Here is a 57,671-nt window from a genome sequence, read left to right on the forward strand (position 1 = left end):
GCGGAGGTTGAAACGGCGGATTTGGCTGGGAGAAACGTAGATGTCATCAGGACCGGCGAGGTAGGAGCTGTCTGCAGAGCGGAGGAAACCAAATCCATCCTGCAATATCTCCAGCACACCGTCACCAAAGATATCTTCGCCACTCTTTGCGTGCTGCTTCAGGATGGCAAAAATAATGTCCTGCTTGCGCATACGAGCCAGGTTTTCAAGGCCCATATTTTCGCCGAGAGTGATCAGCTCAGAAACCGGCGTATTCTTTAATTCGGTAAGATTCATAATGGTGTGAGTTCTTAAACTTGGGGTAAATCTCGAACTTAATGTTGTGAATGGTATGGCAGGGTCATCCATGCCTGTTTACGGCCATCAACTCATGTCTGTTCGCTGTCTGGTCACAGGAAAGTACGCAGAACTGAAACGACAAGACGGATTGAGTGACAAGCCAGGAATCTGTCCACTTCTCGCGCGAGAAACAACGGGAAGTATTGGATATAACTAGATTCAAACTTAATAAGGTATGTTTAATACGAAGTCAACACTAACTTAGCACGACTCAAGTCGGGCGTCCAGTCATCCGAATCATTTCGAAGTATGGTCGCCCGATCATGAGACTTCCTTACGCTAAATTAGCGTCGAGGAATTCTTTCAACTGACCTTTGGATAGCGCGCCGACTTTAGTCGCCGCAACTTCGCCGTTTTTAAACAGCAGCAGGGTCGGGATGCCACGGATACCATACTTCGGCGCGGTGCCTGGGTTTTGGTCAATGTTCAGTTTAGCAACCGTCAATTTGCCCTGATATTCGTCAGCGATTTCATCCAGAATTGGAGCGATCATTTTGCACGGACCGCACCACTCTGCCCAGAAATCAACGAGGATAGCTCCGTCCGCTTTGAGTACATCCGTGTCAAAACTGTCGTCAGTCAGGTGAATAATTTTATCGCTCATATTAACTCCACAGGAATAAGCCTGGTGCGTTGGTGTACTCTTAATCAACGACGTGTTGATGTAGCATTAACCAACTAAAGGTTGACTTTATTTCACCGGATACGCTTTCGTAAAGCAATAGTAAGCTGATATTCTACCACACTATGAGCAAAACACATTTAACAGAACAGAAGTTTTCCGACTTCGCCCTGCACCCAAAGGTGATAGAAGCCCTTGAAAATAAAGGCTTTCATAACTGCACGCCCATTCAGGCCCTCGCGCTGCCGCTAACGCTGGCAGGTCGTGATGTTGCAGGGCAGGCGCAAACCGGTACCGGAAAAACGATGGCGTTCCTGACGTCAACGTTTCATTATCTTCTCTCTCATCCCGCGATTGCCGATCGCAAGGTGAACCAACCGCGTGCGTTAATTATGGCGCCAACGCGTGAGTTAGCCGTGCAGATCCACGCTGACGCCGAGCCGCTGGCACAGACCACCGGTTTGAAATTAGGCCTGGCTTATGGCGGCGACGGTTACGACAAACAGCTGAAAGTGCTGGAAAGCGGCGTCGATATTCTTATCGGCACGACCGGTCGTCTCATCGACTATGCAAAACAGAACCACATTAACCTGGGCGCGATTCAGGTCGTGGTGCTGGATGAAGCCGATCGTATGTACGATCTGGGCTTTATCAAAGATATCCGTTGGCTGTTCCGTCGTATGCCGCCAACCACCCAACGTCTGAACATGCTGTTTTCTGCAACCCTCTCTTACCGCGTTCGCGAACTGGCGTTCGAACAGATGAATAACGCCGAGTACGTTGAAGTCGAACCGGAACAGAAGACAGGTCACCGTATTAAAGAAGAGCTCTTCTATCCTTCCAACGAAGAGAAAATGCGTTTACTGCAAACGCTGATTGAAGAAGAGTGGCCAGATCGCGCCATCGTCTTTGCTAACACCAAGCATCGTTGTGAAGATATCTGGGGTAGCCTTGCCGCTGACGGTCATCGCGTCGGTCTGTTGACCGGTGACGTGGCGCAGAAAAAACGTCTGCGTATCCTTGATGAGTTCACCCGTGGCGATCTCGACATTCTCGTTGCGACGGATGTCGCCGCGCGTGGTCTGCATATCCCAGCCGTAACGCACGTATTTAACTATGACCTGCCGGATGACTGTGAAGATTACGTTCATCGTATCGGTCGTACCGGTCGCGCCGGTGCAAGCGGTCACTCTATCAGCCTGGCCTGTGAAGAATACGCGCTGAATTTACCAGCAATCGAGACCTATATCGGTCACTCGATCCCGGTCAGCAAGTACAACCCGGATGCGCTGATGACCGATCTGCCGAAGCCGTTACGCTTAACGCGTCCGCGCACAGGCAATGGCCCACGCCGTACCGGTGGTGCTCCGCGTAATCGTCGTCGTTCAGGTTAACGTTAGATATGCTCACAACCACTTCGCTGTACGCCGCAATTGATTTAGGCTCGAATAGTTTTCATATGCTGGTTGTACGCGAGGTGGCGGGAAGCATTCAGACACTCACGCGTATTAAACGCAAGGTGCGTCTGGCCGCTGGCCTCAACAGCGACAACGTTCTTTCCGCTGAAGCTATGGAGCGCGGCTGGCAATGCCTGCGCCTGTTTGCTGAACGTCTGCAGGATATCCCTCAGCCGCAAATCCGTGTGGTGGCCACGGCAACATTACGCATCGCGGTAAACGCCGATGAGTTTATCGCCAAAGCGCAAGAGATCCTCGGCTGCCCTGTCCAGGTCATCAGCGGTGAAGAAGAAGCGCGGCTGATTTATCAAGGTGTTGCCCACACCACCGGCGGCGCCGATCAGCGTCTGGTCGTTGATATTGGCGGAGCCAGCACTGAACTGGTTACCGGCTCCGGCGCGCAAACCACCTCTCTGTTCAGCCTGTCAATGGGCTGCGTCACCTGGCTCGAAAGGTATTTCACCAATCGTAATCTGGCACAGGAAAACTTTGACGAAGCAGAGAAAGCGGCTCGCGAAGTTCTGCGCCCAGTCGCCGACAAACTGCGTTTTCATGGCTGGAAAGTTTGCGTTGGTGCCTCTGGCACCGTCCAGGCGTTACAGGAAATCATGATGGCGCAAGGCATGGATGAGCGCATTACGTTGGCCAAGCTTCAGCAGCTTAAACAGCGCGCCATTCATTGTGGTCGTCTGGAAGAGCTGGAAATAGAAGGGTTAACGCTGGAACGCGCACTGGTTTTTCCCAGCGGACTGGCCATTCTAATCGCCATTTTCACCGAACTGAATATTCAATGCATGACTCTGGCCGGCGGCGCACTACGCGAAGGTCTGGTCTACGGAATGCTGCACTTGCCGGTTGATCAGGACATTCGCAGCCGTACGCTGCGTAATATTCAGCGTCGATTTATGGTCGACACCGATCAGGCGAATCGCGTCACGCAATTGGCTGTACATTTACTCGAACAGGTGAAAGATGAGTGGCATCTTGAAGCCATTAGTCGTGAACTGCTGCAAAGTGCCTGTCAGTTGCATGAAATAGGACTGAGCGTAGAATATAAGCAGGCGCCACTGCATGCCGCCTGGCTGGTACGTAATCTCGATCTCCCGGGCTTTACTCCCGCGCAGAAAAAACTGTTAGCCACGCTGTTGCTCAACCAAACTAATCCGGTCGATCTCTCTTCACTCCACCAGCAAAACGCTGTGCCACCACGCATCGCTGAGCACCTTTGCCGTTTGCTACGCCTGGCGATCATTTTCGCCGCTCGCCGTCGCGACGATTTAGTGCCACATATCACCCTGCAAGCTCAGGATGAGAATCTGACGTTAACGCTACCGGAAGGCTGGCTGGAACATCATCCATTAGGTACCGAGTTAATCGATCAGGAAATACAGTGGCAAAGCTATGTCCACTGGCCGCTGGAAGTGCATTAGATGCTGGCTGCCGGATAGCGCTTACGCTTATCCGGCCTACAAAATACCTATTTCTCTTTGGCTTTCGCCATCATTGCCCGAATGTTAGCAATGCTGGCCTGCCCTTTTTGCATCCGCTCCTCGGCACTCACCACTTTACGCTCCTGTTCCCAGATAACGTCATCCTGTGGTAGTTCCAACAGGAAACGGCTCGGTTCCGGTCGTACCAGTTCACCGTACTGACGGCGCTCTTTACACAGCGTGAAGATAAGTTCTTTCTGAGCACGCGTAATCCCGACGTAAGCCAGACGACGCTCTTCGTCGATGTTATCTTCATCGATGCTGCTCTGGTGCGGCAAAAATCCTTCTTCCATTCCCACCATAAATACGTACGGGAACTCCAGTCCTTTTGAAGCATGCAGCGTCATCAACTGCACCTGATCCAACTCTTCTTCGCTCTCTCCGCGCTCCATCATGTCGCGCAGGGTAAAGCGGGTAACGACCTGAGTCAGGGTCATTGGCTCTTCCAGCTCACTACCTTCCAGCATCTCCGTCATCCAACTGAACAGCGTGTTGACGTTTTTCATACGCATTTCGGCCGCTTTCGGGCTCGGCGAGGTTTCATACAGCCAGGATTCGTAATCAATGCCGTGGATCAGATCGCGTACGGCGGCAACCGGCTCGCGCTCCGCCAGACGTTGAATTTCACCCAGCCAGTGCGTAAAGCGGGTCAGAGAATCATATCCGCGCCCGGTTAGCGTCTGGCTAAGTCCCATATCAAAGCTAGCGGTAAACAGGCTTTTATTACGCGTCATCGCCCATTCCCCCAGCTTTTGCAGCGTGGCCGGACCGATTTCACGCTTTGGCGTATTTACGATGCGCAAAAATGCACTGTCATCATCCGGGTTGCTGAGCACGCGCAGATAGGCCAGCAGATCTTTAATCTCCGGACGCGAGAAGAACGACGTCCCGCCGGAAATTTTGTATGGGATGCGGTTCTGCATCAGAAATTTTTCGAACACTCGCGACTGATGATTACCGCGATACAGGATGGCGTAGTCTTTATACTGCGTCTTGTTCACAAAGTGATGGGCAATCAGTTCCCCGGTCACGCGTTCTGCTTCGTGCTCTTCATTATTCGCACTCAACACCTTCAGCTCAGCGCCGTAGCCCAGCTCAGAAAAGAGCCGTTTTTCAAAGACGTGTGGGTTGTTAGCAATAAGGATGTTCGCCGCCTTCAGGATACGCCCTGATGAGCGATAGTTTTGCTCCAGCTTCACCACCTGCAGCGCCGGAAAATCTTTGCTTAACAGTACCAGGTTCTGCGGACGTGCACCGCGCCAGGAGTAGATCGACTGATCGTCATCACCCACGACGGTAAAGCGCGCGCGTTTCCCCACCAGCAACTTCACCAACTCGTACTGGCTGGTGTTGGTATCCTGATATTCATCCACCAGCAGGTAGCGGATTCGATTTTGCCAACGCTCACGTACTTCTTCATTGCGCTGCAACAGCAGCGTGGGGAGCAGGATCAGATCGTCAAAATCGAGGACGTTACACGCCTTCATATGCGCGTCATACAGACCATAGCAGTGGGCAAAAATACGATCGCGTTCACCCTTTGCACTGGCTGCCGCCTGCGCTGGGGTCATCAGATCATTTTTCCAGTTGGAGATCGTTGAAATCAATTGTTGAAGGATAAGCTTATCGTCTTCAATTAGCCCTTCGGTCAATTCCTTAAGCAGGGCCACCTGGTCAGTATCATCAAACAACGAGAAGTTCGACTTCATCCCTAGCGCGGCGTATTCACGCTTAATGACATCCAGTCCCAGAGTGTGGAAAGTAGAGATCATCAACCCGCGCGCTTCTTTACGACCCAACGTTTGCGCCACACGCTCTTTCATCTCGCGCGCAGCCTTATTGGTAAAGGTTACTGCCGCAATATGTCGTGCCTGATAGCCACATTCACGGATCAGATGTGCGATTTTGTTAGTGATAACACGCGTCTTACCGGAACCCGCTCCCGCCAGCACCAGGCAAGGTCCGGTGACGAATTCGACGGCTTGTTGTTGTCCGGGGTTCAAACGCATAGAGGATTGCTCAATCTGTAAACACGGGGATGTGGATTGTAGCAGAAAGTGACGCCAGGGGGATCGGTCATAGCCCATCGCCGAAGACCACGGATTACATGCTACTATTGCGCCCTGATTTATCACTCAACTCAGAGCACAAACCATGGCAAAAACAGCATCAGCAGTGCATATCCTTGTTAAAGAAGAGAAACTGGCTCTCGATCTTCTGGAACAAATCAAAAATGGCGCCGATTTTGGTAAACTGGCGAAGAAACACTCTATCTGCCCGTCGGGCAAACGCGGCGGCGATTTAGGCGAATTCCGTCAGGGCCAGATGGTTCCGGCGTTTGATAAAGTGGTGTTCTCCTGCCCGGTGCTGGAGCCAACCGGCCCACTGCACACTCAGTTCGGTTATCACATCATTAAAGTGCTGTACCGTAACTAATAAAAAGCCCGGTGTGTTCAACCACCGGGCTTTTTTTTGCCGAATGGCAGCCTCTTAGCCAGCTACAGCAATACGTTTCATATCAGTCATATAGCCACGCAGTTTCTGGCCCACTTTCTCGATAGCATGGCTGCGAATAGCATCGTTTACGTCGCGCAGCTGCGCGTTGTCTACCGCACCTTCGGCAATCGCTTTGCCCAGATCCCCGGTTTGCAGGGTAGTCATGAACTCTTTCAGCAGCGGTACGCACGCGTAAGAGAACAGGTAGTTACCGTATTCTGCGGTATCGGAAATGACAACGTTCATTTCGTACAGGCGCTTACGGGCGATGGTGTTCGCGATCAGCGGCAGTTCGTGCAGTGATTCGTAGTAAGCAGACTCTTCGATGATGCCGGAATCCACCATGGTTTCAAACGCCAGCTCAACGCCAGCCTTCACCATCGCGATCATCAGCACGCCTTTATCGAAGTACTCCTGCTCGCCAATTTTACCTTCAAACTGCGGCGCGGTTTCGAACGCGGTTTTGCCGGTCTCTTCACGCCAGGTCAGCAGTTTCTTATCGTCGTTGGCCCAGTCAGCCATCATGCCTGAAGAGAATTCGCCGGAGATGATGTCATCCATGTGTTTCTGGAACAGCGGCGCCATGATCTCTTTCAGCTGTTCGGACAGCGCATAAGCACGCAGTTTCGCTGGGTTAGACAGACGATCCATCATCAGGGTGATACCGCCCTGCTTCAGCGCTTCGGTGATGGTTTCCCAGCCAAACTGAATCAGTTTTTCGGCGTAAGCCGGGTCAGTACCCTCTTCCACCAGCTTGTCGAAGCACAGCAGAGAGCCAGCCTGCAGCATACCGCACAGAATTGTCTGCTCGCCCATCAGGTCAGATTTCACTTCCGCAACGAAGGACGATTCCAGCACGCCTGCACGGTGACCGCCAGTGGCCGCAGCCCATGCTTTGGCAATCGCCATGCCTTCGCCTTTCGGATCGTTTTCCGGGTGAACGGCGATCAGGGTTGGAACACCAAAACCACGTTTGTACTCTTCACGCACTTCGGTACCCGGACACTTCGGCGCAACCATCACCACAGTGATATCTTTACGGATCTGCTCGCCCACTTCGACGATGTTGAAACCGTGGGAGTAGCCCAGCGCCGCGCCGTCTTTCATCAGCGGCTGTACGGAACGTACAACGTCGGAGTGCTGTTTGTCCGGCGTCAGGTTAACCACCAGATCCGCCTGCGGGATCAGCTCTTCGTAGGTACCTACTTTGAAGCCATTTTCGGTCGCTTTGCGCCAGGAAGCGCGCTTCTCAGCAATCGCTTCTTTACGCAGGGCGTAGGAGATATCCAGACCGGAGTCGCGCATGTTCAGGCCTTGGTTAAGCCCCTGAGCACCGCACCCGACGATGACCACTTTTTTACCCTGAAGGTAGCTTGCGCCATCGGCGAATTCGTCGCGACCCATAAAGCGACATTTGCCCAGCTGCGCCAGCTGCTGACGCAGGTTCAGTGTATTAAAGTAGTTAGCCATGGTGATACCTCGTGATGTTGTACTGTCTTATTGTTCGGTTCGCGTTTCAGCGAGAATGAACCCACATTACAACAGGAAATTTATTGCGGAAATTGATATATTCACAACATCACATTGCAATATCTGCAACGTAGAAAATCGGAGGCTCGTCCGTGGATTTACGCGATCTGAAAATGTTCCTGCATCTGGCGGAAAGCCGCCACTTTGGCCGCAGTGCGCGGGCAATGCACGTCAGCCCCTCCACACTCTCACGCCAGATCCAACGGCTGGAAGAAGATCTCGGCCAGGCGCTGTTTGTGCGCGATAACCGTACGGTCACGCTGACCGAAGCAGGCGAAGAGCTGCGAGTGTTTGCCCAGCAGACGCTGTTGCAGTATCAACAATTGCGCCACACCCTCGATCAACAGGGACCGTCGCTGTCGGGCGAGCTGCATATCTTCTGCTCGGTTACCGCCGCCTACAGCCACCTGCCGCCAATTCTCGACCGCTTTCGCGCCGAGCACCCCTCGGTTGAAATTAAGCTCACCACCGGCGATGCCGCTGATGCGATGGACAAAGTGGTCACCGGAGAGGCCGATCTGGCAATAGCAGGTAAGCCAGAGACGCTGCCCGGTGCTGTGGCATTCTCGATGCTGGAGAATTTAACGGTAGTGTTGATCGCACCAGCATTGCCTTGCCCGGTACGGAATCAGGTTTCGGTCGATAAACCAGACTGGTCGACGGTGCCGTTTATCATGGCCGACCAGGGGCCGGTACGCCGCCGCATCGAGTTGTGGTTCCGCCGTCACAAAATCAGCAACCCATCGATTTACGCCACCGTGGGGGGGCACGAAGCGATGGTCTCGATGGTGGCGCTGGGTTGCGGCGTGGCGCTGCTGCCGGAAGTGGTGCTGGAAAACAGCCCGGAGCCGGTACGGAATCGCGTGATGATTTTAGAACGCAGCGACGAAAAAACGCCGTTCGAGCTGGGCGTCTGCGCGCCGAAAAAACGGCTGCATGAGCCGCTGATCGACGCGTTCTGGAAGATTGTTCTGGAGCGTAAATCCGCCGAGTAGCGCCAGCGTCAGGTCTAAAATCAGTGGTAGATTCAGTATTGGCACTCCTTTTCTGTATAATGTCCCGTGCCATAATAGATGTGGGGGGCTTGTTAACCATCACGTTTAGCAAGCCAGAACAGACGGTGTCATTGCGCACTTGACAGCGAAAATACAAACTTAATTAGCCATCATTATGATAATCAAACCAAAAATTCGTGGATTCATCTGTACAACGACCCATCCGACTGGCTGCAAAGTCAATGTGGAAAAACAGATCGATTATGTGAAGAAAAACGGGAAAATCGCTAACGGCCCTTCCCGCGTGCTGGTCATCGGTGCTTCCACCGGTTACGGCCTTGCTTCCAGAATTTCCGCCGCGTTTGGCAGCGGAGCCGCCACTATCGGCGTATTTTTCGAAAAACCAGGCACGGAAACCAAGCCAGGTTCCGCGGGCTGGTATAACTCTGCAGCCTTCGATGAGGCCGCAAAACGTGAAGGTCTGTATTCCAAAAGTATCAACGGCGACGCGTTCTCCGACGAGTGTCGCGACGAAGTTATCAAACTGATCAAAGAAGACCTGGGTCAGATTGACCTGGTGGTTTACTCACTGGCATCTCCGGTACGTAAAATGCCGAAAACCGGTGAAATCGTCCGTTCTGCGCTGAAGCCAATCGGTGAGGTTTATACCTCTAAAGCGATCGATACCAACAAAGATCAGATCATAACCGCCAGCATTGAGCCGGCAACCGAAGAAGAAGTTCAGAACACCGTCACCGTTATGGGCGGCGAAGACTGGGAACTGTGGATGGGCGCGCTGAGCGAAGCAGGCGTGCTGGCTGACGGCGTGAAAACCGTTGCCTACTCCTACATCGGTACTGACCTTACCTGGCCAATCTACTGGCACGGCGCGCTGGGCAAAGCAAAAGAAGATCTCGACCGCGCGGCAGGCGCGCTGCGTAATCAACTGGCTCCGCTGAACGGTTCCGCTAACGTTGCTGTACTGAAATCCGTTATCACGCAGGCCTCTTCTGCGATTCCGGTGATGCCGCTGTACATCTCCATGGTCTTCAAGCTGATGAAAGAACAGGGCATTCATGAAGGCTGCATCGAGCAGATCAACCGTCTGATGACCACCAGCCTGTACGGCGATAAAGTGGCGCTTGATGACAACCAGCGTATCCGTATGGATGACTGGGAACTGCGTGAAGACATTCAGCAGGCATGCCGCGATCTGTGGCCGCTGATCACCACCGAAAACCTGGCGCAAAAAACGGACTATGCAGGATACAAGCAGGAATTCCTGAATCTGTTCGGTTTTGGTCTCGACGAAGTGGATTACGATGCGGATGTAAACACCGAAGTCGAATTCGAAGTCATCACGCTGTAATCTGCTGATACAGTTACAAAAAGGGTTCATGTTTTTACATGAACCCTTTTTTAATGGCTACCGCTAACCCGCCAGGAAGAACCTGAACGCCGGGTTATGCGTTTCATCATGACAGTCATAACCCAGTTCGTTCAGTCGCGTTTCGAAATCAGGCTCGTGCTCACCCAACTCAAACGCCGCCAGTACGCGACCATAATCGGTTCCGTGACTACGATAGTGGAACAACGAAATATTCCAGTGCGTCCCCAGGGTATGCAGGAATTTGAGCAACGCCCCCGGAGATTCCGGGAATTCGAAGCTGTACAGCCGCTCCTGCAAGGGTTTCGACGGGCGCCCACCGACCATGTAGCGCACGTGCAGCTTCGCCATTTCGTCGTCGGACAAATCCACTACGCTGTAGCCGCCCTCATTAAGCAACTGGAGGATTTCCTTACGCTCTTCCAGCCCACGGCTCAGACGGACGCCAACAAAAATACAGGCGTCTTTCGCATCAGCAAATCGGTAGTTAAACTCGGTAACCGAGCGTCCTCCCAACAGCTGGCAAAACTTCAGGAAGCTACCCTTTTCTTCCGGAATAGTTACTGCCAGCAACGCTTCGCGCTGTTCGCCCAGCTCGCAACGTTCGGAAACGTAGCGCAGGCCATGGAAGTTAACGTTAGCGCCGGAAAGGATATGCGCCAGACGTTCGCCGCGAATATTGTGCTGGGCAATGTACTTTTTCATCCCCGCCAGCGCCAGCGCACCGGATGGTTCAGCCACCGCGCGCACATCCTCGAACAGATCTTTCATTGCCGCGCAGATAGCGTCGCTATCGACAGTGATGATGTCGTCGAGATACTCCTGGCACAAACGGAAGGTTTCGTCGCCGATACGTTTCACCGCCACGCCTTCAGCAAAGAGGCCAACACGCGGAAGATCGACCGGTTGACCGGCATCCAGCGCCGCTTTCAGGCAGGCTGAGTCTTCAGCTTCAACGGCAATCACTTTGATCTGCGGCATCAACTGCTTGATCAGCACCGCCACGCCTGCCGCTAATCCGCCACCGCCCACCGGCACGAATACACGATCAAGGTGGGCATCCTGCTGCAATAACTCCAGTGCCAGCGTGCCCTGCCCGGCAATCACCATCGGATGGTCGAACGGAGGAACCCAGGTAAAACCCTGCTGCTGCGACAGCTCAATCGCTTTGGCTTTGGCTTCATCAAAATTCGCGCCGTGTAGCAGTACTTCACCACCGAAACCGCGAACGGCATCGACTTTGATATCGGCGGTAGCCGTAGGCATGACAATCAGCGCCTTCACGCCTAATCGCGCAGAAGAGAAAGCTACGCCCTGAGCATGATTACCTGCCGATGCGGTGATTACGCCATGCGCTTTTTGCTCTTCGGTCAGACCGGCCATCATGGCATAAGCACCGCGCAGCTTGAAGCTGTGAACGGGTTGACGGTCTTCGCGCTTCACCAGGATCACGTTATTGAGGCGCGAAGAGAGTTTTTCCATTTTTTGTAGCGGTGTGACCTGCGCCGCTTCGTATACCGGCGCACGCAGCACTGCTCTGAGGTACTCGGCGCCTTCTGGAGCGCCGGAGAGGGGTTGAGAATCCGCCATGGTCATTATCCCCCTAGTTTCGACTTATCGCGCACCGCACCTTTGTCGGCGCTGGTTGCCAGGCTGGCGTAAGCGCGCAGCGCAAAGGAGACCTGACGCTGACGCTCTTTTGGCGTCCAGGCTTTGTCACCACGAGCTTCTTGCGCTTCACGGCGCGCAGCGATTTCCGCATCGCTCAGTTGCAGTTGAATGCCTCGATTCGGGATATCGATAGCAATCATGTCGCCATCTTCGATAATTGCGATATTACCGCCGCTGGCCGCTTCAGGAGAAACGTGACCAATGGAAAGCCCCGAAGTACCGCCAGAGAAACGACCGTCGGTAATCAGCGCGCAGGCCTTACCGAGACCCATCGATTTCAGGAAGGTGGTTGGGTAGAGCATTTCCTGCATGCCTGGCCCGCCCTTCGGCCCTTCGTAGCGAATCACCACCACGTCGCCGGCAACCACTTTACCGCCAAGGATAGCGTCAACCGCATCGTCCTGGCTTTCATACACTTTTGCCGGGCCGGTGAATTTCAGGATGCTGTCATCTACACCAGCGGTTTTTACGATACAGCCGTTTTCCGCGAAGTTACCGTACAAGACTGCCAGGCCGCCGTCTTTGCTGTAAGCATGTTCCAACGAGCGAATGCAACCTTCTGCGCGGTCATCATCCAGGGTGTCCCAACGACAATCCTGTGAGAACGCCTGGGTGGTACGGATGCCAGCCGGACCTGCGCGGAACATTTTTTTCACCGCGTCGTCTTTGGTCAGCATAACGTCATAACTATCGAGCGTTTGCGGCAGAGTCAGTCCCAGCACGTTTTTCACGTCGCGGTTCAGTAGACCGGCGCGATCCAGCTCGCCTAAAATGCCCAGTACGCCGCCCGCGCGGTGCACGTCTTCCATATGGTATTTCTGCGTACTCGGCGCAACTTTACACAGCTGCGGGACTTTGCGGGACAACTTATCAATATCACTCATGGTGAAGTCGATTTCCGCTTCCTGCGCGGCCGCCAGCAGGTGCAGAACGGTGTTGGTAGAGCCGCCCATCGCGATATCCAGCGTCATGGCGTTCTCAAACGCCGCCTTGCTGGCAATGTTGCGCGGCAGGGCTGAAGCGTCATCCTGCTCGTAGTAGCGTTTGGTCAGCTCAACGATGCGTTTACCTGCGTTGAGGAACAGCTCTTTACGGTCGGCGTGAGTCGCCAACAGCGAACCGTTACCCGGCTGCGACAGACCCAGCGCTTCGGTCAGGCAGTTCATCGAGTTGGCGGTGAACATCCCGGAGCACGAGCCGCAGGTCGGACAGGCCGAACGTTCAACCTGCTCGCTCTGCGAGTCGGAGACTTTCGGGTCTGCGCCCTGAATCATCGCATCAACCAGATCAAGCTTGATGATTTGGTCAGAGAGCTTGGTTTTCCCGGCTTCCATTGGGCCGCCGGAAACAAAGATCACCGGAATATTCAGCCGCAGAGAGGCCATTAACATCCCGGGGGTGATTTTATCGCAGTTAGAGATGCAGACCATCGCATCGGCGCAGTGGGCGTTAACCATATATTCCACTGAATCGGCGATCAGCTCACGCGACGGCAGTGAATAAAGCATGCCGCCATGACCCATGGCGATACCATCATCCACGGCGATGGTGTTGAACTCTTTCGCCACGCCGCCTGAGGCTTCGATTTGTTCGGCAACCAGCTTACCGAGATCGCGCAGGTGGACGTGGCCCGGCACAAACTGGGTAAAGGAGTTCACCACAGCGATAATCGGTTTACCGAAGTCATCATCGGTCATCCCGGTGGCGCGCCACAGTGCGCGGGCACCCGCCATATTGCGGCCGTGGGTGGTGGTAGCAGAACGATACTTAGGCATGCTTGATTAACTCCCGTCTGTCTTTCCCCTGCATATTTCACGCCGCAGCTGAGGGCTGCCTCGCTCCCCCCAGTCACCTACTAAAGTAAGCTCCTGGGGCTCGCTGCGTTGCCGTCTTCCTGCAACGTGAACTATTTTGGGGAAATATTAATTTTGTTATTGGTTTACTGAATCCAACCAGCCGTATTTATCTTCCGTTTCACCGGTGAAGAGGCCAAAGAAGGCCTGCTGGATGCGTTTGGTGACCGGACCGCAGCGGCCTTCGCCCACCTGAATACCATCGACGCTGCGTACTGGGGTGATTTCGGCCGCGGTACCGGACATGAATACTTCGTCGGCCAGGTACAGCGATTCACGAGACAACACCTGCTCACGCACTTCGATATCGAGATCTTTCGCCAGCTTAATGATCGCGTCACGGGTGATACCCGGCAGCGCGGAAGAGGTAAACGGCGGGGTAAACAGAATGCCGTCTTTTACTTCAAACAGGTTTTCGCCCGCGCCTTCGGAGATGTAGCCATTCACATCCAGCGCAATGCCTTCCTGGTAGCCATGACGACGCGCTTCACTACCCACCAGCAGCGAAGACAGATAGTTACCACCTGCTTTAGCAGCGGTAGGAATCGTGTTCGGCGCAACGCGGTTCCAGGAAGAAACCATCGCGTCGATCCCCTGCTCCAGCGCTTCAGCACCGAGGTAAGCCCCCCATGGGAACGCGGCGATTATCACATCAGTGGTGTATCCCGCAGGCGGGTTAACGCCCATCCCTACGTCGCCAACAAACACCAGCGGACGGATATAGGCGCTGGTCAGGTTGTTTTTACGAATCACCTCACGGCAAGCTTCCATCAGCTCATCAACGCTCTGAGAAACGGGAAAACGATAGATCTTGGCTGAATCACGCAGACGCTGCATATGTTCGCGATGACGGAACACTACCGGCCCTTTGTGAGAATCGTAGCAACGGATCCCTTCAAATACAGAAGTACCGTAGTGCAGCGCGTGGGACATCACGTGGACCTTCGCGTCTTCCCAACGAATCATCTCGCCATTAGACCAAATGTAATCAGCTTTTTTCGTCGTCATTTTTCTTCCTTTTGCGCTCAGGCGCGGATTTGTTGTGATGTGGTTGTGCTCTGGCAGATAGCAACATGTGCAACATCTACCAGTTTACTTAACTGACTAAACAGTAAGTCGACCGACCGGGGGCTGGCAACGGTCAATTCGATATTTATATTTTGCGCATCGCTGGCGGCTTCCATATTCATGGAGCACACCTGAAAACCACGATGACGTACCACGCGTAAAACACGTTCTAACGTTTCCGGATTGAAACGAGCCTCAACGGCGACCTGATGTTGCATCATGATAATTTCTCCAGCATTTCTGAGTTACTGGCGCCAGGTGGCACCAGAGGCCAGACATTCTCAAGTTCGTCGATTGAGACATGAAGCAAGTATGGCCCCTCGCTGTTCAGCATGGTGTCGAGTGCCGCTTCAACCTGGTCTTTACGGGTGATGTGTTGACCAGGAATGCCGAAGGCTCTGGCCAACATGAGGAAATCGGGGTTATCGGTAAGGGTGGTTTCGCTATAACGTTCCTGGAAAAACAGCTGCTGCCATTGTCGCACCATGCCTAACCGCTGGTTGTCGAGTAAAACTATCTTCAGCGGCAACTGCTTGCGTTTTACGGTGCCCAATTCCTGTACATTCATCATGAAGGAACCGTCACCGGAGATACAGATTACCGTATCATTCGGGCGAGCAACCTGCGCGCCAACCGCTGCTGGCAGGCCAAAGCCCATCGTCCCCAGACCGCTCGACGTGATGAAATTTTCAGGGCGAGTGTAGGTCATATGCTGTGCCGACCACATCTGATGCTGGCCCACATCCGTTGTCACTACGCTATCCGCAGGTTTGCGATCGGATAACTGCTTTAACAACAGTGGCGCATAGATAGCTTCCCCCGGATGGTCGTAGCGCCAGGTATGTTCTGCGCGCAGTTCTGCGCTGTGCTGACGCCATTCGTCAATCTTCATCAATTGCTGTAATGCTGGCAGAAGAGAATTTAAATCCCCCTGCAGCGCTACGTGTGCCTGGCGCAGTTTGTTCATTTCCGCCGGGTCGATATCCATGTGGATTACGCTGGCGTTCGGTGCGAAGGTATTCAGCTTGCCAGTCACTCGGTCATCAAAACGTGCGCCAACCGCAATCAGTAAATCGCACTCTTGCACCGCAAAATTCGCGGCTTTAGTACCGTGCATTCCCAACATCCCCAAATAGTACGGGTAGTCAGCATCTACTGCGCCCAGACCTTTCAGCGTGCAGGCGACCGGCATTTGGGTTACCGCGATAAATTCACGCAGGGCCGGGACCGCCTGCGCCATACCTACGCCACCACCTACGTACAGGATGGGCTTTTGCGCCTGCGCCAGCATATTACGTGCCTGCTCAACGTCAGCGTGCGGAAACGTCTCTACGTTTTCGACGGTCGTAAAATATGGCTCCAGCGTACCGCTGGCTAATTGGATGTCTTTCGGGATATCAACCAGAACCGGACCCGGACGACCGGAATTCGCCACGGCGAAAGCCTCAGCCATGATACGCGGCAACTCTTCGAGTGACTGTACCAGGAAGCTGTGTTTGGTGCAGGACAGAGACATCCCCAGCACGTCCACTTCCTGGAACGCATCCGTTCCGATGAAAGGTGATGCCACCTGACCGGTGATCGCCACCACTGGAACAGAATCTAACAGCGCATCGGCAAGGCCCGTGATCAGGTTGGTTGCGCCAGGGCCGGAGGTAGCGATACAAACGCCGGTTTTACCGGTCGCACGGGCATAGCCAATCGCCGCCATTGCCGCACCCTGCTCGTGTCGGCACAACAGGTGCTCTACGCCGCCGTCATACAACGCATCGTAAACCGGCATAATTGCGCCACCAGGATAACCAAAGACGGTTTGAACCCCTTGTGCACGCAACGCATGTACCACCCACTGTGCCCCATTCATAGTTACATCCCCGCCGTAAATCTTGAGAAACAGAATTTTATGCTACCGTTCACTTTCTGCTCCTCGTGTATGTTTTTAAGGTCAAAAAAAACCCCCGGACCTTTCGGTGCGGGGGTCTTAGTTCGTTAAGGCTTGTTTTCTAAGCCTTTCCTCGTCCAAGTGCAGCCCCGCACGGTGGGATAATAATCACCACCACGCTAATCACGACCAGGCTAATCACTCGTAGAAGGGCTGTCATTTTTGTATTTTCTTGCATCTTGTTCGAAGGAATACCTAAAGAGTTACCATAGAATTTGCAAATGACACAAGATATTTTTTTATTCGTTTTTCTGACGTCGTTAACGGTTTAGATAAATACCGTTGTTTTTTATACAAAAAAATCAAAAATGAAAATATTTCACGCTTCAGGCGATCCTCGGTAACCCGATCCCCAATACAAACACCATTCAAAAGCATTTGCGGGCGTCATTCCAGGCTTAATGTAAGCAGTTATACGTTGCGCAAAAATACGGGAATCAGCATCTAAAAACCGTAATTATATGAAATCTTGCCGCGATGTATTACGACATAATACTTTTATCAGGAGGAATTATGTCACTATCGATTGTTCACACACGCGCCGCACTAGGCGTGAATGCGCCAGCCATTACCATCGAGGTACATATCAGCAACGGCCTGCCTGGTTTAACCATGGTGGGGCTGCCCGAAACGACGGTGAAAGAGGCTCGCGATCGGGTACGCAGTGCGATTATTAATAGCGGTTATGAATTCCCGGCAAAGAAGATAACTATAAACCTCGCTCCGGCCGATCTCCCGAAAGAAGGGGGGCGATATGATTTACCTATCGCTGTTGCGCTTCTGGCCGCTTCTGAGCAGCTTACACCCCACAATCTCGACACCTACGAGCTGGTAGGTGAATTAGCGCTTACAGGCGCGCTACGCGGCGTTCCCGGCGCGATATCAAGCGCAACCGAGGCCATTCGTGCAGGCAGGCGAATTATTGTCGCAAAAGAGAATGCCGCTGAAGTTGGACTGATACACGGCGAAGGGTGCCTGATCGCCGATCACCTGCAGACCGTATGCGCATTTCTCGAAGGTAAGCATGATTTAGACAGGCCATCATCCGCAGATTTTACGCCTAACGCATTAGCCGATGATCTGAGCGATGTTATCGGCCAGGAACAGGGTAAACGCGGGCTGGAGCTTACCGCAGCAGGCGGCCACAACCTCTTGCTCATCGGCCCGCCGGGTACGGGAAAGACTATGCTAGCCAGTCGACTCAGAGGGCTGCTCCCTCCACTTAGCAACGATGAAGCGCTGGAAAGTGCCGCGATACTCAGTCTGATCCATTCCGACACGATACAAAAACAGTGGAAGCAACGCCCTTTTCGCTCGCCACATCACAGTGCTTCATTAACCGCCATGGTCGGTGGAGGCTCTATTCCTGCGCCAGGAGAGATCTCTTTGGCGCACAACGGCATACTGTTTCTGGATGAACTACCCGAGTTTGAGCGGCGCACGCTGGATGCACTGCGCGAACCCATCGAGTCCGGGCAGATCCATCTATCCCGCACCAGAGCAAAAATAACCTATCCCGCACGCTTTCAACTCATAGCTGCGATGAATCCAAGCCCGACGGGCCATTATCAGGGGAACCATAACCGCTGTACCCCAGAACAGACGCTGCGCTACCTAAATCGATTGTCAGGTCCATTTCTTGACCGCTTCGACCTCTCCCTCGAAATTCCCTTACCGCCGCCCGGTATACTCAGCCAGAGCGCGATGAAAGGGGAAAATAGCGCAACGGTGAAGCAACGTGTTATGGCAGCGCGAGAGCGTCAGTATCAGCGGCAAAATAAGTTAAACGCACATCTGGACAGTCAGGATATCCATAAATACTGCCTGCTGCGTAGCGACGATGCACAGTGGCTTGAAGAAACGCTCGCGCATCTCGGATTGTCTATCCGCGCCTGGCTGCGCCTGATTAAGGTCGCTCGAACGATTGCGGATATCGAACAATGTGATCACATCTCTCGCCAGCATTTACAGGAGGCCGTTGGGTACCGAGCGATAGACAGGTTACTCATTCATCTGCAGAAACTACTGACATAAAAAAAGGGCTTTCGCCCTTTTTTATTAATCATCAGATTCGGTGTAGTCTTCTGCGCCTTCCACCTGAGGTTTCCCACCCGATAAGGTGTGGAAGCGTTTTGGACGCTTAATACGCGTCATGTATTTAGACCACACACGTTCAGCTTCGGTAACCGGCTCACGTTCACCACGGCATACCGCAACAAACAGTTTTTCTTCTTCAGTTACCGGCTCACGCTTGCCCAGATCCAGCTCGTTGAAAGCATAACCGTGACGCTCAAGCAGTTGTGCTTCTTTAATGGTGAAATCACCATGACGGGAGAATCCGCGGGGATAATATTTATTATCGAAATATCGATTAGTCGTCGTAAAGCTTTCCGCCATCCTGCACGCTCCTAATTCTTTGGCCGAGCTATTTATGGCGCGGAGTATTAGTTACGCTTGACAGAGCGTCAAACAAAAGATTTAAATCATAACGACAAATAATTTTATGGAGCGAGTTGTGGATACGGAATTGTTAAAAACTTTCCTGGAAGTTAGCCGGACACGCCACTTTGGCAGGGCTGCTGAAGCACTCTACCTGACCCAATCAGCGGTTAGTTTCCGAATCAGACAACTGGAAAATCAATTGGGTGTAAACCTGTTCACCCGACACAGAAACAATATCCGTTTAACCGCTGCAGGTGAAAAATTATTGCCTTACGCCGAAACGTTGATGAATACGTGGCAGGCAGCACGTAAGGAAGTCGCGAATACCTCGCGGCATAACGAGTTTTCTATCGGTGCCAGCGCATCTCTCTGGGAGTGCATGCTTAATGACTGGTTGAAGCGTTTGTATCAATCTCAGGAGCCACAATCCAGCCTGCAGTTTGAAGCGAGGATCGCTCAACGCCAATCGTTAGTAAAACAGCTTCATGAACGACAGCTTGATCTACTGATTACTACCGAAACACCCAAAATGGACGAATTTAGCAGCCAACTGTTGGGATATTTCACGCTGGCACTCTATTGCAGCTCTCCGTCGCAAACCAAAGATGAGCTGAATTATTTACGCCTGGAATGGGGACCCGATTTTCAACAACACGAAGCGGGACTAATAGCGGGAGATGAAGTGCCGGTACTCACCACCAGTTCGGCAGAATTGGCCAGGCAGCAACTTTCAGTGATTAAGGGCTTTAGCTGGCTTCCCGTCAACTGGGCCAAAACCAAAAGCGATCTCCATACGGTTACCGACAGTACAACGCTTTCACGTCCTTTATATGCAGTTTGGCTGCAAAACAGCGATAAAAATGGACTAATTTGCGATCTGCTGAGAACAAATATTCTGGAAAATTAAAGAAAATATAGGCAAGGATGCCGGGAGTAAAACAGCAGGAAGGCACAATTCAAATTGCAAGTAAAAAAAAATCCTTAGCAAAAATGCTAAGGATTATTTCTGGCAGGGGCGGAGAGACTCGAACTCGCGACACCCGGTTTTGGAGACCGGTGCTCTACCAACTGAGCTACGCCCCTAAATTTTCTTATCATTAAGCCTGCTTGGTAGCAGGCTTAATATTCTAATAAGTGGCGGAACGGACGGGACTCGAACCCGCGACCCCCTGCGTGACAGGCAGGTATTCTAACCAACTGAACTACCGCTCCACCGAATTTCTTTGTCACTACCCGGATTATTCATCCCGGTTTACTGCAATTTGATGCCTGGCAGTTCCCTACTCTCGCATGGGGAGACCCCACACTACCATCGGCGCTACGGCGTTTCACTTCTGAGTTCGGCATGGGGTCAGGTGGGACCACCGCGCTACAGCCGCCAGGCAAATTCTGTTTATCAACACACTTTTCGCATGTCGATGTAATCTGTAATCAAGCTGAATTTCGATGTCTCATCCGCCAAAACATCTTCGGCGTTGTAAGGTTAAGCCTCACGGTTCATTAGTATCGGTTAGCTCAACGTATCGCTACGCTTACACACCCGACCTATCAACGTCGTCGTCTTCAACGTTCCTTCAGGACCCTTAAAGGGTCAGGGAGAACTCATCTCGGGGCAAGTTTCGTGCTTAGATGCTTTCAGCACTTATCTCTTCCGCATTTAGCTACCGGGCAATGCCATTGGCATGACAACCCGAACACCAGTGATGCGTCCACTCCGGTCCTCTCGTACTAGGAGCAGCCCCCCTCAATTCTCCAGCGCCCACGGCAGATAGGGACCGAACTGTCTCACGACGTTCTAAACCCAGCTCGCGTACCACTTTAAATGGCGAACAGCCATACGCTTGGGACCTACTTCAGCCCCAGGATGTGATGAGCCGACATCGAGGTGCCAAACACCGCCGTCGATATGAACTCTTGGGCGGTATCAGCCTGTTATCCCCGGAGTACCTTTTATCCGTTGAGCGATGGCCCTTCCATTCAGAACCACCGGATCACTAAGACCTGCTTTCGCACCTGCTCGAGCCGTCACTCTCGCAGTCAAGCTAGCTTATGCCTTTGCACTAACCTCCTGATGTCCGACCAGGATTAGCTAACCTTCGTGCTCCTCCGTTACTCTTTAGGAGGAGACCGCCCCAGTCAAACTACCCACCAGACACTGTCCGCAACCCGGATTACGGGTCTACGTTAGAACACCAGCCATTAAAGGGTGGTATTTCAAGGTTGGCTCCATGCAGACTGGCGTCCACACTTCAAAGCCTCCCACCTATCCTACACATCAAGGACCAGTGTTCAGTGTCAAGCTATAGTAAAGGTTCACGGGGTCTTTCCGTCTTGCCGCGGGTACACTGCATCTTCACAGCGAGTTCAATTTCACTGAGTCTCGGGTGGAGACAGCCTGGCCATCATTACGCCATTCGTGCAGGTCGGAACTTACCCGACAAGGAATTTCGCTACCTTAGGACCGTTATAGTTACGGCCGCCGTTTACCGGGGCTTCGATCAAGAGCTTCTCCTTACGGATAACCCCATCAATTAACCTTCCGGCACCGGGCAGGCGTCACACCGTATACGTCCACTTTCGTGTTTGCACAGTGCTGTGTTTTTAATAAACAGTTGCAGCCAGCTGGTATCTTCGACTGATTTCAGCTCCATGAGTAAATCACTTCACCTACATATCAGCGTGCCTTCTCCCGAAGTTACGGCACCATTTTGCCTAGTTCCTTCACCCGAGTTCTCTCAAGCGCCTTGGTATTCTCTACCTGACCACCTGTGTCGGTTTGGGGTACGATTTTGTGTTACCTGATGCTTAGAGGCTTTTCCTGGAAGCAGGGCATTTGTTACTTCAGCACCGTAGTGCCTCGTCATCACACCTCAGCGTTAACAAGACTCCGGATTTACCTGGAATCTCCGCCTACATGCTTAAACCGGGACAACCGTCGCCCGGCTAACATAGCCTTCTCCGTCCCCCCCTCGCAGTAACACCAAGTACAGGAATATTAACCTGTTTCCCATCGACTACGCCTTTCGGCCTCGCCTTAGGGGTCGACTCACCCTGCCCCGATTAACGTTGGACAGGAACCCTTGGTCTTCCGGCGTGCGGGTTTTTCACCCGCATTATCGTTACTTATGTCAGCATTCGCACTTCTGATACCTCCAGCATGCCTCACAGCACACCTTCAACGGCTTACAGAACGCTCCCCTACCCAACAACACATAGTGTCGCTGCCGCAGCTTCGGTGCATGGTTTAGCCCCGTTACATCTTCCGCGCAGGCCGACTCGACCAGTGAGCTATTACGCTTTCTTTAAATGATGGCTGCTTCTAAGCCAACATCCTGGCTGTCTGTGCCTTCCCACATCGTTTCCCACTTAACCATGACTTTGGGACCTTAGCTGGCGGTCTGGGTTGTTTCCCTCTTCACGACGGACGTTAGCACCCGCCGTGTGTCTCCCGTGATAACATTCTTCGGTATTCGCAGTTTGCATCGGGTTGGTAAGTCGGGATGACCCCCTAGCCGAAACAGTGCTCTACCCCCGAAGATGAGTTCACGAGGCGCTACCTAAATAGCTTTCGGGGAGAACCAGCTATCTCCCGGTTTGATTGGCCTTTCACCCCCAGCCACAAGTCATCCGCTAATTTTTCAACATTAGTCGGTTCGGTCCTCCAGTTAGTGTTACCCAACCTTCAACCTGCCCATGGCTAGATCACCGGGTTTCGGGTCTATACCCTGCAACTTAACGCCCAGTTAAGACTCGGTTTCCCTTCGGCTCCCCTATTCGGTTAACCTTGCTACAGAATATAAGTCGCTGACCCATTATACAAAAGGTACGCAGTCACCCCATAAAGAGGCTCCCACTGCTTGTACGTACACGGTTTCAGGTTCTTTTTCACTCCCCTCGCCGGGGTTCTTTTCGCCTTTCCCTCACGGTACTGGTTCACTATCGGTCAGTCAGGAGTATTTAGCCTTGGAGGATGGTCCCCCCATATTCAGACAGGATACCACGTGTCCCGCCCTACTCTTCGAGTTCACAACACATGCACTTTTGTGTACGGGGCTATCACCCTGTATCGCCGGACTTTCCAGACCGTTCCACTACCACACATGCTGATTCAGACTCTGGGCTGCTCCCCGTTCGCTCGCCGCTACTGGGGGAATCTCGGTTGATTTCTTTTCCTCGGGGTACTTAGATGTTTCAGTTCCCCCGGTTCGCTTCATTACGCTATGTATTCACGCAATGATAGTGTGACGAATCACACTGGGTTTCCCCATTCGGAAATCGCCGGTTATAACGGTTCATATCACCTTACCGACGCTTATCGCAGATTAGCACGTCCTTCATCGCCTCTGACTGCCAGGGCATCCACCGTGTACGCTTAGTCGCTTAACCTCACAACCCGAAGATGTTTCGTAAAACACTTCAGTATTGCGAAAATTTGAGAGACTCGAACACACCGCTTTTCATTTCTTATTACGGAGAAATGAAACAGTGTGTCGTTTCAATTTTCAGCTTGATCCAGATTTTTAAAGAGCAAATATCTCAAACGAGACTCGGAAGTCTGTTTTGAGATACTTCGGTCGGCGACTTTCACTCACACATACCAGCAAGTGGCGTCCCCTAGGGGATTCGAACCCCTGTTACCGCCGTGAAAGGGCGGTGTCCTGGGCCTCTAGACGAAGGGGACACTGAAGTCTCAATCGCAAGACGCCTTGCTATTTACTTTTCATCAGACAATCTGTGTGAGCACTACAAAGGTCGGTTCTTTAAGGTAAGGAGGTGATCCAACCGCAGGTTCCCCTACGGTTACCTTGTTACGACTTCACCCCAGTCATGAATCACAAAGTGGTAAGCGCCCTCCCGAAGGTTAAGCTACCTACTTCTTTTGCAACCCACTCCCATGGTGTGACGGGCGGTGTGTACAAGGCCCGGGAACGTATTCACCGTGGCATTCTGATCCACGATTACTAGCGATTCCGACTTCATGGAGTCGAGTTGCAGACTCCAATCCGGACTACGACATACTTTATGAGGTCCGCTTGCTCTCGCGAGGTCGCTTCTCTTTGTATATGCCATTGTAGCACGTGTGTAGCCCTACTCGTAAGGGCCATGATGACTTGACGTCATCCCCACCTTCCTCCAGTTTATCACTGGCAGTCTCCTTTGAGTTCCCGGCCGAACCGCTGGCAACAAAGGATAAGGGTTGCGCTCGTTGCGGGACTTAACCCAACATTTCACAACACGAGCTGACGACAGCCATGCAGCACCTGTCTCAGAGTTCCCGAAGGCACCAAAGCATCTCTGCTAAGTTCTCTGGATGTCAAGAGTAGGTAAGGTTCTTCGCGTTGCATCGAATTAAACCACATGCTCCACCGCTTGTGCGGGCCCCCGTCAATTCATTTGAGTTTTAACCTTGCGGCCGTACTCCCCAGGCGGTCGACTTAACGCGTTAGCTCCGGAAGCCACGCCTCAAGGGCACAACCTCCAAGTCGACATCGTTTACGGCGTGGACTACCAGGGTATCTAATCCTGTTTGCTCCCCACGCTTTCGCACCTGAGCGTCAGTCTTTGTCCAGGGGGCCGCCTTCGCCACCGGTATTCCTCCAGATCTCTACGCATTTCACCGCTACACCTGGAATTCTACCCCCCTCTACAAGACTCTAGCCTGCCAGTTTCGGATGCAGTTCCCAGGTTGAGCCCGGGGATTTCACATCCGACTTGACAGACCGCCTGCGTGCGCTTTACGCCCAGTAATTCCGATTAACGCTTGCACCCTCCGTATTACCGCGGCTGCTGGCACGGAGTTAGCCGGTGCTTCTTCTGCGAGTAACGTCAATTGCTGCGGTTATTAACCACAACACCTTCCTCCTCGCTGAAAGTACTTTACAACCCGAAGGCCTTCTTCATACACGCGGCATGGCTGCATCAGGCTTGCGCCCATTGTGCAATATTCCCCACTGCTGCCTCCCGTAGGAGTCTGGACCGTGTCTCAGTTCCAGTGTGGCTGGTCATCCTCTCAGACCAGCTAGGGATCGTCGCCTAGGTGAGCCGTTACCCCACCTACTAGCTAATCCCATCTGGGCACATCCGATGGCAAGAGGCCCGAAGGTCCCCCTCTTTGGTCTTGCGACGTTATGCGGTATTAGCTACCGTTTCCAGTAGTTATCCCCCTCCATCGGGCAGTTTCCCAGACATTACTCACCCGTCCGCCACTCGTCACCCAAGGAGCAAGCTCCTCTGTGCTACCGTTCGACTTGCATGTGTTAGGCCTGCCGCCAGCGTTCAATCTGAGCCATGATCAAACTCTTCAATTTAAGTTTGATGCTCGTGAATTAAACTTCGTAATGAATTACGTGTTCACTCAGAGACTTGGTATTCATTTTTCGTCTTGCGACGTTAAGAATCCGTATCTTCGAGTGCCCACACAGATTGTCTGATAAATTGTTAAAGAGCAGTGCCGCTTCGCTTTTTCTCAGCGGCGCGGGGTGTGCATATTACGCCATCCCGCCACAGAGTCAAGCGTTTATTTTCGCTTTTCTCCGCTGACCCGGCGGTTTGTAATCCGTTGTTCCGTGTCAGTGGAGGCGCATTATAGGGAGTTATTTCAGGCTGACAAGGGGAAATTTAAAATAACTTTCCGAGTGCGTGTTTTTTCAGCAAAACCACCATTAACATGCCATAAAATAAGCAAATTGCCGTTTTTGCAGCCGCAATAACACTTCCAGGTGGCATACTAATGAATAAGAAATAAAGTAAGGAAAACCATTCATGCCGTTAAATGCCCAACAGCTAGCCGCACAGAAAAACCTGTCCTACGTTCTGGCCGAAAAGCTGGCTCAGCGAATATTAAAAGGTGAATACGCACCGGGCGCTATATTGCCTGGCGAAATAGAGCTGGGTGATCAGTTTGGCGTGAGTCGTACCGCGGTAAGAGAAGCGGTAAAGACGTTAACGGCAAAAGGTATGGTATTACCGCGCCCGCGTATTGGTACACGCGTCATGCCGCAGGCAAACTGGAACTTCCTCGACCAGGAGCTGCTCACCTGGTGGATGACAGAAGATAATTTCTCTCAGGTCATTAAACATTTTCTGGTGATGCGTATCAGCCTGGAGCCTCAGGCGTGTTTACTGGCGGCGACTATAGGTACGGCAGAACAGAAAGCGCATCTCAACACGCTGATGGAAGAAATGGTCGAGCTGAAAAGGAACTTCAGACGCGAGCGTTGGATTGAGGTTGATATCGCCTGGCATGAACACATCTATGAAATGAGTGCGAACCCGTTCCTTATCTCCTTCGCGTCACTCTTCCATTCCGTTTACCAGACCTACTTTACCTCTATTACCTATAACGACGTGGTCAAGCTGGATTTACACCAGGCCATTGTCGACGCAATAGATGAGAGCGATGGCGATCGCGCCTTCGCTGCCTGTCAGGCATTGCTGATAGCACCGAACGTGCTACCGGATAAATAATATGTCAGAAAAGAAATCACGCAGTATGGCCGGGCTACCGTGGATAGCAGCCATGGCCTTTTTTATGCAGGCACTAGACGCCACGATCCTCAATACCGCCTTACCCGCAATAGCACACAGCCTTAACCGCTCTCCGCTCGCCATGCAGTCGGCCATTATCAGTTACACCCTGACGGTCGCGATGCTGATCCCGGTGAGTGGATGGCTGGCAGACAGGTTCGGTACCCGGCGCGTCTTTATGATAGCTGTTAGCCTGTTTACGCTGGGTTCGCTGGCCTGTGCGCTGTCCAGCTCCCTAAGCGAACTGGTGATTTTCCGCGTCATTCAGGGCATTGGCGGCGCCATGATGATGCCCGTTGCCCGTCTGGCATTATTACGTGCTTACCCCCGCAGCGAACTGCTTCCCGTGCTTAACTTCGTAACCATGCCTGGACTTGTGGGGCCGATTTTAGGTCCGGTATTGGGCGGTGTACTGGTCACGTGGGTCAGTTGGCACTGGATCTTCCTGATTAATATTCCAATTGGGGTTGCCGGTATCTTCTATGCCCGCAAATATATGCCGAACTTCACCACGCCGCGCCGCGGTTTTGATATGACCGGTTTCTTTCTGTTTGGTTTGAGCCTGGTGTTGTTTTCCAGCGGGGTAGAGCTGTTCGGTGAGAAGCTTGTCGAGACCTGGATAGCGCTCAGCATTATTCTTGCCAGCATTCTGTTACTGCTCGCCTACATTCGCCACGCGCGTCGTCACCCAACGCCGCTAATATCGCTTCCTATATTTAAGACCCGAACTTTTTCCGTCGGGATCGCCGGAAACCTTGCCACTCGTCTGGGTACAGGGTGCGTGCCCTTCTTAATGCCGCTGATGTTGCAGGTAGGCTTTGGATACCCGGCGCTGATAGCCGGTTGCATGATGGCGCCAACGGCGCTGGGATCAATACTGGCGAAATCAATGGTGACGCAGGTGCTGCGCCGGCTCGGCTACAGAACCACACTGGTGGGTGTTACGGTATTTATCGGCCTGATGATTGCGCAGTTCGCATTGCAATCTCCCGCCATGCCGGTCTGGATGTTGATCCTGCCGTTGTTCATTTTGGGTATGGCGATGTCCACCCAGTTTACCTCCATGAATACCATCACTCTGGCAGACCTGACCGATGAAAACGCCAGCAGCGGCAACAGTGTGCTGGCCGTTACTCAGCAGTTATCAATCAGTTTAGGGGTCGCCATCAGCGCTGCCGTTCTGCGTATCTATGAAGGTAGGGAAGGAACCAATACGGTCGAGCAGTTCCACTACACCTTTATGACGATGGGCGCTATCACGGTAGTGTCTGCGCTGATGTTCATGCTGCTAAAAGCAAAAGATGGACGTAATCTGATTAAAGAGCGACATAATCCTAAACCGACCCCCGCTCCATCAAAACAGGAGTAAGTTGCAGGCGCTGTTGCTGTAATGCGGGCTGCGCCATCCGGTGGATTAATACATCGATGGCTAGTTCGCCCAGTTCATCTTTTGGTTGATGGATGGTCGTCAGCGGCGGCGTCATATAGCGCGCCAGCTCGATATCATCATAACCCACCACCGCCATATCCTGCGGAATGCGCAATCCCGATTGGTACAGAGCCTGATACGCGCCAACCGCCATGGCATCATTGCCGGTAAAAACGGCCTGCGGTCGCTGTTTATGCGACAGCAACGTTTGCATAGCTTCAAAGCCGCCGCCGAACTCAAAGTCACCGGTAATCTCGTAACCTTCCGGGACAGGCAAACCCGCCCGCTTCATTGCCGCCCGATATCCTTCCAGACGTAAACGCGCCGGAGTTTTATCCAGCGGCCCGGTGATGCAGGCAATGCGCGTAAAACCTTTTTCGATAAGATGTTGAGTGGCTAAATCCCCGCCCAACAGGGAGTTATCCTGGATCAGATCGCTTTCACCATCAAAAGGCGACCAGTCCATCATGACGGTCGGTATAGAAGGATAGCGTTGCATGATCTCCCTGGAAGGTTGATGTGTTTCCGTGCAGAGCAGCAGCAAGCCGTCCACCCGTTTTTGCATTAACGTTTCCAGATTACGGTTCATGCGCTGTTCATCACCTTCGGTATTGCACAGCACCAGGCTGTAACCGCGTTCAAAACAACTACGTTCAACGCCGCGCACCAGCTCAGAATAAAAGGGATTAGTACTGGCAGTGATTAACATGCCAATAGTGTGGGTCTGGTTTAACTTGAGACTACGCGCCAGCGCTGAGGGCGCGTAGTTAAGCTCTTTAATCGCCGCTTCAACTTTGTCAGTGACAGACTCACTGACAAAGCGATCTTTATTAATGACGTGAGAAACCGTCGACGTGGAAACCCCCGCCAGGCGGGCGACGTCCTTCATTGTAGCCAAGCGTTACCTCTGTTGACTTAAAAACGCTTCTATTTCTTCGCGCCATGGAACGGAAGGCTGTGCGCCCTTACGGGTGACCGCAATCGCCGCAGCGGCATGTGCAAATCGGATAGCTTCAGGCAGCGGAGTCTCTTCCAGTAACGCTGTAATTAACGCGCCGTTAAAGGTATCCCCAGCGGCGATGGTATCAACGGCGTCCACTTTAAACCCTGGCACACGCTGACCTTCACCATTTACGCTGGCCCACACCCCGCGACTGCCTAAGGTAATCAGTACAGTATGGATCCCCTTCGCGTGCAATGCCTGCGCAGCTTTGGCCGCGTCTTCATCGTTTTCAACCCGGATCCCCGTGAGCTTTTCAGCCTCGGTTTCATTCGGGGTAATAATATCCACCAGCGCCAGCAGTTCGTCAGAAAGTTCACGTGCCGGGGCCGGGTTAAGGGCTACCGTGGTCTTATTTTGATGTGCAATCTTTGCCGCAGCCAGTACGCTTTCGATCGGCGACTCTAACTGCATCAGTAAGGCGGACGCCTGGGCAATACGCTCATGCTGAGCTTCCACCAGCGCAGGCGAAAGTGCCGCGTTCGCACCAGCATGAATGCCGATGACGTTCTCACCTTCACCATTCACAAAAATCAACGCCACACCGGTCGATTCCCCCGAAATTACGCTAATCGGCGCAATATCGATATTATCTTTAGCTAACTGTTTACGAACACTTTCGCCAATATCATCATCACCCGTACAGGCAATAAATGCGATATTCGCGCCACTACGCCCCGCAGCAACAGCCTGATTCGCGCCTTTACCACCAAATGCGACCTGATAATGGTTACCGGTTACGGTTTCACCAGGTGTCGGGAAAGAGTTAAGGTTGAGGATGTGATCGGCATTGATACTGCCAAGAACAACGAGGTTGCCTGCGGTTTTCATATTTGGTGTTCCAAGTCAAAGTGCGCCACCGGATTAGGGTGGCGCGTGCCCTGCTTTTCTTTTTACGCTTTCATCCCCAAAACCCGATACGGGGATGGCGTCTTTATGTCTCCATCAGGCCGCGAGCGACCTGAATCGGTATTACTGCTTGATGACCAGCTTCAGGTCAACCGGATATTTAGCCTGAACCTTCTCGCCTTTCAGGACTTTATCCGCAGTCTCAACGCCTTTCGCGCCGATCTGATCCGGCAGCTGAGCAATGGTCGCAGCCAGTTTGCCATCATTTACTGCTTTTTCGCCATCTGGAGTACCGTCAAATCCAACCACCATCACATCAGATTTACCCGCAGTTTGCAGTGCGCGCAGCGCACCCAACGCCATTTCATCGTTCTGGGCAAATACGGCCTGCACGTCAGGATGCGCGGTAAGCAGGTTCTGCATGACGTTCAGACCTTTGGTGCGGTCGAAGTCGGCCGGCTGGCTGGCCAGTACGTTAAATTTGTGTGCCGCAACAGCCTGCTGGAAACCTTCGCCACGCTCACGCGCCGCTGAAGTACCGGCAATACCCTGCAGTTCGATAACTTTCGCGCCTTCACCCGCTTTCTTCGCGATGTAATCGCCCGCAATCTTACCGCCCAGCACGTTATCAGATGCAATATGGCTTACTACTTCGCCTTTGGACGCAACGCGGTCAAGGGTGATAACCGGAATTTTCGCCTGGTTAGCCATCTTCACAGCGTTACCAACAGCATCGGAGTCCGTCGGGTTAATCAGCAGAATTTTAGTTCCACGAACTGTTAAATCCTGAACGTTAGCCAGCTCTTTCGCCGGGTTGTTCTGTGAGTCCAGAATCACCAGGTTGTAGCCCAGCTTATCGGCCTCTTTTTGCGCCCCATCCTTCAAAGAAACAAAGAACGGGTTGTTGAGGGTGGAGACCACCAGCGCAATGGTATCTTTCGCCATCGCATTCGCGCTCACGGTGGCGCTCAGCGCAACAGCAGAAATCAGGGTAGCCAGTTTTTTCATGTTCATATTTAAGATGTCCTGTAATCGTTGTTACTGCTTTTTGTTGTCTACCAGTACCGCCAGCAAAATCACCACCGCTTTGACGATCATCTGGTAATAGGAGGATACACCTAACAAATTCAAACCATTATTGAGGAAACCAAGAATCAATGCGCCGATCAGCGTCCCAACAATACGTCCTTTACCGCCCGCCAGGCTGGTACCACCTAACACCACCGCGGCGATAGCATCCAGCTCATAGCCAGTACCTGCCGTCGGTTGCGCAGAGGAGAGGCGCGCTACTTCAATGATGCCCGCCAGCGATGCCAGCAGACCACACAGGGAGTAAACGATAATTTTGATTTTACTTACGCTGATACCGGACAGGCGCGTTGCCGCTTCGTTACCGCCCAGCGCATAGATATAACGACCCAGACGAGTGTGGTGCAGCATGTACCACGCCGCGAGGAAGACAATCCCCATAATCCACACAGGCGTAGGGACGCCTAACGGACGACCAATACCAAACCAGCCAAACAGATCGGCATTGTCAGTAAACCCGGTATTAACCGGACTGCCGTTGGTGTATACCATGGTCACACCACGCAGCAGCAGCATCATCACCAGGGTCGCGATAAACGCCTGTACCCGGCCTTTCGCGACAATCACCCCGGTTACCGCGCCAATAGCAGCACCGAGCGCCAGGGCCGCAGCGACAGCCACCAGCGCATTGACTTCAATCCCTACAATGGAAGCCGCAACCGCACCGGTAAGCGCCAGCAAAGAACCGACAGACAGATCGATCCCCGACGTCAGGATAACCAGCGTCATGCCAACGGCCATGATGGCGTTCACCGACGTTTGCTGGAGGATGTTGAACAGGTTATTAACGGTAAAAAAGTTAGGGCTCATGGTGGAAACAATCGCGATCAGCACTAACAGAGCGATGAGCGACTTTTGCTCCAGAAGCCATGCTTTAGTGAAATAACGGCGACCAGAAACAGCCTGGGTAGTCATCTTTTTTACTCCTGATTCACGCGATTAAGCTTGCCCACAGCGGCAGCCATTAATACTTCCTGAGTGGCCTGCTCGCGAGTGAACTCACCGCCGAGATGCCCTTCATGCATAACGATAATTCGATCGCTCATGCCCAATACTTCTGGCATCTCAGAGGAGACCAGAATGATGCTCAGCCCATCGGCCTTAAACTGGTTGATAAGCTGATAGATTTCTTTTTTAGCCCCAACGTCAACGCCGCGCGTTGGTTCATCGAGGATCAGGACTTTTGGTCGGGTCATCAGACCGCGCGCAATCGCCACTTTCTGCTGATTACCGCCAGAAAGCAGACCGATAGCCTGTTCCATCGATGGCGTTTTAACATTGAACAGACGAATAAAATCACCTACCGCCTGCTGCTCGTCTTTATGTTTAAGGCTTCCACCAGCGCGACTGAAATAACGCAGCGCGGTTAGTGACATGTTCTCTTTCACCGACATGCCCAGCACTAAACCATCGCGTTTACGGTCTTCAGAAATATAGACGATGCCGTTAGCCAACCCATCCTGCGGCGAACGGGTGACCACTTCATGGCCATCAAGCGTGACGTAACCGCTGGTGCGCGGCAATGCGCCGTACAACACTTTCATCAGCTCGGTACGTCCGGCCCCCATCAGCCCCGATACGCCAAGGATCTCGCCTTTACGTAGCTTGAATGAAACATCGTTTACGCCAGGGCCGCACAGGTTATCGACCTTCAGGCGAATATCACCCGGCGCTTTTTCCAGGCGCGGGTATTGTTCTTCCAGCTTACGTCCCACCATCATTTCAATCAGCGAGTCTTCGGTCAGCGAGGCGACTTCACGCTCGGCAATAAACTGCCCGTCGCGAAAAACGGTCACGTCGTCACAAATCTCGAAGATCTCTTTCATGCGGTGAGAAATATAGACAATGCCGCGTCCCTGGGATTTCAGTTCGCGAATAACGCGGAACAGGGATTCGGTTTCGGTATCGGTGAGCGCATCCGTCGGTTCATCCATAATGATGACCTTCGATTCAAAGCTCAGCACTTTGGCAATTTCAACCATCTGCTGATCGCCAATCGACAGTTCACCGACCAGTCTGTCGCTTTTAAAGCGCAGATTCAGTTTGGCAAGCAGCAGATCGGCTTCGGCGTACATCTTCTTCCAGTCAATTTTGCCAAAGCGATTAACGAACTCACGGCCAAGAAAAATGTTCTCGGCGATAGTGAGTTGCGGGATCAAATTCAGCTCCTGGTGGATGATACCGATTCCGGCTTCCTGGGAGGATTTAGGGCCGTTAAAGGTGGTCTCTTTTCCCAACCACAATAAAGAACCGGCATCACGGGTATAGATCCCGGTCAGCACTTTCATCATGGTGGATTTGCCCGCGCCGTTTTCGCCCACCAGCGCCATTACGCGGCCTGGGTAGACATTCAGCGCGGCGCCGGATAGCGCTTTTACGCCCGGGAACGCTTTATCGATCCCTTTGAGTTGCAGTAATGCGTTCATGATGGCCTCAGAACGTGACGCCAGCACAGAGAATGATATTCGCATACGGAGAACACTCTCCGCTGCGAATTACCGCCTGACTGTCTGCGGTTTGTTTTTTGAATTGTTCATGCGTGGTGTAACGAATTTCTATGGTGTTTCCCTGGTGTTGTTGCAGTTGCTCAATGTGGCTGAGCAACGTTTCGTGGAGTTGCGGATTATGTTGTTTAATTTCCGTCGCGAGAATGGCCGCCTCGACCTGCATTTCACGTGTCACCACATCCAGTACCTGCATAAAAGAAGGTACGCCCTGGGTTAATGCCATATCGATACGCGTTGTGCTATTCGGGATGGGTAAACCTGCATCACACACCACCAGCGTATCGGTATGCCCCAGACGGGAGATCACCGATGAAATTTCAGAGTTGAGTACCGTGCCTTTCTTCATTTTCTTTCCCCACTAGCGAAACGTTTCGCTGAAGATAAGTGTAGAGCGAAGAGTGGACATAAAACCACCGCGAAGTTACGAAAATGTGATCGCCATCGAAACGTTTCGCAAGGATTATCATTCGATGAAATGAAAACTGGGAGGGACAAAACAAAACGCCCCCTTTCGCGATGAAAGAGGGCGTCGATGAGATTAAATCTCGACCTGAGTACCGAGCTCAATAACCCGGTTCGGTGGGATTTCAAACTGGTCCGGGGCGCGCAGCGCATTGCGTTGTAGTAGCAGATACAGCTTGCCGCGCAGACGCAGATACCATGGTCGTTTTCCAACAATCAACGACTCGTGCGACATGAAGAACGAGGTTTCCATCATCCGACAGCTTAAGCCTTCCAGACCGCAGCGATGGAACACTTCTTCAACGTTCGGCGTTTCGCGCCAACCGTAGCTGGCCACCACGCGCCAGAAGGTGGGCGATAACTGCTCAATCTGCACCCTACGCACATTGTGAACATATGGCGCATCTTCCGTGCGCAGCGTCAGCAGAATAACGCGTTCATGCAGAACCTTGTTATGTTTGAGGTTATGCAGTAGCGCAAACGGGATGACGTTCAATGCACGAGACATGTACACCGCCGTTCCCGGCACGCGTACCGGTGGTGATTTCTCCAGAGAGGCAATCATCGCCTCCAGAGAGTTGCCGTGCTCATGCATGCGACGCAGCAGACGGAAACGCTCGCTTTTCCAGGTAGTCATGATGGTGAACATCACCAGACCCAGCGTCAGAGGCAGCCAACCGCCGGAAATCAGTTTATCGAGGTTCGCGGAGAACAGCGGAACATCGACGCACAAGAACGCCACCAGGATCAGGAAGACGAAGTATTTATTCCAGTGCCAGTTTTTGCGCGCCACGGTGGTCGACAGAATTGAGGTCAGCACCATCGTCCCCGTCACCGCAATCCCGTACGCCGCAGCCAGATTGCTGGAGTGTTCAAAGCTCACAATCACAATAACCACTGCAAAATAGAGCATCCAGTTAACGAAAGGAATGTAGATCTGTCCCGATTCCATTTCCGAGGTATGGATGATACGCATCGGCGATAAATACCCCAGACGCACGGCCTGACGCGTCAGTGAGAAGACGCCGGAGATAACCGCCTGTGAAGCGATAACCGTTGCCAGCGCGGCGAGGATCAGGAGCGGTATCAACGCCCAGTCCGGCGCCAGCAGGAAGAACGGGTTTTTTATCGCTTCAGGATGCTTTAACAGCAACGCCCCCTGACCAAAATAGTTGAGTACCAGCGAAGGCAATACCACGGAGAACCATGCCAGGCGAATCGGCAACTTACCAAAGTGGCCCATATCCGCATACAGCGCTTCAACACCGGTAATCGACAACACCACCGCACCCAGCGCAATAAAGGACAACGTTTTGAATTCGAGGAAGAAATGCACCGCCCAATATGGATTGAGCGCCTGCAGCACTTCCGGATTGCCAATAATACTGCGCACGCCTAACACCGCCAGCGTCAGGAACCACAACAGCATAATCGGCGCAAACAGCTTACCGACCATGCCGGTACCGTGTTTTTGAATCAAAAACAGCAGGGTCAGTACGATTATCGAGAGCGGAACAATCCAGGTATCCAGTTGCGGGGCAATGATCTCCAGACCTTCAATCGCCGACATCACCGAGATAGCAGGCGTTATCACCACTTCTCCATAGAAGAAGCTGCCGCCAATCAACCCCATAATCACCAGCATGGAGGTTGTTCGTGCTGAAGTATTACGCCCGGCCAATGACATCAGCGTCAGGATCCCGCCTTCTCCGGCGTTATCCGCGCGCATGACAAACGTCAGGTATTTAATGGAGACAACAAAGATCAGCAGCCAGAAAATCAGCGAGAGAAAGCCAAATACGGCGTCACGTTCAACGCCAAAACCAAACTGGCCGGACAAACATTCACGAAGCGTATAAAGTGGGCTGGTACCAATATCACCGTAGACAACCCCAATGGCCGCAAGGGTAATCGCAGACAATGATTGTTTATTATCAGTGCTCATAGACTCGTCTTTCGTTTATACACATCATCTTTCAAGCTACCTCCGCGTGGGCTGCATTCGTTATTCCCCCCATCCCAGAAGAAAACTCCATTGCCGCCTTGGTGCAGCTTGATTGATTTGGTGTATATATAAGAAATGTGTGCGTCGTCCCTTGGCCCACAAAAAGGCGCACAGTATGCACGATTAATCGCAAAATCGTACCCCTAAATGAGACCAGATTAATCTGGCTCAAAGAAAAATAAGCGCACCTTCAGTCTATTACTGCACTGGTGTGAAGCATCTATACTCGCTGTTTATGCAGTACATTTGGCGAAAGGACGCCACTTCATTATGGCTCACCCACATTTATTAGCGGAAAGAATTTCCCGTCTGAGCAATGCGCTGGAAAAGGGACTTTATGAACGTAGCCACGCCATTCGTCTGTGTCTGCTGGCTGCACTTAGCGGCGAGAGCGTTTTCTTATTAGGTCCTCCCGGGATCGCGAAAAGCTTAATTGCCCGCAGACTGAAATTTGCCTTTCAAAATGCTCGCGCCTTCGAATATCTGATGACGCGCTTCTCTACGCCGGAAGAGGTTTTCGGCCCGCTGTCCATTCAGGCGTTAAAAGACGAAGGTCGCTATGAACGCTTAACGGCAGGCTATCTCCCTGAAGCTGAAATCGTCTTTCTCGATGAAATCTGGAAGGCGGGACCGGCGATTCTTAACACCCTGCTGACCGCCATCAACGAACGCCACTTCCGCAACGGCGCGCATGAAGAGAAAATCCCGATGCGCCTGCTGGTGGCAGCCTCCAACGAACTGCCTGAAGCAGACAGCAGCCTGGAAGCGCTGTACGACCGTATGCTGATTCGTCTGTGGCTGGATAAAGTCCAGGACAAGGCCAACTTCCGCTCGATGCTGTTAAGTCAGCAGGATGAAAGCGACAATCCGGTCCCGGCATCGTTACAGGTAACGGATGAAGAGTATTACCAGTGGCAAAAGGACATTGGCGCCATCACGCTTCCCGATCGCGTGTTTGAGCTTATTTTCATGCTGCGCCAGCAGCTGGACACGCTACCGAATGCCCCCTACGTGTCCGATCGTCGCTGGAAAAAAGCCATTCGCTTGCTCCAGGCCAGCGCCTTCTTTAGCGGACGTGATGCGGTAGTTCCCATCGATCTGATCCTGCTGAAAGATTGCCTGTGGTACGACGCACAAAGTCTGAATCTGATGCAGCAGCAGCTGGAAATATTGATGACCGGACACGCATGGCAACAGCAAGCCATGCTGACCCGTCTGGGCAGTATTGTGCAGCGCCGCATTCAGCTCCAGCAGCAGCAAAGCGATAAAACAGCATTCACCGTGATCCGTCAGGGCGGCATGTTCAGCCGTCGTCCTCATTATGATTTACCGCCGGAAGCCACGTCTTCCGTCGTGACATTATTACTGCAAAAGCCCTTAAAGCTGCATGATATGGAAGTTATCCACATTGCTTTCGAACGTAGTGCGCTGGAACTGTGGTTAACCAAAGGTGGTGAGATCCGCGGAAAATTAAACGGCATTGGTTTTGCCCAGACGCTGAACATGGAAGTGGATAGCGCGCAGCACCTGGTTGTACGCGACGTCAGCTTACAAGGCTCTCGCCTGGCATTGCCCGGTACATCACAAGAGAGTATGCCCGCAGAAATAAAACAGGAGCTTGAAGCGCTCGATAACGAGTGGCATCAGCAGCACAGCGCATTTAGCGAGCAGCAAAAATGTCTGTTTATTCATAGCGACTGGTTAGGCCGCATTGAGGCCAGCCTGCAGGATGTCGGGGCACAAATCCGCCAGGCGCAACAATGCTGACCCTTGATACGCTCAACATCATGCTGGCAGTCAGTGAAGAAGCGATGATCGAAGAGATGATCGTCGCCCTGCTGGCTTCTCCAAAGATGGTGGTATTTTTTAACAAATTCCCTCGCCTTAAAAAAGCGATCACTGACGATATTCCCCGCTGGCGTGAATCTTTGCGTAGCCGCCTCAAAGATACCCATGTACCGCCGGAGTTAGCGGAAGAGGTTATATGCTATCAACAAAGCCAGCTCCTCTCTCATGCGCAGTTTATCGTCCAGCTACCGCAAATATTGTCGCTATTACACCACCTCCATTCGCCATGGGCCGGACAAGCGCAGCAGTTGGTCAATGACAACAGCGCGTTTACGCCTGCCCTACATACGCTTTTTCTCCAGCGCTGGCGCCTGAGCCTGGTGGTGCAAACCACAACGCTGAATCAGCAACTGCTGGAAGAAGAGCGCGAGCATTTGCTCAGTGAAGTACAGGAACGGATGACCCTTAGCGGGCAACTGGAACCCGTACTGGCAGAAAATGACAACGCCGCAGGCCGGTTGTGGGATATGAGCGCAGGTCAAATCAAGCGCGGTGATTATCAGTTGATGGTGAAATATGGCGAATTCCTGACGCAACAACCTGAACTCCAGCGTCTGGCTGAGCAGTTAGGCCGTTCCAGAGAAGCGAAATCCGTACCGCGTAAAGATGCGCCAATGGAAACCTTCCGTACCCTGGTGCGCGAACCGGCAACCGTCCCGGAGCAAGTAGATGGCATCCAGCAAAGCGACGATATCCTGCGCCTGCTGCCGCCGGAACTGGCCACGCTGGGCATTACCGAACTGGAATACGAGTTCTACCGACGACTGGTGGAAAAGCAGTTGTTGACCTATCGCCTGCACGGCGAAGCATGGCGTGAGAAAGTCACGGAACGCCCCGTGGTGCATCAGGATTTTGACGAGCAACCGCGCGGACCGTTTATCGTCTGCGTTGATACTTCGGGATCGATGGGCGGGTTTAATGAGCAGTGTGCGAAAGCCTTTTGCCTGGCGCTAATGCGCGTCGCCCTTGCCGATAACCGACGCTGTTTCATCATGCTGTTTTCAACAGAAGTAGTGCGCTATGAGCTATCCGGCCCGGAGGGCATCGAACAGGCGATCCGTTTTTTAAGTCAGCGCTTTCGCGGTGGTACCGATATTGCCAGCTGTTTTCGCGCCATTACTGAGCGCATGCAGGGTCGGGAATGGTTTGATGCTGATGCGGTGGTGATCTCAGATTTTATCGCTCAGCGATTACCCGATGAGGTTGTCAGCAAAGTGGGGGAATTACAGCGGGTGCACCAGCACCGTTTTCACGCGGTGGCGATGTCAGCACATGGTAAACCCGGTATCATGCGCATTTTCGATCATATCTGGCGCTTTGATACCGGGATGCGAAGCCGCCTGCTCAGACGCTGGCGGCGTTAATTCTTACAACAGAGAGGCGACGCTTTCACGTACCTGTGCCGGCCATACGCCACACTGAACCTGACCAATGTGTGGTAATTGCAGCAACAGCATGGTCAGACGCGACTGCCCAATTCCTCCACCAATCGTCTGTGGCATTTCACCGCGCAGCAGCGCCTGGTGCCATTCCAGACTCAGACGATCTTCATCTCCGGTCAGAGACAGCTGATGTTTCAGAGCGTCAGCATCCACACGGATCCCCATAGAAGACAGCTCAAACGCATCTTCCAGTACCGGGTTCCAGACCAGAATATCACCGTTCAGACCGGCGTGACCCAGCTCGGACGCTGAACTCCAGTCATCATAATCCGGCGCACGTACATCATGGCGGTGACCGTCGCTGAGCTTGCCGCCGATCCCCACCAGGAATACCGCGCCCAGCTCTTTAGCGATCGCACGTTCACGACCTTTTGCGTCAAGACCCGGATAACGAGATAACAGTTCCTGGCTATGAACAAAGTGGATCTGCTCTGGCAGGAACGGTGCCAGACCAAACTCTTTGCTCACCGCAGCTTCGGTAGCCTTAATTCCCGCCCAGATAGCCTCTACCGTGCTTTTCAGAGTGGAGAATTGACGCTCGCCGTCGCCCATCACGCGCTCCCAGTCCCACTGGTCAACATACACTGAGTGCAGTGGGGAAAGGCGATCTTCATCAGGACGCAGGGCCTTCATATGCGTGTACAGCCCTTCGCCTGCGCTAAAGTCGTGTTGTCCTAATGTTTGACGCTTCCACTTCGCCAGTGAATGAACCACTTCGAATTGAGCGTCTGGCAATGCTTTAACCTTCACCTGCACCGCTTTTTCACAGCCCGACAAGTTATCTTGCGTGCCATCTCCTACGCGGCTGAGGATCGGAGCCTGAACTTCGATCAGACCTAAACGCTCTTCCAGCTGACGAGAAAAATGAGATTTTACGAAGCTAATTTGACGTTGTTTGGCAATGTAAGCGGTTTTCATTATGTGTACTCCTGTGTCCTGTTGCCTATGATTAAGCAACAGAATGTAGGTAATATTCAATAATCAACAAACAAAAAGCCGTCTTCGATTTTGATTCGTTAAAATTAACGTCTAAAATAGAGGGAATCATTAATCTACATAAGAAAAACCTATGGAAAATTATCAGATCGACAATCTGGACCGCGGCATTCTTGACGCCCTGATGGAAAATGCCCGAACGGCCTATGCCGAATTGGCCAAACAGTTCGGCGTTAGCCCGGGGACAATTCACGTTCGCGTAGAGAAGATGAAGCAGGCCGGGATTATTACCGGCGCGCGGATTGATGTTAGTCCCAAACAGTTGGGCTATGACGTCGGCTGCTTTATCGGCATCATCCTGAAAAGTGCGAAAGACTATCCGTCAGCGTTGGCCAGACTGGAAAGCCTCGATGAGGTGACCGAAGCGTATTACACCACCGGGCACTACAGCATCTTTATAAAGGTGATGTGCAAGTCGATCGACGCGTTACAGCAGGTACTTATCAACAAGATCCAAACAATTGATGAAATTCAGTCCACGGAGACCCTGATCGTCCTGCAAAACCCGATCATGCGTACCATCAAGCCATGATCGCTTTTTTTAATCCCCTATTTTTCCACAGGTAGATCCCAGCTCGCTCACAGCGTACAATACGCCCTCTTTATAAAGGTGGGCGATCATGGCAGAAATCACTCTTATCAGCGGCAGCACGCTTGGCAGTGCGGAATATGTAGCAGAGCATCTGGCTGAAAAACTGGACGACGCGGGTTTTTCCAGCGAAATACTGCATGGGCCAATGCTTGAAGAGGTCCCGACTGATGGGATCTGGCTGATTATTAGCTCCACGCACGGTGCGGGAGACATCCCTGACAACCTGCAGCCTTTATATGATGCCTTATGCGAGCAAAAACCGGACCTTTCACAAGTGCACTTTGGTGCAATCGGGATCGGCAGTCGTGAATATGACACCTTTTGCGGCGCAATCGACAAGCTGGAAGCCGAACTGAAAGCCTGCGGGGCAAAACAGATCGGCGAAACGCTCAGGATCAACGTACTGGAACATGAAATTCCGGAAGATCCGGCTGAAATTTGGCTGGGATCCTGGCATCCATTGCTCAGAGATTTGTAAAGATCGTACTTTTTTATGTGGATAACTCTGGTTAAAAGCTTGGATCAACCGGTAGTTATCCCAAGAACAACCGTTGTTCAGTTTTTGAGTTGTGTATAACCCTTCATTCTGCTCCCAGCTTATACGGGCCAGGATCACCGATCATTCACAGCTAATGATCCTCAACAACCTGTTGATCTTATTCAAAGGATCGCCCTTATCCACAGAAAGTTGCGATCCTAATAAGAGATCACAATAAAACAGATCTCTAAATAAAAAGATCTTCTTTTTAATACCCAGGATCCCAGGGCTTTCTCGATCGACTAAAGTTGAGTAGAATCCACGGCCCGGGCTTCAATCCACTTTCACACCGCGTTATGCGAGGCAATTACCATGTTTTATCAGGATCCTTTTGACGTCATCATCATTGGCGGGGGTCATGCAGGCACCGAGGCCGCAATGGCCGCGGCGCGAATGGGTCAACAGACTCTGCTTTTGACACACAATATCGACACTCTGGGACAGATGAGCTGCAACCCGGCGATCGGCGGTATTGGGAAGGGACACCTGGTAAAAGAAGTGGATGCGCTTGGTGGGTTGATGGCAAAAGCGATCGACCATGCAGGTATCCAGTTTAGGATACTAAACGCCAGCAAAGGGCCAGCCGTTCGTGCTACCCGAGCTCAGGCCGACCGTGTGCTCTATCGCCAGGCAGTACGCACCGCACTCGAGAATCAACCCAATCTGATGATCTTCCAACAGGCAGTTGAAGATCTGATTGTTGAAAACGATCGTGTTGTGGGTGCAGTGACCCAAATGGGACTGAAGTTCCGTGCCAAAGCGGTTGTGTTAACCGTAGGGACTTTTCTTGACGGCAAAATTCATATTGGTCTGGACAACTACAGCGGCGGCCGTGCTGGCGATCCGCCGTCTATCCCGCTGTCACGCCGTCTGCGTGAACTGCCGTTACGCGTCAGCCGCCTGAAAACCGGTACGCCGCCGCGTATCGATGCACGCACTATTGATTTCAGCGTGCTCGGCCAGCAAAACAGCGATAACCCGATGCCGGTCTTCTCATTCCTGGGCGATGCTTCTCAACATCCGCGTCAGATGCCGTGTTACATCACTCATACCAATGAGAGAACCCATGACGTGATCCGCAATAACCTCGATCGTAGCCCGATGTACGCTGGCGTGATCGAAGGTATCGGTCCGCGCTACTGCCCGTCGATCGAAGACAAAGTGATGCGCTTTGCCGATCGTAATCAGCATCAGATCTTCCTCGAACCGGAAGGACTCACGTCTAACGAAATTTATCCGAATGGTATCTCCACCAGCTTGCCGTTCGATGTGCAGATGCAAATTGTCCGCTCCATGCAGGGAATGGAAAATGCCAGAATCGTCCGTCCTGGCTACGCGATTGAGTATGATTTCTTCGATCCGCGCGACCTGAAACCCACTCTGGAAAGCAAATTCATCCAGGGTCTGTTCTTTGCGGGCCAGATTAACGGTACTACCGGTTACGAAGAAGCTGCCGCGCAAGGGATGCTGGCGGGTCTGAACGCCGCACGCTTGTCTGCTGAGAAAGACGGCTGGGCGCCGCGTCGCGATCAGGCTTATCTTGGTGTACTGGTGGACGATCTGTGTACGCTTGGCACCAAAGAACCGTACCGCATGTTCACCTCACGCGCAGAATACCGTTTGATGCTGCGCGAAGATAACGCCGACCTGCGTCTGACCGAAATTGGTCGCGAACTGGGTCTGGTGGACGACGAGCGCTGGGCTCGTTTCAACGAGAAGCTGGAGCGTATCGAACAGGAACGTCAGCGTCTCAAATCAACCTGGGTAAATCCGTTAGCGGAATCTGCAGCAGAAGTGAATGCTCACCTGGCTACGCCTTTGTCACGTGAAGCCAGCGGTGAAGATCTCCTGCGTCGCCCGGATATGACCTATGCTCAGTTGACCTCTTTATCTGCGTTTGCACCAGCGCTTGACGATGCTCAGGCCGCGGAACAGGTTGAGATTCAGGTGAAATACGAAGGGTATATCGCCCGTCAGCAGGAAGAAATCGAAAGACAACAGCGTAATGAGAACACCCTGTTGCCTGCAACGCTGGATTATCGTCAGGTCTCAGGCTTGTCGAATGAAGTTATCGCCAAGCTGAACGATCACAAACCGGTATCAATCGGCCAGGCATCGCGTATTTCTGGCGTAACGCCTGCCGCCATTTCCATTCTGCTGGTATGGCTGAAGAAACAAGGTATGCTGCGCCGCAGCGCTTGATAACACTATTTTGGCGGCGGGCGCTTCGCCTGCCCGCCCTACAAATTTGTAGTCCCGATAAGCTATAGCGCATCGGGAAATTGATTATGAACAGGTAACGACCGTGCTCAACAAACTCTCTCGTCTGCTGGCTGATGCTGGTATTTCTCTTACCGATCACCAGAAAAATCAGCTGATTGCGTATGTCGATATGCTGCACAAATGGAACAAAGCGTACAACTTGACGTCGGTACGGGATCCCAACGAAATGCTGGTGCGCCATATTCTGGACAGTATTGTCGTCGCGCCGTATCTGAAGGGGGAGCGTTTTATTGACGTGGGTACGGGACCGGGCCTGCCGGGTATTCCTCTCTCTATCGTGCGCCCAGAAGCGCATTTCACACTGCTGGATAGTCTGGGAAAACGCGTCCGTTTCTTGCGTCAGGTGCAGCATGAGCTTGCGCTTACTAACATCACTCCTGTGCAAAGCCGAGTTGAAGAATTCCCTTCAGAGCCGCCGTTCGATGGGGTCATTAGCCGTGCGTTCGCGTCACTTACTGATATGGTGAGTTGGTGCCATCATTTGCCTGGCCTGGATGGGCGTTTTTATGCGCTAAAAGGGCAGTTGCCAGAAGACGAAATTGCTTCGTTGCCTGCAGAATTCAGCGTCGAGTCGGTCGAAAAATTACGCGTTCCGCAACTGGATGGTGAACGTCATCTGGTGGTTATTAAGCCAAACAAAATTTAATTTTTATCAAAAAAAATAGAAAAAAAACGGCTATTCAGGTGTTAAAAGTCATAGGGAATAGTGTGGTTAAATGTCGTTACAATTCACTAGCGCCTTACGGTTTTGCATCATAACTATAACGTACCGTTTTTTGTTAAAAGCGAAACAAGTCAGCTGTGAAAATATCAGTCTGCTAAAAATAGAACGTAAGAACCACCCGTTGTGTTAATTTTTTATTATAAATGTCAATGCGTGGTTTTTTTGTTGTTAGCTGTTGTTTTTGAAATAGTGGCTATTTTTACGCTTAAATATCAAAAAGATGAAAAGGCATCATTTGCCACGTAAATAAATTATGCGAAGGTGAATATGTTCAATATGTGATCTGGTGCACGCTTTGCCGCCAGTATTTACGCGGCATTTGCAGTTTTGCATGATCGTTCACAGTTTGCTTAAAAGTGATAAATGTGGGGTAGCGAAAAATATTTAAACATTTATTCACTTTTTAGCTACTTATTGTTTGAAATCACGAAGGCGCACCGTATAATTTGACCGCTTTTTGATGCTTGACTCTAAGCCATAAAGAACGTTTTATACGACACGCGGCATACCTCGAAGGGAGCAGGAGTAAAAACGTGATGTCTATGTCGCTCTTGAGTCGAAACGTTGCTCGTAAGCTTTTGCTCACACAGTTTCTGGCGGTAATAGCAAGTGGATTGCTGTTTAGCCTCAAAGACCCTTTCTGGGGCATCTCCGCATTGTGCGGTGGATTGGCAGTGTTACTGCCTAATGTGTTGTTTATGATATTTGCCTGGCGTCACCAGGCGCATACACCAGCTAAAGGCCGAGTAGCCTGGACGTTCGCCTTCGGCGAAGCCTTCAAGGTGTTAGCTATGCTGGTTTTGCTGGTGGTGGCGTTGGCTGTTTTGAAAGCGGTATTCATGCCGCTGATCGTTACGTGGGTTTTGGTGCTGGTGGTTCAGATACTGGCGCCGGCTGTAATTAACAACAAAGGGTAAAGGCATCATGGCTTCAGAAAATATGACGCCGCAGGATTACATAGGACACCATCTGAATAACCTTCAGTTGGACCTACGTACATTCTCGCTGGTGGATCCGCACAACCCCCCAGCCACCTTCTGGACGCTCAATATTGACTCCATTTTCTTCTCGGTGGTTCTGGGTCTGTTGTTCCTGCTTATGTTCCGTAGCGTAGCTAAAAAGGCGACCAGCGGCGTACCAGGTAAATTTCAGACCGCGATTGAGCTGGTAATCGGCTTTGTGCATGGTAGCGTGAAAGACATGTACCATGGCAAAAGCAAGCTGATTGCTCCGCTGGCCCTGACGATTTTCGTCTGGGTATTCCTGATGAACTTGATGGATTTACTGCCTATCGACCTGCTGCCGTACATCGGTGAGCATATCTTTGGCCTGCCGGCTCTGCGTGTAGTTCCGTCTGCCGACGTGAACATCACCCTGTCGATGGCGCTGGGCGTATTTATCCTCATTCTGTTCTACAGCATCAAAATGAAAGGCATCGGCGGCTTCGCGAAAGAGTTGACGCTGCAGCCGTTCAATCACTGGGCGTTCATCCCTGTCAACTTAATCCTTGAAGGGGTAAGCCTGCTGTCCAAACCAATTTCTCTTGGTCTGCGACTGTTCGGCAACATGTATGCCGGTGAGCTGATTTTCATTCTGATTGCTGGTCTGTTGCCGTGGTGGTCACAGTGGATCCTGAATGTGCCATGGGCCATTTTCCACATACTGATTATCACGCTGCAAGCCTTCATATTTATGGTTCTGACGATTGTCTATCTGTCGATGGCATCTGAAGAGCATTAATTTACCAACACTACTACGTTTTAACTGAAACAAACTGGAGACTGTCATGGAAAACCTGAATATGGATCTGCTGTACATTGCTGCCGCTGTGATGATGGGTCTGGCGGCAATCGGTGCTGCGATCGGTATCGGCATCCTCGGGGGTAAATTCCTGGAAGGCGCAGCGCGTCAACCGGATCTGATTCCTCTGCTGCGTACTCAGTTCTTTATCGTTATGGGTCTGGTGGATGCAATCCCAATGATCGCTGTAGGTCTGGGTCTGTACGTGATGTTTGCTGTCGCGTAGTAAGCGTTGCTTGAATTAAGAGCAATATCAGAACGTTAACTAGATAGAGGCATTGTGCTGTGAATCTTAACGCAACAATCCTCGGCCAGGCCATCGCGTTTGTCCTGTTCGTTCTGTTCTGCATGAAGTACGTATGGCCGCCTTTAATGGCTGCCATCGAAAAACGTCAAAAAGAAATTGCTGACGGCCTTGCTTCTGCAGAACGAGCACATAAGGATCTTGACCTTGCAAAGGCCAGCGCGACCGACCAGCTGAAAAAAGCGAAGGCGGAAGCTCAGGTAATCATCGAGCAGGCGAACAAACGCCGTGCTCAGATCCTGGACGAAGCTAAAACTGAAGCAGAGCAGGAACGTACTAAAATCGTGGCACAGGCGCAGGCGGAAATTGACGCCGAGCGTAAACGTGCTCGCGAAGAGCTGCGTAAGCAAGTTGCTATCCTGGCTGTTGCTGGCGCCGAGAAGATCATCGAACGTTCCGTGGATGAAGCTGCTAATAGCGACATCGTGGACAAACTTGTCGCTGAACTGTAAGGAGGGAGGGGCTGATGTCTGAATTTATTACGGTAGCTCGCCCCTACGCCAAAGCAGCTTTTGACTTTGCCGTTGAGCACCAAAGCGTTGACCGTTGGCAGGATATGCTGACGTTTGCCGCTGAGGTGACGAAAAACGAACAAATGGCAGAGCTTCTCTCTGGCGCGCTGGCGCCGGAAACGCTCGCTGAGTCGTTTATCGCCGTGTGCGGTGAGCAGTTGGACGAAAGCGGCCAAAACCTGATTAGGGTAATGGCTGAAAATAACCGTCTGAATGCGCTCCCGGATGTTCTTGAGCAGTTTATTCATCTGCGTGCAGCTAGTGAGGCTATCTCTGAGGTAGAAGTCACTTCTGCCAATGCACTGAGTGATGAACAGCTTACGAAGATTAGTGCAGCGATGGAAAAACGTCTGTCACGCAAAGTTAAGCTGAATTGCAAAATCGATAAGTCTGTAATGGCAGGCGTAATCATCCGAGCGGGTGATATGGTCATTGATGGCAGCGTACGCGGCCGTCTTGAGCGCCTTGCAGACGTCTTGCAGTCTTAAGGGGACTGGAGCATGCAACTGAATTCCACCGAAATCAGCGAACTGATCAAGCAGCGCATTGCTCAGTTCAATGTTGTGAGCGAAGCTCACAACGAAGGTACTATTGTTTCTGTAAGTGACGGTGTTATCCGCATTCACGGCCTGGCCGATTGTATGCAGGGTGAGATGATTTCCCTGCCGGGTAACCGTTACGCTATCGCACTGAACCTGGAGCGCGACTCCGTAGGTGCCGTTGTGATGGGTCCATACGCTGACCTCGCCGAAGGCATGAAGGTTAAGTGTACGGGTCGTATTCTGGAAGTTCCGGTTGGCCGTGGCCTGCTGGGTCGTGTGGTGAACACTCTGGGTTCCCCAATTGACGGTAAAGGTCCGGTTGATAACGATGGCTTCTCGCCAATCGAAGTTATCGCACCAGGCGTAATCGAACGTCAGTCCGTCGACCAGCCAGTACAGACAGGTTATAAATCTGTTGATGCCATGATCCCAATCGGTCGTGGCCAGCGTGAGCTGATCATCGGTGACCGTCAGACAGGTAAAACTGCGATGGCAATCGATGCCATCATCAACCAGCGTGATTCCGGTATCAAATGTGTGTACGTGGCTATCGGCCAGAAAGCGTCCACCATTTCTAACGTGGTTCGTAAACTGGAAGAACACGGCGCACTGTCCAACACCATCGTTGTTGTGGCGACCGCGTCTGAATCTGCTGCTCTGCAATACCTGGCACCATATGCTGGTTGCGCAATGGGCGAATACTTCCGTGACCGCGGTGAAGACGCGCTGATCGTTTACGATGACCTGTCTAAACAGGCTGTTGCTTACCGTCAGGTTTCCCTGCTGCTCCGTCGTCCACCAGGACGTGAAGCATTCCCGGGCGACGTATTTTACCTCCACTCCCGTCTGCTGGAGCGCGCATCCCGCGTAAACGCGGAATACGTTGAGAAGTTCACCAATGGTGAAGTTAAAGGTAAAACCGGCTCCCTGACCGCTCTGCCGATTATCGAAACCCAGGCGGGTGACGTTTCTGCGTTTGTTCCGACCAACGTAATTTCCATTACAGATGGTCAGATCTTCCTGGAAACCAACCTGTTCAACTCCGGTATTCGTCCGGCAGTTAACCCGGGTATCTCCGTATCTCGTGTAGGTGGCGCAGCGCAGACCAAGATCATCAAGAAACTGTCCGGTGGTATTCGTACCGCACTGGCGCAGTATCGTGAACTGGCAGCGTTTTCTCAGTTCGCTTCCGACCTGGATGAAGCTACTCGTAAGCAGCTGAGCCACGGTCAGAAAGTAACTGAACTGCTGAAGCAGAAACAGTATGCCCCAATGTCTGTAGCACAGCAGGGTGTGGTGCTGTTTGCGGCTGAACGCGGTTACCTCGAAGATGTGGAACTGGCGAAAATCGGTAGCTTTGAAGCCGCTCTGCTGGCTTACGTTGACCGTGACCACGCTCCGCTGATGCAAGAGATCAACCAGTCCGGTGGCTATAACGATGAAATCGAAGGCAAGCTGAAAGCTATCCTCGATTCCTTCAAGGCAACCCAGTCCTGGTAACGTCTGGCGGTCTGCTTTAGGGCGGACCGCAAGGCATTGAGGAGAAGCTCATGGCCGGCGCAAAAGAGATACGTAGTAAGATCGCAAGCGTCCAGAACACGCAGAAGATCACTAAAGCGATGGAGATGGTCGCCGCTTCCAAAATGCGTAAATCGCAGGATCGCATGGCGGCCAGCCGTCCTTATGCAGAGACCATGCGCAAAGTGATTGGTCACCTTGCGAATGGTAATCTGGAATATAAGCACCCTTACCTGGAAGAACGCGACGTTAAGCGCGTGGGCTACCTGGTGGTGTCGACCGACCGTGGTCTGTGCGGTGGCTTGAACATTAACCTGTTCAAAAAGCTGCTGGCGGATATGAAAGCATGGTCCGATAAAGGCGTTCAGTGCGATATCGCAATGATCGGCTCTAAGGGCGTGTCTTTCTTTAACTCCGTTGGCGGTAATGTGATTGCTCAGGTAACCGGTATGGGGGATAACCCTTCCCTGTCCGAACTGATCGGTCCGGTTAAAGTGATGCTGCAGGCCTACGATGAAGGTCGTCTGGACAGACTGTACGTTGTCAGCAACAAATTTATTAACACCATGTCTCAGACGCCAACCATCACCCAACTGCTGCCTCTGCCGGCATCAGATGATGATGAATTGAAGCGTAAATCCTGGGATTACCTGTATGAGCCAGACCCGAAAGCGCTGCTGGATACCCTGCTGCGTCGTTATGTCGAGTCTCAGGTTTATCAGGGCGTGGTAGAAAACCTGGCCAGCGAGCAGGCCGCACGTATGGTGGCGATGAAAGCCGCGACCGACAATGGCGGCAGCCTGATTAAAGAGCTGCAGTTGGTATACAACAAAGCTCGTCAGGCCAGCATTACTCAGGAACTCACCGAAATCGTCGGTGGTGCATCCGCGGTATAACCAGGTTAATTCGTAGAGGATTCAAGATGGCTACTGGAAAAATTGTCCAGGTAATCGGCGCCGTGGTTGACGTCGAATTCCCTCAGGATGCCGTACCGCGCGTGTACGATGCTCTTGAGGTTATGAATGGTAAAGAGAGCCTGGTGCTGGAAGTTCAGCAGCAGCTCGGCGGCGGTATCGTACGTACCATCGCCATGGGTTCTTCCGACGGTCTGCGTCGTGGTCTGGAAGTTAAAGATCTCGAGCACCCGATCGAAGTCCCGGTAGGTAAAGCAACTCTGGGTCGTATCATGAACGTCCTGGGTCACCCGATCGACATGAAAGGCGATATCGGTGAAGAAGAGCGTTGGGCTATCCACCGCGCGGCACCTTCCTATGAAGAGCTGTCCAGCTCTCAGGAACTGCTGGAAACCGGCATTAAAGTTATCGACCTGATGTGTCCGTTCGCTAAGGGCGGTAAAGTTGGTCTGTTCGGTGGTGCGGGTGTAGGTAAAACCGTAAACATGATGGAGCTGATCCGTAACATCGCGATCGAACACTCCGGTTACTCCGTGTTTGCGGGCGTGGGTGAACGTACTCGTGAGGGTAACGACTTCTACCACGAAATGACCGACTCCAACGTTCTGGACAAAGTATCCCTGGTATATGGCCAGATGAACGAGCCGCCGGGAAACCGTCTGCGCGTTGCTCTGACCGGTCTGACCATGGCAGAGAAGTTCCGTGACGAAGGTCGTGACGTTCTGCTGTTCGTCGATAACATCTATCGTTACACCCTGGCCGGTACAGAAGTATCCGCACTGCTGGGTCGTATGCCATCAGCGGTAGGCTACCAGCCGACCCTGGCGGAAGAGATGGGTGTTCTTCAGGAACGTATCACCTCTACCAAAACCGGTTCTATCACCTCCGTTCAGGCGGTATACGTACCTGCGGATGACTTGACTGACCCATCCCCAGCAACCACCTTTGCTCACTTAGATGCAACCGTGGTACTGAGCCGTCAGATCGCATCTCTGGGTATCTACCCGGCAGTTGACCCGCTGGACTCCACCAGCCGTCAGCTGGATCCGCTGGTTGTTGGTCAGGAACACTACGACACCGCGCGTGGCGTACAGTCCCTGCTGCAGCGTTATCAGGAACTGAAAGACATCATCGCCATCCTGGGTATGGATGAACTGTCTGAAGAAGACAAACTGGTGGTAGCACGCGCACGTAAAATTCAGCGCTTCCTGTCCCAGCCGTTCTTCGTTGCGGAAGTATTCACCGGTTCTCCGGGTAAATACGTATCCCTGAAAGACACCATCCGTGGCTTTAAAGGCATCATGGAAGGCGAATACGACCACCTGCCAGAGCAGGCGTTCTACATGGTTGGTTCTATCGACGAAGCCGTGGAAAAAGCCAAAAAACTTTAACGCCTTAATCGGAGGGTGATATGGCAATGACTTACCACCTGGACGTCGTCAGCGCAGAGCAGCAAATGTTCTCTGGTCTGGTCGAAAAAATCCAGGTAACGGGTAGTGAAGGTGAACTGGGTATTTTCCCGGGTCACGCACCGCTGCTCACCGCCATTAAGCCTGGTATGATCCGCATCGTTAAACAGTTCGGTCATGAAGAGTTTATCTATCTGTCTGGCGGCATTCTCGAAGTGCAGCCTGGCAGCGTGACCGTTCTGGCTGATACCGCGATTCGCGGACAGGATCTCGATGAAGCGAGAGCCCTGGAAGCGAAGCGTAAGGCTGAAGAGCACATTAAGAGCTCTCATGGTGACGTGGATTACGCTCAGGCATCTGCGGAACTGGCCAAAGCGATCGCGAAACTGCGCGTTATCGAGTTGACCAAAAAAGCGATGTAACACCGGCTTGAAAAGCACAAAAGCCAGTCTGGTTGCCAGGCTGGCTTTTTTTATGGTTTTGTTTCAGTGAAAGTGGAACTAAAAAGCTGTTTTATTATTTTGTGATTTGTGTCACAAAAATATTGATCGGTTAAAAAATGAGGCGTAGACTCTTTTTTGTGTGATGTGTGTCACATAATTAACTCAGATAAAAACAGGATACCAACATGAAACTGATTAATAAAATCATCGCCCTTTTCAGCAGCATGGAAGTTTAGTCTTCCCAACCTGCTCTGTGGCGCGATGCTTCATACGGTTATCAGCACGCGCCAGCTGTTATTAAATCCCCCTCCTCCGCTTTATCGTTTGTCCTCTTCCCTTTTAAAACTCTATTTTCCCTGTCTGTTTTTTCTGCTTCTCGCTGAATCACATTAATAAAATTATACTTTTCTTTTGTAACTCTTTATTCATGCAGTAAAAAAATAGCAAAAACATTAACCTAAGGCTTTAATAAGAGCAGCCTCCTGGTTTTTGGGAGACAAAAGACGCCGAAATAGACGAAAATAGAGAGTTATCAGAGGGGAAATTTCCCCGATTGAACGTTTTATCTTCGGTCCATTTCACGATGAAAAAAATGTAGTATTTTCAATGTGAAACGGTATAAATTCGTTCTCAAATTACAGTCAGGACGTGTATGTTGAATAATGCTATGAGCGTCGTGATCCTTGCCGCAGGCAAAGGCACGCGTATGTATTCCGATCTCCCTAAAGTGCTGCATACCCTCGCAGGAAAGCCGATGGTTCAGCATGTCATTGATGCCGCTAATGAATTAGGTGCGACTCACGTACATCTGGTCTACGGGCACGGTGGTGATTTGCTTAAGCAGACGCTGAAAGATGGCAATCTAAACTGGATTCTGCAGGCAGAGCAGTTGGGGACCGGCCATGCAATGCAGCAGGCAGCGCCATTCTTTGGTGATGACGAAGACATTTTAATGCTCTATGGCGATGTGCCGCTGATCTCTACCGATACCTTACGTAGCCTGCGTGATGCTAAACCGCAGGGCGGCATCGGCCTGTTAACGGTAAAACTGGATGATCCATCCGGCTATGGGCGTATTACGCGTGAGAACGGTAACGTCACCGGTATCGTCGAGCATAAAGATGCAACTGACGAGCAGCGCCAAATCCAGGAAATCAACACCGGTATTCTGATTGCCAATGGCGCTGATATGAAGCGCTGGCTGTCCAAACTCACCAATAACAATGCGCAGGGTGAATACTACATCACCGATATCATTGCTATGGCGTATCAGGAAGGACGCGAAATTGCTGCGGTACATCCGGCACGTATTAGCGAAACGGAAGGGGTGAATAACCGTCTTCAGTTATCCCGTCTGGAGCGTGTTTATCAGTCTGAGCAAGCAGAGAAACTGTTGCTGGCGGGCGTGATGCTGCGCGATCCTGCACGTTTTGATCTTCGCGGTACGCTTATTCACGGGCGCGATGTTGAAATTGATACTAACGTTATCATTGAAGGTAACGTAACCGTTGGTGATCGCGTCAAGATTGGTGCTGGCTGTATCATCAAAAACAGCGTGATTGGTGAAGGTTGTGAGCTTAGCCCATACAGTGTGGTGGAAGATGCCCATCTGGAAGCCGCTTGCACCATCGGCCCATTCGCGCGTCTGCGCCCGGGTGCTGAGCTGCAGGAAGGCGCGCACGTGGGTAACTTCGTCGAAATGAAAAAAGCGCGTTTGGGTAAAGGTTCTAAAGCTGGTCATCTGACCTATCTGGGCGATGCGGAAATTGGCGATAACGTGAATATCGGCGCGGGTACGATTACCTGCAACTACGATGGTGCCAATAAGTTTAAAACCATTATTGGTGATGATGTGTTTGTGGGTTCTGATACCCAGTTGGTGGCGCCTGTCACCGTGGGTAAAGGTGCCACCATCGCTGCTGGCACTACCGTAACGCGTAATGTCGCCGATAACGAACTGGTATTAAGCCGTGTACCTCAGGTCCATAAACAGGGCTGGCAGCGTCCGGTGAAGAAGAAGTAATTTTTTGCCGGATGGCGGCTTTGCCTTATCCGTCCTACGTGCGGTGACGTTCTGTAGGCCTGATAAGCGTAAGCGCCATCAGGCAGACAAGAGATGAGGGGATAACATAATCCTCCGCTCAACAAGCAGTACCATAAAAATAACCCCACTCTCTACAAGGCTCGGGGCGCCCGGAAAGGGCAAATACAGGTCAGCGACAACGACAGGCAAATGCCTAAATTCGGAATCAAAAAATATGTGTGGAATTGTTGGCGCTATCGCGCAGCGTGATGTAGCTGAAATCCTTCTCGAAGGTTTACGTCGTCTGGAATATCGTGGTTATGACTCTGCTGGTCTGGCCGTTGTCGATGCTGAAGGCAACATGACCCGTCTGCGTCGTCTGGGTAAAGTGCAGATGCTGACTGCTGCTGCGGAAGAACATCCGCTGCATGGTGGTACAGGTATCGCTCATACCCGTTGGGCGACACACGGTGAACCTTCAGAAGCGAACGCGCATCCCCATGTTTCTGAACACATTATTGTGGTGCATAACGGCATCATTGAAAACCATGAACCTCTGCGTGAACTACTGAAAACCCGTGGTTACACCTTTGTTTCTGAAACCGACACCGAAGTGATTGCTCACCTGGTGCATTGGGAACTGGAACAGGGTGGTACGCTGCGTGAAGCCGTACTGCGTACTATTCCACAGTTGCGCGGTGCCTATGGCACGGTGATCATGGATACCCGTAACCCGGAAACTCTGCTGGCGGCCCGTTCAGGTAGCCCGCTGGTGATTGGTCTGGGGATGGGGGAAAACTTTATCGCTTCCGATCAGCTGGCGCTGTTGCCGGTAACCCGTCGCTTTATCTTCCTGGAAGAAGGTGACATCGCAGAAGTGACCCGTCGTTCGGTCTCTATTTTCGACAAGTCTGGCGCACAAGTGAAGCGTCAGGATATCGAATCGAATCTGCAGTATGACGCGGGCGAAAAAGGTATTTATCGCCACTACATGCAGAAAGAGATCTACGAACAGCCGAACGCAATTAAAAATACGCTGACCGGGCGCATTAGTCACGGTGAAGTGGATTTAAGCGAGCTGGGTTCACGTGCCAACGAGTTGCTGTCTCAGGTTGAGCATATCCAGATTATCGCCTGCGGTACGTCCTACAACTCCGGTATGGTGTCCCGCTACTGGTTTGAATCGCTGGCTGGTATTCCTTGTGATGTCGAAATCGCTTCCGAGTTCCGCTATCGCAAATCCGCCGTGCGTCGTAACAGCCTGATGATTACCCTTTCCCAGTCCGGTGAAACGGCGGATACCCTGGCAGGTCTGCGCTTATCTAAAGAGCTGGGCTATCTGGGCTCGCTGGCTATTTGTAACGTACCGGGATCTTCTCTGGTGCGCGAATCCGACCTGGCGATGATGACCAATGCCGGTACCGAAATCGGTGTGGCCTCCACGAAAGCATTTACCACCCAACTGACCGTTCTGCTGATGCTGGTGGCGAAACTGTCTCGTCTGAAAGGCCTGGATGCGTCTATCGAGCAGGAGATCGTTCACGGTCTGCAGGCACTGCCGAGCCGTATTGAGCAGATGCTGTCTCAGGACAAACGCATTGCCGCTCTGGCGGAAGGTTTCTCAGACAAACACCATGCGCTGTTCCTGGGCCGTGGCGATCAGTACCCGATTGCGCTGGAAGGCGCGCTGAAGCTGAAAGAGATCTCTTATATTCACGCTGAAGCTTATGCTGCAGGCGAACTGAAACACGGTCCGCTGGCGCTGATTGATGCCGATATGCCGGTTATCGTAGTTGCACCGAACAACGAACTGTTGGAAAAACTGAAATCCAACATTGAAGAAGTTCGCGCCCGTGGCGGTCAGTTGTACGTCTTTGCGGACCAGGATGCTGGCTTTACCAGCAGCGAAAACATGCACATCATTGAGATGCCGCATGTGGAAGAGGTGATTGCACCGATCTTCTACACCGTTCCGCTGCAGTTGCTGGCGTATCACGTGGCGCTGATTAAAGGCACCGACGTGGACCAGCCGCGTAACCTGGCAAAGTCGGTTACCGTAGAGTAATCCGCACTTAACTGAACTGAAAATGCCCTGCTGTAAGTGGGGCATTTTTTTAGCTTGTTCTGTTTTTAATCAATTATCCCGCCTGTTTTATGTGACAAACCGTCATCTTCAACTACTGTTTTCAGTGTCATAAAAAGAAAATTTCAGCGAAATGTTATTGTCATGATGGTGATTAACATTCTGTTTTAAATGTATTTTTAGATAAAAAACTTCCCAATTTTTTCATTGTCATAAAACTGTCATATTTCGTACATTTAACTGTCACCTGTTTGTCCTATTTTGCTCACAGTAGCAACTCAAACAACGATTTACGAAAACCGTGCAGGAGACATTATGAAAGTTATGCGTACCACTGTCGCAACTGTTGTCGCCGCGACCTTATCCATGAGCGCGTTTTCTGCGTTTGCAGCAGCGAGCCTGACAGGTGCAGGTGCAACCTTCCCTGCGCCAGTGTATGCCAAATGGGCAGATACCTATCAGAAAGAGACCGGTAGCAAAGTAAACTACCAGGGTATCGGCTCCTCCGGTGGTGTAAAACAAATTACGGCCAATACCGTTGATTTCGGCGCCTCTGACGCACCGTTGTCTGACGAGAAACTGGCGCAAGAAGGCCTGTTCCAGTTCCCGACGGTTATCGGTGGTGTGGTGCTGGCGGTGAACATCCCTGGCCTGAAATCCGGCGAACTGGTGCTGGACGGTAAAACGCTGGGCGACATCTACCTCGGTAAAATTAAGAAGTGGGATGATGAAGCCATCACCAAACTGAACCCGGGTCTGAAGCTGCCTTCTCAGAATATCGCCGTTGTGCGTCGTGCTGACGGTTCCGGTACTTCATTCGTTTTCACCAGCTACCTGGCGAAAGTGAACGAAGAGTGGAAATCTAAAATTGGTTCCGGCTCTACCGTTAACTGGCCGACCGGTCTGGGCGGTAAAGGTAACGACGGTATCGCTGCGTTCGTACAGCGTCTGCCGGGTTCTATCGGCTACGTTGAGTACGCTTATGCTAAGCAGAACAACCTGGCGTACACCAAGCTGGTCTCTGCTGATGGCAAACCGGTAAGTCCGACCGAAGAAAACTTTGCCAACGCTGCAAAAGGCGCTGACTGGAGCAAAACCTTCGCCCAGGATCTGACTAACCAGAAAGGTGACGATGCGTGGCCGATCACTTCCACCACCTTCATCCTGGTGCATAAAGAGCAGAAGAAACCTGAGCAGGGCGCTGAAGTGCTGAAGTTCTTCGATTGGGCGTACAAAAATGGTGGCAAACAGGCTAATGACCTGGATTACGCCAGCCTGCCGGACAGCGTGGTTGAGCAGATTCGTGCTGCATGGAAGACCAACGTGAAGGACAGCAGCGGTAAAGCGCTGTACTAAATACCCGTCATACTTCGAGCCGCAGCTGTGTTGGCTGTGCTTGTTCACCCCAGTCACATAGTGAATCTATGCTCCTGGGTATTCACAAGCTTGCCGCCTTGCTGCAACTCGAATTATTTAGGGTATGGCATTACGTTAGCCGGGAAGCACGATAAAATGCGTGCTTCCTGGCCCAAACTTAAAG

General features: G+C 52.0%; 47 protein-coding genes, 3 tRNA genes and 3 rRNA genes (1 of these 53 running past the window's edge). 27 read left to right on the forward strand and 26 right to left on the reverse strand.

The window, feature by feature from the left end; all coding sequences use genetic code 11:
- The 3 genes from rho to trxA form a co-directional block, all read right to left on the reverse strand.
- Nucleotides 1–276, reverse strand: the 5' portion of a protein-coding gene (gene rho, locus GFC06_RS04225) for a transcription termination factor Rho (RefSeq protein ID WP_002437993.1). 984 nt of this gene lie to the left of the window's left edge; 276 of the gene's 1,260 nt are visible here — the first part of the coding sequence; it begins with the start codon at nt 274–276; its stop codon lies off the left edge, out of view.
- 87 nt (nt 277–363) lie between these two features.
- A complete protein-coding gene (locus GFC06_RS04230) occupies nt 364–483 on the reverse strand; it encodes a rho operon leader peptide (protein ID WP_049259789.1) in 120 nt (39 codons plus the stop codon).
- Nucleotides 484–613: 130 nt separating this feature from the next.
- Entirely contained in the window at nt 614–943 is a 330-nt protein-coding gene (trxA, locus tag GFC06_RS04235; RefSeq protein WP_001280776.1) for a thioredoxin TrxA, read from the reverse strand.
- A 143-nt stretch (nt 944–1,086) separates the two neighbouring features.
- On the opposite strand from trxA, the gene rhlB reads away from it, so the two are divergent.
- Nucleotides 1,087–2,355 (forward strand): ATP-dependent RNA helicase RhlB, encoded by a 1,269-nt coding sequence (gene rhlB, locus GFC06_RS04240; RefSeq protein ID WP_003829013.1) that lies wholly within the window; start codon nt 1,087–1,089, stop codon nt 2,353–2,355.
- Nucleotides 2,356–2,363: 8 nt separating this feature from the next.
- A complete protein-coding gene (gppA, locus tag GFC06_RS04245) occupies nt 2,364–3,848 on the forward strand; it encodes a guanosine-5'-triphosphate,3'-diphosphate diphosphatase (RefSeq protein ID WP_016157837.1) in 1,485 nt (494 codons plus the stop codon).
- A gap of 47 nt (nt 3,849–3,895) precedes the next feature.
- Here the strand turns inward: gppA and rep are convergent, their stop codons facing one another.
- Complete coding sequence (gene rep, locus GFC06_RS04250) at nt 3,896–5,917, reverse strand: DNA helicase Rep (protein ID WP_016157836.1); 2,022 nt, start codon at nt 5,915–5,917, stop codon at nt 3,896–3,898.
- Nucleotides 5,918–6,062: 145 nt separating this feature from the next.
- Between rep and ppiC the strand changes: the two genes are divergently transcribed.
- Nucleotides 6,063–6,344, forward strand: a complete 282-nt coding sequence (ppiC, locus tag GFC06_RS04255) for a peptidylprolyl isomerase PpiC (protein ID WP_016155104.1) — start codon at nt 6,063–6,065, stop codon at nt 6,342–6,344.
- Between the two features lie 54 nt (nt 6,345–6,398).
- Here the strand turns inward: ppiC and ilvC are convergent, their stop codons facing one another.
- Nucleotides 6,399–7,874: a ketol-acid reductoisomerase gene (ilvC, locus tag GFC06_RS04260; protein WP_003844614.1), complete on the reverse strand. Its 1,476-nt coding sequence runs from the start codon at nt 7,872–7,874 to the stop codon at nt 6,399–6,401.
- A gap of 152 nt (nt 7,875–8,026) precedes the next feature.
- Here ilvC and ilvY point away from each other — a divergent pair, with 152 nt between their 5' ends.
- Together ilvY and fabV are read left to right on the forward strand one after the other, a co-directional pair.
- Entirely contained in the window at nt 8,027–8,929 is a 903-nt protein-coding gene (gene ilvY, locus GFC06_RS04265; RefSeq protein WP_016155102.1) for an HTH-type transcriptional activator IlvY, read from the forward strand.
- A 175-nt stretch (nt 8,930–9,104) separates the two neighbouring features.
- Nucleotides 9,105–10,298, forward strand: a complete 1,194-nt coding sequence (gene fabV / locus GFC06_RS04270) for an enoyl-ACP reductase FabV (protein ID WP_016155101.1) — start codon at nt 9,105–9,107, stop codon at nt 10,296–10,298.
- A gap of 63 nt (nt 10,299–10,361) precedes the next feature.
- Here the strand turns inward: fabV and ilvA are convergent, their stop codons facing one another.
- From ilvA to ilvL, 6 genes are all read right to left on the reverse strand, one after another.
- Complete coding sequence (gene ilvA, locus GFC06_RS04275; RefSeq protein WP_153689862.1) at nt 10,362–11,906, reverse strand: threonine ammonia-lyase, biosynthetic; 1,545 nt, start codon at nt 11,904–11,906, stop codon at nt 10,362–10,364.
- A gap of 5 nt (nt 11,907–11,911) precedes the next feature.
- Nucleotides 11,912–13,762, reverse strand: a complete 1,851-nt coding sequence (gene ilvD / locus GFC06_RS04280; protein ID WP_153689863.1) for a dihydroxy-acid dehydratase — start codon at nt 13,760–13,762, stop codon at nt 11,912–11,914.
- Nucleotides 13,763–13,918: 156 nt separating this feature from the next.
- A complete protein-coding gene (locus GFC06_RS04285) occupies nt 13,919–14,848 on the reverse strand; it encodes a branched-chain amino acid transaminase (RefSeq protein ID WP_003829030.1) in 930 nt (309 codons plus the stop codon).
- A 17-nt stretch (nt 14,849–14,865) separates the two neighbouring features.
- On the reverse strand, nt 14,866–15,129 hold the full coding sequence (gene ilvM, locus GFC06_RS04290; RefSeq protein WP_003018017.1) for an acetolactate synthase 2 small subunit: 264 nt from the start codon (nt 15,127–15,129) through the stop codon (nt 14,866–14,868).
- Complete coding sequence (gene ilvG / locus GFC06_RS04295) at nt 15,126–16,772, reverse strand: acetolactate synthase 2 catalytic subunit (protein ID WP_047499578.1); 1,647 nt, start codon at nt 16,770–16,772, stop codon at nt 15,126–15,128. Before ilvG ends, ilvM begins: the two co-directional genes overlap by 4 nt.
- 139 nt (nt 16,773–16,911) lie before the next feature.
- Nucleotides 16,912–17,010, reverse strand: a complete 99-nt coding sequence (ilvL, locus tag GFC06_RS04300; RefSeq protein ID WP_001311244.1) for an ilv operon leader peptide — start codon at nt 17,008–17,010, stop codon at nt 16,912–16,914.
- A 353-nt stretch (nt 17,011–17,363) separates the two neighbouring features.
- On the opposite strand from ilvL, the gene GFC06_RS04305 reads away from it, so the two are divergent.
- Entirely contained in the window at nt 17,364–18,884 is a 1,521-nt protein-coding gene (locus GFC06_RS04305; RefSeq protein ID WP_046274875.1) for a YifB family Mg chelatase-like AAA ATPase, read from the forward strand.
- Between the two features lie 24 nt (nt 18,885–18,908).
- Here GFC06_RS04305 and maoP read toward each other — a convergent pair whose 3' ends face one another.
- Complete coding sequence (gene maoP / locus GFC06_RS04310; RefSeq protein WP_003018025.1) at nt 18,909–19,247, reverse strand: macrodomain Ori organization protein MaoP; 339 nt, start codon at nt 19,245–19,247, stop codon at nt 18,909–18,911.
- Nucleotides 19,248–19,353: 106 nt separating this feature from the next.
- Between maoP and hdfR the strand changes: the two genes are divergently transcribed.
- Nucleotides 19,354–20,199 carry an HTH-type transcriptional regulator HdfR gene (hdfR, locus tag GFC06_RS04315; protein ID WP_094761725.1) on the forward strand — a complete coding sequence of 282 codons (846 nt, stop codon included), beginning with the start codon at nt 19,354–19,356 and terminating at the stop codon, nt 20,197–20,199.
- 100 nt (nt 20,200–20,299) lie between these two features.
- On the opposite strand, the gene GFC06_RS04320 is transcribed toward hdfR, so the two are convergent.
- From GFC06_RS04320 to GFC06_RS04345, 6 genes are all read right to left on the reverse strand, one after another.
- Nucleotides 20,300–20,375 (reverse strand) — tRNA-Trp (locus tag GFC06_RS04320).
- A 52-nt stretch (nt 20,376–20,427) separates the two neighbouring features.
- Nucleotides 20,428–20,504, reverse strand: a tRNA-Asp gene (locus tag GFC06_RS04325).
- 55 nt (nt 20,505–20,559) lie between these two features.
- A 5S ribosomal RNA gene (gene rrf, locus GFC06_RS04330) occupies nt 20,560–20,675 on the reverse strand.
- Between the two features lie 96 nt (nt 20,676–20,771).
- Nucleotides 20,772–23,678: ribosomal RNA gene (locus GFC06_RS04335) — 23S ribosomal RNA — on the reverse strand.
- A gap of 219 nt (nt 23,679–23,897) precedes the next feature.
- A tRNA-Glu gene (locus GFC06_RS04340) sits at nt 23,898–23,973 on the reverse strand.
- 85 nt (nt 23,974–24,058) lie between these two features.
- A 16S ribosomal RNA gene (locus GFC06_RS04345) occupies nt 24,059–25,600 on the reverse strand.
- Together the 16S, 23S and 5S rRNA genes with 3 tRNA genes alongside form the textbook arrangement of a ribosomal RNA operon.
- A gap of 454 nt (nt 25,601–26,054) precedes the next feature.
- On the opposite strand from GFC06_RS04345, the gene GFC06_RS04350 reads away from it, so the two are divergent.
- Together GFC06_RS04350 and mdtD are read left to right on the forward strand one after the other, a co-directional pair.
- A complete protein-coding gene (locus tag GFC06_RS04350; RefSeq protein WP_016157828.1) occupies nt 26,055–26,759 on the forward strand; it encodes a FadR/GntR family transcriptional regulator in 705 nt (234 codons plus the stop codon).
- A gap of 1 nt (nt 26,760) precedes the next feature.
- Nucleotides 26,761–28,188 carry a multidrug transporter subunit MdtD gene (mdtD, locus tag GFC06_RS04355; RefSeq protein WP_153689864.1) on the forward strand — a complete coding sequence of 476 codons (1,428 nt, stop codon included), beginning with the start codon at nt 26,761–26,763 and terminating at the stop codon, nt 28,186–28,188.
- Here mdtD and rbsR read toward each other — a convergent pair.
- The 7 genes from rbsR to kup all read right to left on the reverse strand — a co-directional run bounded on the left by rbsR (nt 28,154) and on the right by kup (nt 36,100).
- Entirely contained in the window at nt 28,154–29,146 is a 993-nt protein-coding gene (gene rbsR / locus GFC06_RS04360; protein ID WP_016155093.1) for a ribose operon transcriptional repressor RbsR, read from the reverse strand. The genes mdtD and rbsR overlap by 35 nt on opposite strands.
- A gap of 3 nt (nt 29,147–29,149) precedes the next feature.
- Complete coding sequence (rbsK, locus tag GFC06_RS04365) at nt 29,150–30,079, reverse strand: ribokinase (protein ID WP_016157826.1); 930 nt, start codon at nt 30,077–30,079, stop codon at nt 29,150–29,152.
- Nucleotides 30,080–30,220: 141 nt separating this feature from the next.
- Nucleotides 30,221–31,111, reverse strand: a complete 891-nt coding sequence (gene rbsB / locus GFC06_RS04370) for a ribose ABC transporter substrate-binding protein RbsB (RefSeq protein WP_016155091.1) — start codon at nt 31,109–31,111, stop codon at nt 30,221–30,223.
- Nucleotides 31,112–31,135: 24 nt separating this feature from the next.
- Nucleotides 31,136–32,101: a ribose ABC transporter permease gene (gene rbsC / locus GFC06_RS04375; protein ID WP_003023762.1), complete on the reverse strand. Its 966-nt coding sequence runs from the start codon at nt 32,099–32,101 to the stop codon at nt 31,136–31,138.
- A 5-nt stretch (nt 32,102–32,106) separates the two neighbouring features.
- Nucleotides 32,107–33,612: a ribose ABC transporter ATP-binding protein RbsA gene (gene rbsA, locus GFC06_RS04380; protein ID WP_153689865.1), complete on the reverse strand. Its 1,506-nt coding sequence runs from the start codon at nt 33,610–33,612 to the stop codon at nt 32,107–32,109.
- A 7-nt stretch (nt 33,613–33,619) separates the two neighbouring features.
- On the reverse strand, nt 33,620–34,039 hold the full coding sequence (rbsD, locus tag GFC06_RS04385) for a D-ribose pyranase (protein ID WP_016155090.1): 420 nt from the start codon (nt 34,037–34,039) through the stop codon (nt 33,620–33,622).
- Nucleotides 34,040–34,231: 192 nt separating this feature from the next.
- On the reverse strand, nt 34,232–36,100 hold the full coding sequence (gene kup / locus GFC06_RS04390; protein ID WP_003023768.1) for a low affinity potassium transporter Kup: 1,869 nt from the start codon (nt 36,098–36,100) through the stop codon (nt 34,232–34,234).
- A gap of 330 nt (nt 36,101–36,430) precedes the next feature.
- On the opposite strand from kup, the gene ravA reads away from it, so the two are divergent.
- Nucleotides 36,431–37,927, forward strand: a complete 1,497-nt coding sequence (ravA, locus tag GFC06_RS04395) for an ATPase RavA (protein WP_047358450.1) — start codon at nt 36,431–36,433, stop codon at nt 37,925–37,927.
- The gene (gene viaA, locus GFC06_RS04400) at nt 37,921–39,372 is read left to right on the forward strand and encodes an ATPase RavA stimulator ViaA (RefSeq protein WP_016155088.1); all 1,452 of its coding nucleotides are present in this window, start codon (nt 37,921–37,923) and stop codon (nt 39,370–39,372) included. The genes ravA and viaA overlap by 7 nt, the downstream gene beginning before the upstream one ends.
- A gap of 3 nt (nt 39,373–39,375) precedes the next feature.
- Here the strand turns inward: viaA and asnA are convergent, their stop codons facing one another.
- Nucleotides 39,376–40,368 carry an aspartate--ammonia ligase gene (gene asnA / locus GFC06_RS04405; RefSeq protein WP_016155087.1) on the reverse strand — a complete coding sequence of 331 codons (993 nt, stop codon included), beginning with the start codon at nt 40,366–40,368 and terminating at the stop codon, nt 39,376–39,378.
- 151 nt (nt 40,369–40,519) lie between these two features.
- Here asnA and asnC point away from each other — a divergent pair, with 151 nt between their 5' ends.
- The 16 genes from asnC to pstS all read left to right on the forward strand — a co-directional run bounded on the left by asnC (nt 40,520) and on the right by pstS (nt 57,487).
- Entirely contained in the window at nt 40,520–40,978 is a 459-nt protein-coding gene (asnC, locus tag GFC06_RS04410) for a transcriptional regulator AsnC (protein WP_003023780.1), read from the forward strand.
- An 88-nt stretch (nt 40,979–41,066) separates the two neighbouring features.
- Nucleotides 41,067–41,516 carry an FMN-binding protein MioC gene (mioC, locus tag GFC06_RS04415; RefSeq protein ID WP_016155086.1) on the forward strand — a complete coding sequence of 150 codons (450 nt, stop codon included), beginning with the start codon at nt 41,067–41,069 and terminating at the stop codon, nt 41,514–41,516.
- Between the two features lie 372 nt (nt 41,517–41,888).
- A complete protein-coding gene (gene mnmG, locus GFC06_RS04420) occupies nt 41,889–43,778 on the forward strand; it encodes a tRNA uridine-5-carboxymethylaminomethyl(34) synthesis enzyme MnmG (RefSeq protein WP_016155085.1) in 1,890 nt (629 codons plus the stop codon).
- A gap of 103 nt (nt 43,779–43,881) precedes the next feature.
- A complete protein-coding gene (gene rsmG / locus GFC06_RS04425) occupies nt 43,882–44,505 on the forward strand; it encodes a 16S rRNA (guanine(527)-N(7))-methyltransferase RsmG (protein WP_016155084.1) in 624 nt (207 codons plus the stop codon).
- Between the two features lie 614 nt (nt 44,506–45,119).
- A complete protein-coding gene (gene atpI, locus GFC06_RS04430; RefSeq protein ID WP_003023790.1) occupies nt 45,120–45,500 on the forward strand; it encodes a F0F1 ATP synthase subunit I in 381 nt (126 codons plus the stop codon).
- 7 nt (nt 45,501–45,507) lie between these two features.
- Nucleotides 45,508–46,323 carry a F0F1 ATP synthase subunit A gene (gene atpB / locus GFC06_RS04435; RefSeq protein ID WP_003023792.1) on the forward strand — a complete coding sequence of 272 codons (816 nt, stop codon included), beginning with the start codon at nt 45,508–45,510 and terminating at the stop codon, nt 46,321–46,323.
- Nucleotides 46,324–46,369: 46 nt separating this feature from the next.
- The gene (atpE, locus tag GFC06_RS04440; protein ID WP_003023794.1) at nt 46,370–46,609 is read left to right on the forward strand and encodes a F0F1 ATP synthase subunit C; all 240 of its coding nucleotides are present in this window, start codon (nt 46,370–46,372) and stop codon (nt 46,607–46,609) included.
- Between the two features lie 59 nt (nt 46,610–46,668).
- Nucleotides 46,669–47,139, forward strand: coding sequence for a F0F1 ATP synthase subunit B (atpF, locus tag GFC06_RS04445; protein WP_003827022.1), 471 nt, complete (start codon nt 46,669–46,671; stop codon nt 47,137–47,139).
- Nucleotides 47,140–47,153: 14 nt separating this feature from the next.
- The gene (gene atpH, locus GFC06_RS04450) at nt 47,154–47,687 is read left to right on the forward strand and encodes a F0F1 ATP synthase subunit delta (protein WP_006687767.1); all 534 of its coding nucleotides are present in this window, start codon (nt 47,154–47,156) and stop codon (nt 47,685–47,687) included.
- Nucleotides 47,688–47,699: 12 nt separating this feature from the next.
- Nucleotides 47,700–49,241, forward strand: coding sequence for a F0F1 ATP synthase subunit alpha (gene atpA, locus GFC06_RS04455; protein ID WP_003023802.1), 1,542 nt, complete (start codon nt 47,700–47,702; stop codon nt 49,239–49,241).
- Nucleotides 49,242–49,291: 50 nt separating this feature from the next.
- Nucleotides 49,292–50,155 (forward strand): F0F1 ATP synthase subunit gamma, encoded by an 864-nt coding sequence (gene atpG / locus GFC06_RS04460; RefSeq protein ID WP_016155083.1) that lies wholly within the window; start codon nt 49,292–49,294, stop codon nt 50,153–50,155.
- Between the two features lie 26 nt (nt 50,156–50,181).
- Entirely contained in the window at nt 50,182–51,564 is a 1,383-nt protein-coding gene (gene atpD / locus GFC06_RS04465) for a F0F1 ATP synthase subunit beta (protein WP_003023806.1), read from the forward strand.
- A gap of 20 nt (nt 51,565–51,584) precedes the next feature.
- Complete coding sequence (locus tag GFC06_RS04470) at nt 51,585–52,004, forward strand: F0F1 ATP synthase subunit epsilon (protein WP_003023809.1); 420 nt, start codon at nt 51,585–51,587, stop codon at nt 52,002–52,004.
- Nucleotides 52,005–52,677: 673 nt separating this feature from the next.
- Nucleotides 52,678–54,048, forward strand: a complete 1,371-nt coding sequence (gene glmU, locus GFC06_RS04475; RefSeq protein WP_019077996.1) for a bifunctional UDP-N-acetylglucosamine diphosphorylase/glucosamine-1-phosphate N-acetyltransferase GlmU — start codon at nt 52,678–52,680, stop codon at nt 54,046–54,048.
- A gap of 235 nt (nt 54,049–54,283) precedes the next feature.
- Nucleotides 54,284–56,113: a glutamine--fructose-6-phosphate transaminase (isomerizing) gene (gene glmS / locus GFC06_RS04480; protein WP_049282853.1), complete on the forward strand. Its 1,830-nt coding sequence runs from the start codon at nt 54,284–54,286 to the stop codon at nt 56,111–56,113.
- Between the two features lie 333 nt (nt 56,114–56,446).
- Nucleotides 56,447–57,487 carry a phosphate ABC transporter substrate-binding protein PstS gene (gene pstS, locus GFC06_RS04485; protein ID WP_016155079.1) on the forward strand — a complete coding sequence of 347 codons (1,041 nt, stop codon included), beginning with the start codon at nt 56,447–56,449 and terminating at the stop codon, nt 57,485–57,487.
- Nucleotides 57,488–57,671: the final 184 nt, after the last annotated feature.

Source organism: Citrobacter braakii (assembly GCF_009648935.1).
Classification (GTDB): Bacteria; Pseudomonadota; Gammaproteobacteria; order Enterobacterales; family Enterobacteriaceae; genus Citrobacter; species Citrobacter braakii.

What these genes read in the sequence shown, in the direction of transcription:
- trxA (WP_001280776.1), bottom strand. Translation starts at nt 943, where the DNA reads ATGAGCGATAAAATTATTCACCTGACTGACGACAGTTTTGACACGGAT.
- maoP (WP_003018025.1), bottom strand. Translation starts at nt 19,247, where the DNA reads ATGGCGGAAAGCTTTACGACGACTAATCGATATTTCGATAATAAATAT.
- ilvG (WP_047499578.1), bottom strand. Translation starts at nt 16,772, where the DNA reads ATGAATGGGGCACAGTGGGTGGTACATGCGTTGCGTGCACAAGGGGTT.
- rbsD (WP_016155090.1), bottom strand. Translation starts at nt 34,039, where the DNA reads ATGAAGAAAGGCACGGTACTCAACTCTGAAATTTCATCGGTGATCTCC.
- pstS (WP_016155079.1), top strand. Translation starts at nt 56,447, where the DNA reads ATGAAAGTTATGCGTACCACTGTCGCAACTGTTGTCGCCGCGACCTTA.
- rbsB (WP_016155091.1), bottom strand. Translation starts at nt 31,111, where the DNA reads ATGAACATGAAAAAACTGGCTACCCTGATTTCTGCTGTTGCGCTGAGC.
- atpI (WP_003023790.1), top strand. Translation starts at nt 45,120, where the DNA reads ATGTCTATGTCGCTCTTGAGTCGAAACGTTGCTCGTAAGCTTTTGCTC.
- gppA (WP_016157837.1), top strand. Translation starts at nt 2,364, where the DNA reads ATGCTCACAACCACTTCGCTGTACGCCGCAATTGATTTAGGCTCGAAT.
- asnA (WP_016155087.1), bottom strand. Translation starts at nt 40,368, where the DNA reads ATGAAAACCGCTTACATTGCCAAACAACGTCAAATTAGCTTCGTAAAA.
- asnC (WP_003023780.1), top strand. Translation starts at nt 40,520, where the DNA reads ATGGAAAATTATCAGATCGACAATCTGGACCGCGGCATTCTTGACGCC.
- atpE (WP_003023794.1), top strand. Translation starts at nt 46,370, where the DNA reads ATGGAAAACCTGAATATGGATCTGCTGTACATTGCTGCCGCTGTGATG.
- rep (WP_016157836.1), bottom strand. Translation starts at nt 5,917, where the DNA reads ATGCGTTTGAACCCCGGACAACAACAAGCCGTCGAATTCGTCACCGGA.
- GFC06_RS04305 (WP_046274875.1), top strand. Translation starts at nt 17,364, where the DNA reads ATGTCACTATCGATTGTTCACACACGCGCCGCACTAGGCGTGAATGCG.
- atpD (WP_003023806.1), top strand. Translation starts at nt 50,182, where the DNA reads ATGGCTACTGGAAAAATTGTCCAGGTAATCGGCGCCGTGGTTGACGTC.
- ilvA (WP_153689862.1), bottom strand. Translation starts at nt 11,906, where the DNA reads ATGGCGGATTCTCAACCCCTCTCCGGCGCTCCAGAAGGCGCCGAGTAC.
- atpG (WP_016155083.1), top strand. Translation starts at nt 49,292, where the DNA reads ATGGCCGGCGCAAAAGAGATACGTAGTAAGATCGCAAGCGTCCAGAAC.
- ilvL (WP_001311244.1), bottom strand. Translation starts at nt 17,010, where the DNA reads ATGACAGCCCTTCTACGAGTGATTAGCCTGGTCGTGATTAGCGTGGTG.
- GFC06_RS04350 (WP_016157828.1), top strand. Translation starts at nt 26,055, where the DNA reads ATGCCGTTAAATGCCCAACAGCTAGCCGCACAGAAAAACCTGTCCTAC.
- rhlB (WP_003829013.1), top strand. Translation starts at nt 1,087, where the DNA reads ATGAGCAAAACACATTTAACAGAACAGAAGTTTTCCGACTTCGCCCTG.
- viaA (WP_016155088.1), top strand. Translation starts at nt 37,921, where the DNA reads ATGCTGACCCTTGATACGCTCAACATCATGCTGGCAGTCAGTGAAGAA.
- glmS (WP_049282853.1), top strand. Translation starts at nt 54,284, where the DNA reads ATGTGTGGAATTGTTGGCGCTATCGCGCAGCGTGATGTAGCTGAAATC.
- rbsA (WP_153689865.1), bottom strand. Translation starts at nt 33,612, where the DNA reads ATGAACGCATTACTGCAACTCAAAGGGATCGATAAAGCGTTCCCGGGC.
- ilvC (WP_003844614.1), bottom strand. Translation starts at nt 7,874, where the DNA reads ATGGCTAACTACTTTAATACACTGAACCTGCGTCAGCAGCTGGCGCAG.
- hdfR (WP_094761725.1), top strand. Translation starts at nt 19,354, where the DNA reads ATGGAGCGAGTTGTGGATACGGAATTGTTAAAAACTTTCCTGGAAGTT.
- rbsK (WP_016157826.1), bottom strand. Translation starts at nt 30,079, where the DNA reads ATGAAAACCGCAGGCAACCTCGTTGTTCTTGGCAGTATCAATGCCGAT.
- ilvM (WP_003018017.1), bottom strand. Translation starts at nt 15,129, where the DNA reads ATGATGCAACATCAGGTCGCCGTTGAGGCTCGTTTCAATCCGGAAACG.
- ilvD (WP_153689863.1), bottom strand. Translation starts at nt 13,762, where the DNA reads ATGCCTAAGTATCGTTCTGCTACCACCACCCACGGCCGCAATATGGCG.
- atpA (WP_003023802.1), top strand. Translation starts at nt 47,700, where the DNA reads ATGCAACTGAATTCCACCGAAATCAGCGAACTGATCAAGCAGCGCATT.
- mioC (WP_016155086.1), top strand. Translation starts at nt 41,067, where the DNA reads ATGGCAGAAATCACTCTTATCAGCGGCAGCACGCTTGGCAGTGCGGAA.
- GFC06_RS04285 (WP_003829030.1), bottom strand. Translation starts at nt 14,848, where the DNA reads ATGACGACGAAAAAAGCTGATTACATTTGGTCTAATGGCGAGATGATT.
- atpH (WP_006687767.1), top strand. Translation starts at nt 47,154, where the DNA reads ATGTCTGAATTTATTACGGTAGCTCGCCCCTACGCCAAAGCAGCTTTT.
- mdtD (WP_153689864.1), top strand. Translation starts at nt 26,761, where the DNA reads ATGTCAGAAAAGAAATCACGCAGTATGGCCGGGCTACCGTGGATAGCA.
- atpB (WP_003023792.1), top strand. Translation starts at nt 45,508, where the DNA reads ATGGCTTCAGAAAATATGACGCCGCAGGATTACATAGGACACCATCTG.
- glmU (WP_019077996.1), top strand. Translation starts at nt 52,678, where the DNA reads ATGTTGAATAATGCTATGAGCGTCGTGATCCTTGCCGCAGGCAAAGGC.
- GFC06_RS04470 (WP_003023809.1), top strand. Translation starts at nt 51,585, where the DNA reads ATGGCAATGACTTACCACCTGGACGTCGTCAGCGCAGAGCAGCAAATG.
- fabV (WP_016155101.1), top strand. Translation starts at nt 9,105, where the DNA reads ATGATAATCAAACCAAAAATTCGTGGATTCATCTGTACAACGACCCAT.
- ravA (WP_047358450.1), top strand. Translation starts at nt 36,431, where the DNA reads ATGGCTCACCCACATTTATTAGCGGAAAGAATTTCCCGTCTGAGCAAT.
- kup (WP_003023768.1), bottom strand. Translation starts at nt 36,100, where the DNA reads ATGAGCACTGATAATAAACAATCATTGTCTGCGATTACCCTTGCGGCC.
- rbsC (WP_003023762.1), bottom strand. Translation starts at nt 32,101, where the DNA reads ATGACTACCCAGGCTGTTTCTGGTCGCCGTTATTTCACTAAAGCATGG.
- ppiC (WP_016155104.1), top strand. Translation starts at nt 6,063, where the DNA reads ATGGCAAAAACAGCATCAGCAGTGCATATCCTTGTTAAAGAAGAGAAA.
- mnmG (WP_016155085.1), top strand. Translation starts at nt 41,889, where the DNA reads ATGTTTTATCAGGATCCTTTTGACGTCATCATCATTGGCGGGGGTCAT.